Source organism: Pantoea sp. B9002, from assembly GCF_013385945.1.
Taxonomy (GTDB): Bacteria; Pseudomonadota; Gammaproteobacteria; order Enterobacterales; family Enterobacteriaceae; genus Pantoea.
The window spans coordinates 1-57,671 of sequence record NZ_JACAPA010000010.1 but is presented as its reverse complement, the minus strand read 5'-3'; the positions used below and the strand labels follow the sequence as shown (position 1 = coordinate 57,671).

Below are 57,671 nucleotides of genomic sequence, written 5' to 3'. Positions count from 1 at the left end.
CGCGCCACGTCAAAGACAAAGATTTTGCCGTCGCCGATTTTGCCGGTCTGCGCGGTTTTCATAATGGTTTCAACGCAGGTATCGACGATATCGTCACCTACCACCATTTCGATTTTCACTTTTGGCAGAAAATCGACCATGTACTCAGCGCCGCGATACAGCTCAGTGTGACCTTTCTGACGACCAAAGCCTTTCACTTCACTGACGGTCATCCCGGTGATGCCCACTTCAGCTAACGCTTCACGTACATCATCGAGTTTGAATGGTTTGATAATTGCATCGATCTTTTTCATGACAGATCCTTTTTTACTCCTTCCATGATGGACGGATACCGTTAGTATAATTGTTCCTGACGCTGCCGCAGCAAGCTACTCTTTAAATTCGCTGGCGTCCAATTCATGGCGCGACAGCAGCTTATAGAATTCAGTGCGGTTACGTCCAGCCAGACGCGCAGCGTTGGTGACATTTCCTTTGGTCATCTGCAGCAATTTACGCAGATAGTTCAGCTCAAACTGATTACGCGCTTCGACGAAAGTGGGCAACGCGGTATTTTCCCCTGCCAGCGCCTGTTCAACCAGCGCATCACCGATGACCGGCGCGGTACTTAAGGCGACGCACTGCTCAATCACGTTGACCAGCTGGCGCACATTGCCCGGCCATGCGGCGCTGACCAGCCGCTTCATCGCATCCACTGAGAAACTGCGCACAAAAGGTTTATGGCGATCGGCGGACTGGCGCAGCAGATGATTCGCCAGCAGCGGAATATCTTCAGCACGCTCGTGCAGCGCGGGAATTTTCAGATTCACCACGTTAAGACGATAGTAGAGATCTTCGCGGAAACTCTTCTTCTCCATCGCTTTGGGCAAATCGCGGTGCGTGGCGGAAATAATCCGCACGTTGATATCCAGATCGCGGTTGCTGCCTAACGGCCGCACTTTGCGCTCCTGCAACACACGCAGCAGTTTCACCTGCAGCGCCTGCGGCATATCGCCAATCTCATCAAGAAACAGCGTGCCGCCTTCGGCTGCCTGGAACAGACCTTCACGCGCGCTGACTGCGCCAGTAAAGGCGCCTTTAGCATGACCAAAGAGTTCAGATTCTAAAAGTTGTTCCGGCAGCGCACCGCAGTTGATGGCGATGAACGGCTTGGTGGCGCGCGGGCTGGCGGCGTGAATCGCCTGCGCCAGCACTTCTTTACCGGTGCCGCTTTGCCCATTGATCAACACGCTGACGTCAGATTGCGCCACCATGTGCGACTGCTCCAGCAAGCGCAGCATCTGCGGATTGCGGGTCACAATCGCTTCGCGCCAGCCGTCATCGCTGATCGGCGCGCGTTGAGCCAGCGCTTCATCTATCGCTTTATATAAGGCATCACGATCGACCGGTTTGGTCAGAAAGCTGAACACGCCTTGTTGCGTGGCGGAAACGGCTTCCGGGATCGATCCGTGCGCAGTAAGAATGATCACCGGCAAGCCCGCATGGCGCTTCTGCACTTCGCCGAACAGCGCCAGACCATCCATTTCGTCCATACGCAGGTCGCTGATCACCAAATCAACCTTCTCTTTCTGCAGATGGCGCAGGGCTTCCGGCCCGCTGGCGGCCGTCGCGACCTGATAGCCTTCGCTGCTCAGACGCATGCCGAGCAGTTTCAATAAGCCCGGATCGTCATCCACCAGCAGTAAACGTGCGGCTTGTTTCATGGTTACTGATCCTCACTTTGCACATCGCTGCCGCCGTGCGATATGTCGCTGCTGTCGGGCGCTTTGCGCGACGACAACTGGCGTTCAATATCGGTTAAACGCTCTAACTTGCGTTGGGTATCGGCCAGCGCCTGACGCATTTTGGTTTGCTGCTGGCGCAGGTTATCCATCTCCGCATCATTACTCTGCTGCAAAGCGGCGTAACGTCCGCGCGCTTCACTCAGCTCCAGTTGCGCCGCCTGATTGCTGCGCCACAGTTGCAGCAGCGGACGCACCGACGCCGGATAAGCCGCGCTGTAACCGTCTAAGGTGGTGACGAAATCACGACGCTCAACCGGCGTGACGTTACCGTTCGCGAGCAAGATGCCCTGTTTGAAGGCGCGCGCCCAGCCTTGTACCGGCCAACGACGTGCTTCCGCCCGCGCTTCGGCTGGCGATAAACGCTCGGCGCAATCCATGGCGCGCTGCCAATAGAGCGGATTGCCTGCGGCGGCAGGCGTTTCGATTTGCCACACGTTTTGGCAATCGGTCGCCAGATAATCCGGCAGGCGCACCTCCGGTTCAGGCACGCTGACGCCATTATGCTGCGTACGATCTTGTGACGGTGCCTGGCAGGCGCTGAGGCCCAAAACCAGCACTGCACTGGTCACAAGTTTGAATAGGGTTAATTTCATTAATCAGGCATTCCCGGCGCTGGTCGTCAGAATGATACGAAAACAGACATCCGCATCCTTGCGCGTTACCAACTGCAGATCGCCGTGCATCCTGCGCAGACAATCTTTGGCGATGCTTAAGCCCAGCCCGCTGCCTTTGACCGGCCCTTTGCGCTGTTGGCTGCCCTGATAAAAGGGCTCAAAAATCATCGCCTGCTCTTCAGCCGGAATCGGTGTGCCGGTGTTTGCCACCTCAATCCACACCTGGTTGCCCTTCTGCTGGCTCTGCAGCCAGATGTTACCGGATTCGCTGCCGTAGTTCACGGCGTTCGAATAGAGGTTATCGATCACCCGCTGCAGCAGCGTCGCTTCCGCCAGACAGTGATGCACTTGCAGATCAACATGTGTGGTCATTTCACGCGCATTGGCCGGCAACGAATGCACTTTTACCACCGAATCAATGATTTCATTTAGCGCCACGGGCTTCAGCGCCATCGGTCCGTCGGCCAGCTTGCGGTTGTAATCGAGCAACTGCTCAATTAGCCGCTGTAAATGACGGCTGCTGGTATCGAGAATCGCTACCACTTCCTGCTGCTCGGCATTCAGTGGTCCAGCGACCTGATCGGCCAGTAGTTCTGTGCCTTCACGCAGGCTGGCAAGCGGCGTTTTCAGCTCATGCGACAGATGCCGCAGAAATTCGTGGCGCTGCTCTTCCAGCCAGCTTAACCGCTCACTCAGCCAGACAATGCGCTGCCCCAGCGAACGGATCTCACGCGGACCACGGAAACTGCCGCTATCGCCCAGCGCTTTACCTTCGCCCAGTCGATTGATCATGCGTTCAACCCGTTTCACCGGCCCGATGATCATCCCCGTGAACAGCAAGACCAGCACCAGGCTGATCAGGAACAGAATCAGCGCCTGCCAGCCAAAAAACTGGCCGCGATCGGCGATTTCACGCTGCAGCTGTAAGCCGCGTGAAAACACCACTTCACGCGTTGCCTGCACCATTTGCGTGTTGGTATCGGAAAAGCGCTCCAGCGCGCTGGCGGCTTGCGCCTCGGGATTGCCGTTATCGCACTGCAGTTGCTGCAGCGGCGGCAAGGTGGTTTGCAGCACTTTGAAGGAGGGCAGATCGGGCAAACTGGCAGCGTGACTGCTGAGCATTTGGCCGTAGCGTGTCCACTGCGTTTGATACAGCTTCGCCAGCGACGCATCGCCGAGCACGCAATATTGACGATAGCTGCGCTCCAGCTCCAGCGCGGTTCGTGCCATCGCTTCGCTGCGACGCACATCGGTAAAGGTATTGCGGTTGGTATCCGCTGCCTGGTTGCTCAACGCCGAGAGACTTTCCCACGCTTGCCACGCCAGCACTAGCAACGGCAGCAGCACCAGCAGGAAAGCCATTAACACTAACTGCCGCAGGGATCGGGGAAACAAACGCCATTTCATCACAACCGCGCTTCCTTAAATGTGAGCTGCAGGCATGCTAGCGAAGTATCAAAACGGAAGAAAGGCCAGATATGAAAACGGCAGGCCTTTTGGCCTGCCGTGAGAGCGACGCCGCAGCATCGCTTGCAAAATAGGTGGAGCCTAACTCAACGTTGCGCCCGATGTTTGATAACGTTGCAAAGCAAACGATTATCGGTGAGGTGGACGACAGGCTCCGTTTGGTGCGTCATTCGGTTTTTATGAGCTCAGCCGCTAAAACGGGGCAATCATAAACAGGTGAATGAGCCACGCACAGAGTATAGCAAGTATCGTGCCAATAAATAAATAGCGTTTATTATCAGAGGAATGCCAGACAGGAAGCGGGATCCGGTAGAAAAGCGGACCGGCCGGTCAGTGAAAAGTGTCGCTGATTAGCAACGGGTTTGGTGCGCTAGTTTTCCGTCCTGATAAATCAATGAGTTAAATGTCACCTTTTGGCGACAGTGTAATGTCGGGATTGTCGTTGTTTTCCGACAGTTTGAGAATCATGCGGTTTTCAACAAGGTCGCCATGAATGGCGCCCCTACAAAACGCGCAGTAGAATAAAAAAGGCCGCTGTTTAGCGGCCTTTGTTTTGCTTATCCCAACTGCTTACGCGCGTTGCGGAAAATACGCATCCACGGGCTGTCTTCGCCCCACTCTGCCGGATGCCAGGAGTTGCTCACGGTACGGAACACACGCTCTGGGTGCGGCATCATAATGGTGACGCGACCGCTTTCGTTGGTTACCGCAGTGATGCCGTTTGGCGAGCCGTTCGGGTTGGCCGGATAGCTTTCTGTCACTTTGCCGAAGTTATCGACGAAGCGCAGCGCCACCAAGCCTTTGCTCTCCAGCTGTGCCAGATGCGCGCCGTCACGCACTTCGACAAAACCTTCACCGTGCGATACCGCGATTGGCATATGCGATCCAGCCATGCCATCCAGCAGCAGCGATGGACTCGCCGCCACTTCAACCAGGCTGAAACGCGCTTCGAAACGCTCGGACTGGTTGCGCACAAAGCGTGGCCACAGCTCGCTCCCCGGAATTAGTTCACGCAGGTTCGACATCATCTGGCAACCGTTACACACGCCAAGTGCCAGCGTTTGTGGACGATGGAAGAAGTTCTCGAACTCATCACGCACGCGGCCGTTGAACAGGATGGATTTCGCCCAGCCTTCGCCCGCGCCCAGCACGTCACCGTACGAGAAGCCACCGCAGGCAACCAGCGCCTGGAACTCTTCCAGACCGCGACGCCCAGCCAGCAGATCGCTCATGTGCACGTCAACCGCGGTAAAGCCCGCACGATGGAAGGCGGCGGCCATCTCCACGTGTGAGTTGACGCCTTGCTCACGCAGCACCGCCACACGCGGACGTGCACCCGTCGCAATCATCGGTGCCGCAACATCTTCTTCTGGCTTGAAGGTCAGATGGACGTTCAGACCTGGGTCATTATCGTCTTTCTTCGCTTCATGCTCCTGATCGGCACAGGCTGGGTTATCACGCAGACGCTGCATCTGCCAGGTGGTTTCTGCCCACCAGGTACGCAGCGTGGTACGGCTTTCGCTGTACACCGCGCTGTCGCCAGAGCGGATCACGAAACGATCGCCCGGCAGGGCTTTACCAATCACGTGCAGATTAGCGCTCAGGCCGTGGTCAGCGAACACCTTCTCGACTGCTGCACGATCCGCTGCGTTGATCTGCAGTACCGCGCCCAGCTCTTCGGTGAACAATGCAGCTAACGCATCGCTGCCCAGCGCGGCGATATCGGCTTCGATACCGCAGTGACCGGTGAAGGCCATCTCCGCCAGCGTGACCAGCAGGCCGCCGTCAGAACGGTCGTGGTAAGCCAGCAGTTTCTGCTCGGCCACCAGCGCCTGAATGGCGTTGAAGAAGCCCGCCAGCTGCGTGGCATCACGCACGTCGGCAGGCTTGTCGCCCAGCTGACGATAAACCTGCGACAGCGCGGTGGCGCCGAGCGTGTTCGCGCCGTTGCCCAGATCCAGCAGCAGCAGCAGGTTGTCTTGATCCGCCTGCAGCTGCGGCGTCACGGTGCGACGCACATCTTCCACGCGCGCAAAGGCGGTGATCACCAGCGACAGCGGCGAAGTCATTTCGCGCTGCTCGGTACCTTGCTGCCAGCGGGTTTTCATCGACATTGAGTCTTTGCCCACCGGAATGGTGATACCCAGCGCAGGACACAGCTCTTCGCCGACCGCTTTAACCGCAGCGTACAAGCCTGCGTCTTCGCCTGGGTGACCGGCGGCGGCCATCCAGTTGGCAGACAGCTTAACGCGCTGCAGCGAACCAATTGAGGTTGCTGCGATGTTGGTCAGCGCTTCACCGACGGCGAGGCGACCCGAAGCCGCGAAGTCGAGCAATGCGACGGGGGCACGTTCGCCGAGGGAGAACGCTTCACCGTGATAGCTATCGAGGCTGGCGGTGGTGACGGCGCAGTTCGCAACCGGAATCTGCCATGGACCTACCATCTGATCGCGCGCGACCATGCCGGTTACGCTGCGGTCACCAATGGTGATCAGGAAGGTTTTTTCCGCCACGGTCGGCAAGTGCAGCACGCGATTCACCGCATCCGCTACGGTAATCCCGTCACGCTGCAGCGCTTCGCCGTTGGCCTGTTGGCTGGCAACATCACGCGTCATCTTCGGCGTTTTGCCCAGCAGCACGTCGAGCGGCATGTCGATTGGCTTGTTGTCGAAATGGCTGTCGGCGAGGTTCAGATGCAGCTCTTCGGTGGCTTCACCGATGACCGCATACGGCGCGCGTTCACGCTGGCACAGCTCGTCGAACAGCGCCAGTTTCTCCGGCGCGACCGCCAGCACATAACGTTCCTGCGACTCGTTACACCACACTTCCAGCGGGCTCATGCCTGGCTCATCGCTGAGGATGTCGCGCAGGTTGAAGTTGCCGCCACGATTACCGTCGCTCACCAGTTCTGGCATGGCGTTCGAAAGTCCGCCCGCGCCGACGTCATGGATGAACAGAATCGGGTTGGCTTCGCCCAGCTGCCAGCAGCGGTCAATCACTTCCTGGCAACGACGCTCCATTTCTGGGTTGTCGCGCTGTACTGACGCAAAGTCGAGATCGGCATCCGATTGGCCTGACGCCATTGACGATGCCGCGCCGCCGCCCAGACCGATATTCATGGCCGGACCACCGAGCACGATCAGTTTGGCACCGACCACGATTTCGCCTTTCTGCACGTGATCGGCACGGATGTTACCGATGCCGCCCGCCAGCATGATGGGCTTGTGATAGCCGCGCAGTTCTACGCCATTGTGGCTGTTGACGCGCTCTTCGTAGGTACGGAAGTAGCCGTTCAGGGCTGGACGACCAAATTCGTTGTTGAACGCCGCGCCGCCCAATGGGCCTTCGGTCATGATATCCAGCGCGGTGACGATGCGATCCGGCTTACCGAAATCCTCTTCCCACGGCTGTTCAAAGCCAGGAATACGCAGATTCGATACCGAGAAACCGACCAGACCGGCTTTTGGCTTCGCGCCACGTCCGGTTGCGCCTTCGTCACGAATTTCGCCACCGGAACCGGTCGCAGCACCCGGCCACGGCGAAATGGCGGTTGGGTGGTTATGGGTTTCGACTTTCATCAGGATATGTGCGGCTTCCTGATGGAATTCATATTCGCCCTTCTGCGCATCGGCGTAGAAGCGGCCAACCTCAGAACCTTCCATTACCGCGGCGTTGTCTTTATAGGCAGACAGCACGTGCTCAGGATTGTGTTCAAAGGTGTTCTTGATCATTTTAAACAGCGACTTCGGCTGCTTTTCGCCGTCGATAATCCAGTCGGCGTTGAAGATCTTGTGACGACAATGCTCGGAGTTTGCCTGCGCAAACATGTAGAGCTCGATGTCGTTTGGATTGCGGCCCAGCTTAGTAAAGGCATCAAGCAGGTAATCGATCTCATCATTGGCCAGCGCCAGGCCCAGCGTGGTGTTGGCCTGCTCCAGCGCGCTGCGGCCGGCGCCCAGCACGTCAACGCTTTTCAGCGGCTGCGGCTGATGGTGAGCAAACAGCTGCTGCGCATCGTTGAGATCAGCGAACACCGTTTCCATCATGCGGTCATGCAGCAGGCTAGCCAGTTGCTGCCACTGTGCTTCCGTCAGCTCAGGTGCCTGCACATAGAAGGCCATACCGCGCTCAAGACGCAATACCTGTGGCAGATCGCAGTTATGGGCGATGTCGGTGGCTTTCGATGACCACGGTGAGATGGTGCCGGGACGCGGCGTTACCAGCAACAGACGCCCTTGTGGCGCGTGTTCGGCGAGAGAAGGACCGTATTTCAGCAGGCGTTGCAGGCGGGCTTGCTCATCCGCGCTGAGCGGTGCACTAACATCGGCAAAATGGACGTACTCGGCGTAAATATCACTCACCGGAAGGTGAGCGTCCTGAAAGCGGGTCAGCAGTTTGTTTACACGAAATGCCGACAGAGCGGGCGAACCACGCAGAATTTCCATCATTAAAGATCTCTCGTCTTTGAAGTGCCGGGCGACGCTTCATTGGGCGCAACAGGGGAAAACGGGCGGTATTATAGAGAAACAGCACGGGTTACGAAACCGTTTGCGCATAAATTCTGGCACCTGGCGTTTGGCTGAATTTTGCACAATTCTTGCTATAAAAGTTGCCCTGCCCCTTTTTGTTGCGCAAAATGCCCCTCGCTCTGGGAGTTAAAACAACATAAATACTGCCTTTAAAAGACAGAGGCCTGTGAGCCATTACGAGACAACTATTTGAAACGCCTAAAAATAAACTATCTGTTTATCGGTCTGATCACCGTGCTACTTGCGCTAGCATTGTGGCCTTCAATCCCGTGGTACGGGGGCGGAACAGACGCGCTATCACAGATCAAATCACGCGGAGTGCTGCGCATCAGTACCGTTAACTCTCCGCTGACTTACTACACCATTAACAATGCACCAGCCGGTATGGATTACGAGCTGGCGAAGCGCTTCGCCGATTACCTTGGCGTGAAACTGGAAGTTGAGGTGCGTCCTAACCTCGGCGATCTGTTTGACGACCTTGATGACGGTAAAGCGGATTTGCTGGCGGCCGGCTTGATCTACAACAGCGAGCGCCTCGCGCACTACCAAAGTGGCCCGAGTTACTATTCGGTGTCGCAGCAGCTGGTGTACCGCATTGATAAGCCTCGCCCGAAGAATCTCGGCGATCTCAAAGGCCGCCTGATTGTGCAGTCCGGTTCGGCATATCTGTCAACTTTACGTTCCGCCAAAGCTGACAGCTATCCCGATCTCGACTGGGCGATCTCCACCGATCAGGGCCAGAAAGCGCTGCTTGAAGCGGTCGCTGACGGCAAACTCGATTACACGGTGGGCGATTCGGTCACCATCGGCCTGCTGCAGCGCATTCATCCGCAGCTGGCGGTGGCATTTGATGTGACCGACGAAGAGCCGGTAACCTGGTATTTACCGCGCAACGAAGACGACAGCCTGAGCGCGGCGATGCTCGACTTCTACAGCCAGATGGGCGAGGAAGGCGCGATGGCGCGACTGGAGGAGAAGTATCTCGGCCACGTTGGCACCTTCGATTACGTTGATACCCGCACCTTCCTGCGCGCCATTGATAACACGCTGCCGGATATCAAACCGCTGTTTGAGAAATATTCCGCCAGCATGGATTGGCGTTTACTGGCGGCGATCTCCTATCAGGAGTCGCACTGGAATCCGCAGGCCACATCGCCAACCGGCGTGCGCGGCATGATGATGTTGACGCGTAATACCGCCGACAGCCTTGACGTTGACGATCGCCTCGATCCCGAACAGAGCATTCGCGGCGGCAGCGAATATCTCAAGCGCATGATGGAGAAAGTACCGGAAACCATTCCTGAAGATGAACGTATCTGGTTCGCGCTGGCGGCATACAACATGGGCTACGCGCACATGTTGGACGTACGCAAGCTAACGGCGAAACAGGGCGGCAATCCAGACAGCTGGGCCGATGTGAAGCTGCGTTTGCCGATGCTGAGCCAGAAGCGCTACTACACGCAAACCACCTACGGCTACGCGCGCGGCCACGAAGCCTATAACTACGTGGAGAATATCCGTAAGTATCAAATCAGTTTGGTGGGATATTTGCAGGAGCAGGAGAAGCGTTTAGCGCAGCAGTCAGCGCTGGAAGCGGAGTTAGGCGCCGGTTACCCGGCGGTCGAACCGAAAATTGCCATGAATTAACCGGTGCGCTGCGCCTGACGCAGCGCCTTCTTCTGCTCGCGACGCATGCGGAAGAAGTCACTCAGCATCCCGGCACACTCTTCCGCCAGCACACCGTAATCAATCTGAATTTGGTGATTCATGCCGGGATGACCAATCACATCCAGCAGTGAACCGGCCGCGCCGGTTTTCTCATCTTTAGCGCCATACACCAGCCGCGTGATGCGGCTGTGCACCATCGCACCGGCGCACATCACGCAGGGTTCCAGCGTGACGTAGAGCGTGGTATCCAGCAGACGATAGTTTTCCAGTACTTTGCCGCCCTGACGCAGCGCCATGATCTCGGCATGTGCGGTGGGATCGTGCTGACCAATCGGCCGATTCCAGCCTTCGCCAATCACCTTGTCACCCTGCACCAGCACCGCCCCAACCGGTACTTCGCCCTGCTCCCACGCGCGCTTCGCCAGTTCCAGCGCATAACGCATCCAGTATTCATCAGTTTGTGGGTTCACCGGGCAACTCCTGCGGGCAATAAAAGGCGGCGCATTATAGCGATGCTGCTGCCGGAATCGAAGCGTTATTCCAGCTGTTGCAGCTCACCGCTCGGCGTGACGCGCCAGCGGTGCTGACAGAAGAACAGCAGCGGGTTGTCCTGTTTGCTGTCGCTGTAGCCGCTATACAGTTGCAGCGGCGTGCCGATTTTCTCCTCCAGCTGCGCCACCTTTTCATGGCCGAGACAGCGCATCGACAGCAAGCGTCCGCCGCGGCCTGGTTTCATCTGGCTGGCGATCAGCTGTACGCGCGGTAAGAAGGCCGAATCGAAATAGACTTGCTCCACCAGCGACTGCGGCGAACCGGTAATCAGCCAGACATCGGCATCGCTGCTGCTGAGATAGTCGGTGAGTCGCTGCTGCACCATCGGAAACGCAGTAACACGCTGGCGGAACCACTCAGCGAATTCCGCCTCACGCTGGCGCAGTCGTGTTTCGCTGTGGCCGAAGGTAATCGCCCACAGCAATAAACTCATCGGCCAGCGCGCGGCGCGCCCTTTAATCAGCATGCCAAGACCAATCACCGGTAACAGCGGCACCACCAGCAGCAGATTGATCGGCTGACGTCGCAGCAGATAGCGCATAAAGGTGCCAAACATGTCTTGCTGATGTAGCGTGCCATCGAGATCGAAAAACACCACGCGTCGTTGTGTACCCTTTGTCAAACAGCACTCCTTCTCTATCCTTCGTGGTTTATGCACTACAGTGTAGCCAGCTTCGGCGTTCGAGGCGAAAGCTGCTATTTTTAATTCCAGTGACTACAATGCCATTTGAATAGTTTATTCTTCGCGTTTACGCGCTGTTTGCGGATAAAGGAATTAAGGATCGAACCATGAGTTCATTGCTGCGCATTCGTCAGCTTTACCCTCGACTGGCGCTAAATGAGCGTCGGCTGGCGGATTTTTTGCTGTCGCAGCCGGATCGTGCACGGCATCTCAGTTCACAAAAACTCGCCGAGGAATCGGGCGTTAGTCAGTCCAGCGTGGTGAAATTTGCCCAGAAGCTGGGCTACAAAGGGTTTCCGGCACTGAAGCTGGCGCTGAGCGAATCGATGGCCGATCGCGATGCGATTACCGTGCATAACCATATTCTCAGTGACGATCCGCTGAAAGTGGTTGGCGAAAAGCTGCTGACCGAGAAGATCTCGGCGATCCGCGCCACGCTGGACATCAACAGCGAAGAGAAGCTGCTGCAAACCTTGCAGCTGCTGAAAAACGCCAATCGTATTTTGCTGGTTGGCATCGGCGCGTCCGGTTTAGTGGCGAAAGATTTTTCGTGGAAGCTGATGAAGATCGGCATCAATGCGGTAGCGGAACAGGATATGCATGCTTTGCTCGCCAGCGTGCAAGCGATGGCGCCAGGCGATGTGCTGCTGGCGATTTCCTATACTGGCGAACGCCGCGAAATCAATCTGGCGGCGCAGGAAGCGGCGCAGGTCGGTGCCGATGTGCTGGCCTTTACCGGCTTTACGCCGAATGCCCTGCAGCAGTGCGCCACCGTTTGCCTCTACACCGTGGCAGAAGAGCAGAGCACGCGCAGTGCGGCGATCTCGTCGACCAGCGCGCAGCTGGCGCTGACCGATCTGCTGTTTATGGCGCTGGTACAAAACGATCCAGAACGCGCCTCCAGCCACATTCGCCACAGCGAAGAGTTGGTGAAAAAGCTGGTCTGATGAGATCAGGCGCGTATAATACCCGCGCCTTTTCTGCTGTTATTGGACTTCCGCTATGGCCCTGCTCATCACCACTAAATGCATTAATTGCGATATGTGCGAACCTGAATGCCCAAACCAGGCAATCAGCTTAGGCGACGCGATTTATGAGATTGATGTCGACCGCTGCACCGAGTGCGTGGGCCATTATGATGTGCCGACCTGCCAAAGCGTCTGCCCGATTGATAACACTATCATTACCGATCCACAGCACCCGGAAAGCCGCGAGGCGCTGTGGGAGAAGTTCGTGGTGTTGCACCCTTAGTTCTCAATAATCACCGTTGCGCAGGCATAATGGCGTTCATCCGCTAACGTCACATGCACGTGTTTCACACCGAGCTGGCTGGCAATTACCTTGGCCTGCTCAAAGAAACGTAATCCCGGTTTGCCCAGCGCATCGTTGTACACTTCGAACTGATTGAAGGCCAGACCACCGCGAATGCCGGTGCCGAAGGCTTTCGCGGCAGCCTCTTTCACCGCAAAACGTTTAGCCAGAAAGCGCACCGGTTGCTGGTGCGCCTGATACTGCTGCCATTCTGCTTCGCTTAATACGCGGCGCGCCAGACGATCGCCGGAGCGCTCAATGACGCCAGCAATGCGCTCGATCTCTACGATATCGCTGCCGAGTCCGAGAATCGCCATTAGCGACGCGCTTCCCGCATCAGCTGCTTCATTTCGCTGACCGCATCGGCCAGACCGCTGAACAGCGCGCGACCAATAATCGCATGGCCGATATTCAGCTCATGCATCTCCGGCAGTTCAGCAATCGGCTGCACGTTGTGGTAAGTCAAACCGTGGCCGGCATTCACTTTCAGGCCCAGGCTGGCGGCGAAAGTTGCGGCTTTACGGATGCGCGACAGCTCAGCCTGCCGCGCGAGACCTTCGGGCGCTTCGGCATAGGCGCCGGTGTGAATTTCGATATAAGGCGCGCCGCTGGCAACCGCCGCTTCAATCTGGCGGTGATCGGCATCGATAAACAGTGACACCAGAATGCCGGCGTCGCTTAACAGGCGCACCGCCGCATTAATTTTGTCCTGCTGACCCGCCACATCCAGCCCGCCTTCGGTGGTCACTTCCTGACGCTTTTCCGGCACCAGACAAACGAAGTGTGGCTTAATTTCGCAGGCAATGTCGATCATCTCGTCCGTTACCGCCATCTCCAGATTCATGCGCGTCTGGATGGTGTCACGCAGAATGCGTACATCGCGGTCGGTAATGTGGCGGCGATCTTCACGCAGATGCACGGTAATGCCGTCAGCACCGGCCTGCTCAGCAACAAACGCGGCCTGCACCGGATCGGGATAGTTTGTGCCACGTGCGTTACGTACGGTGGCAATGTGGTCAATGTTGACGCCTAACAGCAACTCAGCCATGACAATCCTTAAATGTGTTCAGTGTGTTTGCAGTGTACCGCGCTGAATATATCAGGCGGTACGACCAGCGCTAGTCGTTTGCCACATCTGGTTTCTTTTTTGGCACAAACTGGCGAAACAGTTCCTGACTCTTCAGCGGCTTGCCGCCTAGATAGGGCTTCAGCGCCATACGCGTAAAGCGTTTGGCGGCGCGCAGGGTATCGGCATCGGGGAATTCGCGTTCCCACAACGCACGCAGCTGGCGGCCGGTAAAGCTGCGTTGATTGACCACCAAACTGGCGATAAAGCCCTTCTCTTCGCGGTAGCTGTAGGTCATGCCATCAGCCACCTCTTCGCCGCTGCCGGCACAATGCAGAAAATCCACGCCGTAGCCGAGATGCCCGAGCAGCGCCAGCTCAAAGCGCCGCAGCGCCGGTTCAGGCGAGCCGTTGCCTGCCGCCAGCGTTTGGATGCAATTCAGATAATCGAAGAACATGTCAGAGAAGGGAATTTGCTGCTCCAGCACGCGCGATAGCAGCTCGTTGACGTAGAGTCCGCAATACAGCGTGATGCCGCTGAGCGGCAATGCCAGCGAAACGGCTTCGGCATTGCGCAGCGTTTTGACGTCACCGCGTCCGCCCCAGCGCACCAGCAGTGGCGTAAAGGGTTGCAGTGCACCTTTTAGTTGGGAGCGGCGCGAGCGGGCGCCTTTGGCAAGGACGCGGACGCGCCCTTCGCTTTCGCTGAACAGGTCGAGGAGCAGGCTGGTTTCGCTGTAAGGGCGACTATGCAGCACAAAGGCGCGTTGCCAGCCTTCCATTACTTAACCTTCGTCAGAGTAACCTAAGCTGCGCAGCGCACGTTCATCGTCCGCCCAGCCCGATTTCACTTTAACCCACAGTTCGAGATGCACTTTCGCTTCAAACATCTCTTCCATGTCTTTACGCGATTCAATGCCGATGGTTTTGATCTTGGCGCCTTTATTGCCGATGACCATCTTCTTCTGGCCTTCGCGCTCAACGAGGATCAGGCCATTGATGTCATAGCCGCCGCGATCGTTCGAAACAAACTGCTCAATTTCGACGGTAACGGAGTAAGGCAGCTCAGCGCCAAGGAAGCGCATCAATTTTTCACGGATGATCTCCGACGCCATAAAGCGCTGCGAGCGGTCGGTGACATAATCTTCCGGGAAATGATGCTCAGATTTTGGCAGGCATTTACGCGCAATCGCCGCAATCGCATCCACATTTTTGCCGCTTTCCGCAGAGATCGGCACGATTTCGAGGAAGTTCATCTGCTGGCTAAGGAACTGCAGATGAGGCAACAGAATGCTCTTGTCCTGAATGTTGTCGACTTTATTGATCGCCAACACCACAGGAACCTGGTTATCACGCAGCTTGTTGAGCACCATCTCATCGTCTGGCGTCCAGCGCGTGCCTTCAACCACAAAGATCACCAGCTCAACGTCACCGATAGAGCTGCTGGCCGCACGGTTCATCAGGCGGTTAATCGCCCGCTTCTCTTCCATGTGCAGCCCTGGCGTATCCACGTAGATCGCCTGATAAGCGCCTTCGGTATGGATGCCCATAATACGGTGACGCGTGGTTTGCGGCTTGCGTGACGTGATCGACACTTTCTGCCCCAGCAACTGGTTCAGCAAAGTGGATTTACCGACGTTTGGTCGGCCTACAATCGCGACAAAGCCGCTGTATGTTTCGAGTTCGCTCATTCGAGTCCTGACTTGGGCAGCGCCGCTTTCGACGCTGCGATGTGACTATTTATTCGAGGCCAAGCTTAATTAACGCCTGTTCGGCAGCTGCTTGCTCGGCTTTACGGCGGCTGGAGCCAATGCCCACCACCGGTTCTGCCATGCCACTCACCTGACAGTGAATGGTGAATTCCTGATCGTGGGCTTCGCCACGCACCTGCACCACCAAATAAGATGGCAGCGGCAGATGACGTCCCTGCAAATACTCCTGCAGGCGCGTTTTCGGATCTTTTTGCTTATCGCCCGGACTGATCTGTTCCAGTCGCGAGTGATACCAGTCGAGAATTAACTTTTCGACGGTTTGAATGCTGCTATCGAGGAAGATGCCGCCAATTAAAGCTTCAACGGTGTCCGCGAGGATCGATTCACGACGGAAACCGCCGCTTTTCAGCTCGCCCGGACCGAGGCGTAAACATTCGCCAAGGTCGAACTCCCGCGCCATCTCCGCCAGCGTATTGCCGCGCACCAGCGTGGCACGCATGCGGCTCATGTCGCCTTCGTCCACACGCGGGAAGCGGTGATAGAGCGCATTGGCGATCACGTAGCTGAGAATAGAATCGCCAAGAAATTCAAGACGTTCATTATGTTTGCTGCTGGCGCTACGATGCGTCAGTGCCTGCTGCAATAAATCCGGATGAGTAAAAGTGTAGCCCAGTTTGCGCTGCAGCTTGTTAATGACGATGGGGTTCATGCTATTCCAGTTGTTCTGTGCGTCTATCACTGCATACGAAACAGGGCTGAGGTTCCAACCTGTTCTGTTTCGTGTGCACTGGCCTCCCGAAAGAGAGGCCAACCTTTTTTAAAGCTAATTAGTGAATCCCACCAATGCGGCTAAAGCGCACGCCGGTCGGCCACTGTCCTTCTTGTTTCTCGAAGCTCATCCAGATGGCCACCGCTTTGCCGACCAGATTCTTCTCGGGCACAAAGCCCCAGTAGCGGCTGTCGGCGCTGTTATCGCGGTTATCACCCATCATGAAATACTGCCCTTGCGGCACAATCCAGGTCGATTGCGGCTGGCCCGGCTGCTGATAATACATGCTTGCCTGACTTTGCGCTTCGTTTACCAGCAAGATATCGTGCGTTACGTTGCCCAATGTCTCTTTACGGGTGCCGAGACGCAGGCCGCCCTTCATGGTTTCGCCCTGCGGCGCCTGGAAGAAGCCGTTACCGGTTTCATTGCCATCAAAGCCGCTGAAGGTCTGAATGAAGTTGCTTGGCTCAACGTTAGTGTAAGTCACCGGCAGCGCAGTGTCGCAATTGCCGCTGCTGCAACCCGGATTGATGGTCAGGGTTTTGCTGTAAGGATCAAACACCACTTTGTCGCCCGGCAAGCCAATCACGCGCTTGATGTAGTCCACGCTGGGATCTTTCGGGTATTTGAATACCGCGACATCACCGCGCTGCGGATGGCCAGTTGGGATCAGCGTGGTTTGGGTAATCGGATCTTTAATGCCGTAAGCAAACTTCTCCACGAGGATGAAGTCGCCAATCAGCAGCGTTGGCATCATTGAGCCCGATGGAATCTGGAACGGCTCAAAAATAAACGAACGCACGATCAACACCACCGCCAGCACCGGGAACACCGATGCGGTGGTTTCTACCCAACCCGGCTGCGCGGCTACTTTCGCCAGCGTTTTACTGTCGAGTGCGTTGCCGGCCTGCGCTTGCGCAGCAGCCTGCTTCGCACGACGCGCCGGTGCCCATTTGAAGCGATCGATACACCAGATAACGCCAGTGATCAGCGTTGCGATCACTAAAACCAGGGCGAACATGTTAGCCATTAAAAATCCTTATTTGCTGTCTTTACCGACATGCAGAATGGCAAGGAATGCTTCCTGCGGCAGCTCAACGTTGCCGACCTGCTTCATTCGCTTCTTACCGTCTTTCTGCTTCTGCAACAGTTTCTTCTTACGGCTCACGTCACCGCCATAGCATTTCGCCAGGACGTTTTTACGCAGCTGTTTTACCGTTGAGCGAGCGATAATGTGGTTGCCGATTGCCGCCTGAATCGCAATATCAAACTGCTGACGTGGGATCAGATCTTTCATCTTCTCTACCAGATCGCGGCCACGATATTGTGAGTTATCACGGTGAGTAATCAGCGCCAGCGCATCAACACGTTCTGAGTTAATCATCACGTCGACACGCACCATGTCAGAGGTCTGGAAACGTTTGAAGTTGTAATCCAGCGAGGCATAACCGCGCGAGGTTGATTTCAGACGGTCGAAGAAGTCGAGAACCACTTCCGCCATCGGAATCTCATACGTCAGCGCAACCTGCTTGCCGTGGTAAACCATGTTGGTTTGCACGCCACGTTTTTCGATACACAGCGTAATGACGTTGCCGAGGAACTCCTGCGGCAGCAGCATGTGACACTCCGCAATCGGCTCGCGCAGCTCAGCAATATTATTCAGCGGTGGCAGCTTCGACGGGCTATCAACGTAGATGGTTTCACCATCGGTGGTTTCCACTTCATACACTACGGTTGGCGCGGTGGTGATCAGATCCAGATCGTATTCACGCTCCAGACGTTCCTGAATGATCTCCATGTGCAGCAGACCGAGGAAGCCGATGCGGAAACCGAAGCCCAGCGCCGTTGAGCTCTCTGGCTCGTAGAACAGTGACGCATCGTTCAGGCTTAATTTGCCCAGCGCATCACGGAACGCTTCATAGTCGTCAGAACTGATTGGGAACAGACCGGCGTAAACCTGTGGCTTCACTTTCTTGAAGCCAGGCAACACTTTCTCCGCCGGATTGCGCTGCAAGGTCAGCGTATCGCCCACCGGTGCGCCGAGGATGTCTTTAATCGCACACACCAGCCAGCCTACTTCACCGCAGTTCAGCTCGTTGCGATCAACACGCTTCGGCGTGAAGATGCCGAGACGGTCAGCGTTGTAGCTTTGACCCGAGCTCATGACTTTAACTTTGTCGCCTTTGCGCAGCGTGCCGTTCTTAATACGAATCAGCGATACTACGCCAAGGTAGTTATCGAACCAGGAATCGATGATCAGCGCCTGCAGCGGACCTTCCGGATCGCCTTCTGGCGGCGGGATGTCACGCACCAGACGTTCCAGCACGTCGGGCACTCCGACGCCGGTTTTCGCCGAGCAACGCACCGCATCGGTCGCGTCAATGCCGACGATATCTTCAATCTCTTCCGCTACGCGCTCTGGATCGGCGGCAGGCAGGTCGATTTTGTTCAGTACCGGTACCACTTCCAGATCCATTTCCATTTCCATTGCGGTGTAGCAGTTTGCCAGCGTCTGAGCTTCAACGCCCTGCCCTGCATCGACCACCAGCAATGCTCCTTCACACGCCGCCAGCGAGCGGGAAACTTCATACGAGAAGTCAACGTGACCGGGTGTATCGATAAAATTGAGCTGGTAAGTTTCACCGTTCAGCGCTTTGTAATCGAGCGTCACGCTCTGCGCTTTAATGGTAATGCCGCGCTCACGTTCCAGATCCATGGAGTCCAGAACCTGCGCCGCCATCTCACGATCGCTCAGGCCACCACAAATTTGAATCAAACGGTCTGAGAGCGTTGATTTGCCGTGGTCAATGTGAGCGATGATGGAGAAATTTCGTATGTGCTTCATTTATATGAATATCTTCACGTAGAAAATCAGTGGGAAACTTGAGCACAGACACATTCAGGAAAGTGAGCTTTACCCGGAACCCTGTCGGCCTCATTAATGACGACGCATATTACACTGTTAACGCCGCGCGTTAAAGAATGGAACTGTGGGGAATCGCAACAGATTTCAGCGGTTAAGCCGATTGGGAAAGGCCGCATCAAATGCGGCCTGGACGGGGATCAGGCTTCGCTTTCCACGCGCAACGCATCAGGCGGTAACGCAACGCTGAGAATCACCGGCTGGAAAGCCTCGCGATCGCCGAAGAGTTTGGATACACCTTTCGCGACGATAAAGCCGCCAATGCCGCCCAACAGCGCGCCACAGGCCGCAGCCAGATCGCTGGCGAATAGCATCTGGAAGATGCCAGCCACTAAAAACAGGCCAAACAGCGGCGTCATGTAAACCAGCAAGGCAGAACCCAGCAGGCTGCTTTCGCGGATGCCTAACTCAATGCGCTGGCCGGGTTGCAACGGCTGCGCGCTGGGGATAGTCATCACGTGGGCATTTTTCGGCCCCAGTTGATTAAGCGCATGGCTGCCGCAGCCTTTACGCGCTGAGCAGCTGTTACAAGACGTTTTCGCTTCCGTGTGCAGTGTGGCGATGCCTTCTTTCCACGCCACCACGGTGGCCCATTCTTTCATCATTTTGGTGAACCCGAATCTATGCTGTCCGCAATACGTTTGGCAGTGGCTGGCGGTAACTCACCCACTACCGTGATTTCGTTATTATTGCGCACTTCTGTCTGCACCGTACGACGCCCAGTGCGCAATGCCTGCACGCTGCTGCTTTTATCTGCTGGCGTAACGTTGATTGCAAAGCTAAACAGGCCATCACTGTACAGGCGCGATTCGACAGTTTTGTTCATCGACGGGATATCGCGGCGGCTTTGTGAGATCAGTTTCATGCCCGCCGGAAGCCAGTTTGGCTGCCAGCTGAGTTCAACTTTGTCACCGGCCGGTAACGACAGCGATGGCGGCAAGTTGGCCTTCTCCAGCCCTTGCATCAGATTGCGTACGCCTTCATCGACGGCAAAGCTGATTACGCGGAACTGTTCCAGCGTTTCACCGTCTCGATCGAGCAGATCAATACGCAGCGGCAATTTAGTGTCCACATCCAGCCACACGACATAGCTGTAGCGTGTGCCATCGCGTGACACGATGCGCACCACTTCGCACATCTGATCGGCCATGCGCGAGCGGCCCACCGGAATGAAATCGTAGGCCTCACCCAAACGGGAGAAGTCGGCGAACATCAAACCGGGTAACGCATCAATGATGTGATTGCCCGGCAGCGAGAAGGGATCTAATCCCGGCTCGAAATAGCTGATGTCGTTTCCGCGCTGAATCACTTCACGGCGCGGCCCGTCCATCTGCAACAGTTGGGCGAAGATACGATTGTCGATAACCGCGTGGCGATAACGCAGAGATTCAATGCCGAGACGCGAGACATTGATGTAGGCAAATTCGTAGTTGAGGTTCTGGCTTGCCTGCTCCATCTGTTGCAACAACGCCCCGGACGCAGAGGTCTGCGCCGAGGCGATAGATGAGCAAAACAGGCTGCCTGCCAGCAGGCTAACGGCACACCAAAGCTGCTTCATTACTGCTGCTGAGTTCCTAACGACTGATTTCCGGGAACATTAGCCTGAGCCTGTTGCGGATCGTTTTTCTCAAACTGAACCTGATCGGCATGCAGACGACGTTGCAGTTCATAATCCTGCAGCATGGCATTCACGCGACGACGCTGTTCCTGCACCTGCTGATTAGAGCTGTTGGTGTCGAAGGCTTCAGAAGGCACGCCTAAGCTGACCGGTGACGCTTTACCCATCATCGGCAAGGTGTTGAATGCCGGTGAATCGGAGGTTTCAGTCGCGCTGCCAGTTGGTGAGCTGTTGTAGTGCTGAACACCGACAATCACCGCCAGTGAGACACAAGCAGCCACACCGACTTGCGTCAGCTGTGCCGCCCAACTGCCACCACGACGCCAGAACGGCATCTTCTCGTAGCGTGACGGTTCAGGCTGCGCTTCAGGGATCAGCGGAGTGACTTTGCGTGCCGGCTCGTTTTCGATGGCCGCAGCCACGCGTGCGGAGATATCAAAATGCAGCACTTCTCCGATATCACCTCGTAAGGTGTCGCGGATGAGATGGTAGCTTTCCCAGCTGTGCTGAAGATCCGCATCCTTCGACAACGATGCCAACAGCTCGTTATCTAAAGTTTCACCATCCATTAAAGCGGAAAGTTTTTCTTTCTGCATGCCTTGGTACCCTTCCAGTAGCCGTTATCACTGACGTTGGATAAGCGGTTGAACTTTATTATCAATAGCCTCTCGTGCACGGAAGATACGCGAACGTACGGTACCGACCGGACAATCCATGATGACGGCAATCTCTTCGTAACTCAGACCATCCAATTCCCTGAGGGTAATGGCCATACGAAGATCTTCGGGAAGCGCCTCAATGGTGCGAAAGACAATTTGTTTCAGTTCCTCAGACAACATTAAGTTCTCAGGGTTCGAAATTTCTTTCAGTGCACCTGCACTTTCGAAATTTTCCGCATCAATAGCATCCACATCACTGGATGGCGGACGTCGCCCCTGAGCAACCAGATAATTTTTCGCTGTGTTTACCGCGATGCGGTACAGCCATGTATAAAAGGCGCTGTCGCCACGGAACGATTCCAGTGCGCGATACGCTTTGATAAAAGATTCCTGAACCACATCAGGCACATCGCCTGACGGAACATAGCGTGAAACCAGGCTCGCCACTTTATGCTGGTATCGAATCACCAGTAAATTAAAGGACTTTTGATCTCCCTTCTGAACCCGCTCAACGAGAACCTGATCCGTTAACTGCTCGCTCATCCGAGGTAATATCTCCCCAAAACTTTTTTATGCGTAAGTGAACTGCCAGCACATCTCATTATTCTGAGCAAGCATGCGCTTAGAGTGACCAATTGGCCCGAAGTTCACTACGACCAGAATTTTTCCGTATCGGAACCACGACATCATTGTTGTTGATTGTCTTTCAGTGTAGCGACTCGCCACGCTGGTGGTGTCTTTTGCGGCACCGATAATCGCTGGCAGAGTACCTTATGACGCCGTCATTTTCACCTTTATTACCTGAATTTTCAGAGTGTTTGATATAAAAAACACATTGTGCTCAATTTCAGAGTTAACTTACTGAATTCACGCTACTATCTCTACTCGCTGAAGAATTTTTCCGCGCAATTTGTTCAAAATACTTCACAGCATCCCCATCCCGGCTTATGCTCAAGCCACCTTTTGTTTAGTAAATTAAACACCATGACTTCTCTCCCGGAATATCAGTGTGATGTCCTCATCGTCGGCAGCGGTGCGGCAGGTTTATCGTTAGCGCTGCGCTTAGCGCCGCATTATCAGGTTACCGTGCTGAGTAAAGCGCAGGTGAATGAGGGATCAACGCTGTATGCGCAGGGCGGGATTGCGGCGGTGTTTGATGAAACAGACAGCATCGAATCTCACGTTGAAGACACGCTGGTTGCTGGCGCCGGCTTGTGCGACCGCGAAACGGTGAGCTTTATCGCCAGCAATGCGCGTCACTGCGTGCAGTGGCTGATTGATAACGGTGTTGCCTTCGATAAAGAGCCGCAAGCTGATGGTGAAGCGCGTTACCACCTCACGCGCGAAGGCGGGCACAGCCATCGCCGCATTCTGCACAGCGCCGATGCTACTGGCCGCGCGGTGGAAACCACGCTGGTCAGCCAGGCGCTGAGCCATCCCAACATTCGCATTATCGAACGCACCAATGCGGTGGACTTAATCCTCTCCGATAAGCTTGGCCTGCCCGGCAAGCGCCGCGTGGTGGGCGCGTGGATCTGGAACCGTAAACGTGAACAGGTGGAAACCTGTCGCGCGCGCGCCGTGGTGTTAGCCACCGGCGGCGCAGCAAAAGTCTATCAATACACCACCAATCCAGACGTAGCTTCCGGCGATGGTATTGCGATGGCGTGGCGCGCCGGTTGCCGCGTGGCGAATCTCGAATTTAATCAGTTCCATCCCACCTGTTTATTCCATCCACAAGCGCAAAACTTCCTGCTTACCGAAGCGCTGCGTGGTGAAGGTGCCTGGCTGTTGCGTCCTGACGGTACACGCTTTATGCCTGACTTTGATGAGCGTGCCGAGCTGGCGCCGCGCGATATTGTGGCGCGCGCCATTGACCATGAGATGAAACGGCTGGGCGTCGATTGTATGTATCTCGACATTAGCCACCAGCCGGAAAGCTTTGTGCGCGCGCACTTCCCGATGATTTACGAAAAGTTGCTGACCTTTGGCCTCGATCTCACCAAACAGCCGATTCCGATTGTGCCAGCCGCGCATTACACCTGCGGCGGCGTGATGGTTGATCAGCAAGGCCGCACTGACGTTGACGGACTGTATGCAATTGGCGAAGTGAGCCACACCGGCTTACATGGCGCAAACCGTATGGCGTCTAACTCCCTGCTCGAGTGCCTTGTTTACGGCTGGTCGGCGGCTGAAGATATGATTGCCCGCCTGCCGGACGTCGCGGCGGTCGAGCATCTGCCCGCGTGGGATGAAAGCCGCGTTGATGATGCCGATGAGCGCGTGGTGATCCAGCATAACTGGCATGAACTGCGATTATTCATGTGGGATTACGTGGGGATTGTGCGCACCACCAAACGTCTGGAGCGCGCGCTGCGACGTATTAATTTGCTGCAACAGGAGATCGACGAGTACTACGCGCACTTCCGTCTCTCTAACAATTTGCTGGAGCTGCGCAATCTGGTGCAGGTCGCCGAACTGATGGTGCGCTGTGCGCTGGAGCGGAAGGAGAGCCGAGGGCTGCACTTTACCCTCGACAATCCCGATCTGCTGGAAGAAGCGTTACCGACCATCCTGCAGCCCGAAGTTAGCGGAACAGGTAAAAATCTGTCACCAGGCTGAGCCAGTCGGCTGAATAGCTTTTATCTTCGTCACGAATGGCGAGACGTTCCAGCAAGGTTTCGCCGGCGGTTGGAGAAAAGCCTAACACCACGCGATTCGGCGGGCGCTGCGCATAGGCGGCAACATCGTAGCGATAACGCAGGTGCCAGCCATCCGCCAGCGCCAGTGAAATCAATGCTTCGCCGGCTTCAGCCGGCAGCACCACGCAAAATAGCCCTTCTTCTTCAATCAGCTGGGCGGCACAGCGCAGCAGCGTCAGATGGTCGAGCGTGGCGGTGCTGCGTGCGTTATCACGCGCGACACTGCCGGTTGCCATACCGGGCGCAAAAAAAGGCGGGTTACTGACGATGAGCGAAAAGCGTTTTTCACACTGTTCGCTCCAGCTGACAATATCCTGATGGTGCACATGGATGCGATCCGCCCACGGCGAAGCCTGCATATTTTCCTGCGCCTGCTGCGCCGCGCTGGCTTCTAGTTCGACTGCATCAATCTCAACCGAATCGGGCGTGCGTTGCGCCAGCATCAGCGCAATCAAGCCACTGCCGCAGCCAATATCGAGGATGCGACGCGCGCCGGCTACTGGCGCCCAGGCCCCGATTAACACGCCATCGGTGCCGACTTTCATCGCACAGCGATCGTGCGCCACGAAAAATTGCTTAAAGGTAAAACCATCTTTTCTTAACGTCGGCCGCGCGTGCGGCTGGTCCTGAGACATACTTCACTACCATTGAATTTTTTACTGCCGGAAGTGTAACGTGGTGGCGATGGGAATTCACCTGCGCCTGTAATACCTACACAAACAGATGAAGATTATATTCGTTCTGTCTATAATCAGCGCCCCAAACTGAGGTAGACCATGACCGTAACCACATTCTCCGAACTCGAACTCGACGAAAGCCTGCTACAAGCTTTGCAGGAAAAAGGCTTCACTCGCCCTACTGTTATTCAGGCCGAGACCATTCCTGCCGCGCTGGAAGGCCGTGACGTTCTGGGTTCGGCTCCAACCGGGACGGGGAAAACTGCAGCGTTTTTGCTGCCCGCTTTACAGCATTTGCTCGATTTTCCGCGCAAGAAATCAGGCCCACCACGCATTCTGATCATCACCCCAACGCGCGAACTGGCGATGCAGGTTGCCGATCACGCGCGCGAACTGGCTAAACACACGCATCTGGATATCGCGACCATCACCGGTGGCGTGGCGTATATGAACCATGCCGAAGTGTTCAGCGAAAACCAGGACATCGTCGTCGCGACTACCGGCCGTTTGCTGCAATACATCAAAGAAGAGAACTTTGACTGCCGCGCAGTAGAAACGCTGATTCTCGATGAAGCTGACCGCATGCTCGATATGGGCTTTGCGCAGGACATCGAAACCATCGCGGCAGAAACCCGCTGGCGCAAACAGACGCTGCTGTTCTCGGCGACGCTGGAAGGCGATCACATCAAAGACTTCGCCGAGCGTTTGCTCAACGAGCCAGTCTTTATTGAGGCCGACCCAAGCAAAAGCGAACGTAAAAAGATTCAGCAATGGTATTACCGTGCCGACGATCTCGAGCACAAAAACAAACTGCTGATTCACCTGTTGAAACAGCCAGACGCCACGCGCGTCATCGTGTTTGTGCGCAAACGTGAGCGCCTGCATGAGCTGGTCACCTGGCTTCATGAAGCGGGCATTCGCACCAGCTATCTCGAAGGCGAAATGGTGCAGGTCAACCGTAACGAAGCCATCAAACGTATGAATGATGGCCGCGTGAAGGTGATGATTGCGACCGACGTTGCTGCTCGCGGTATCGACATTGACGATATCTCGCACGTTATTAACTACGATTTGCCGCGCACCGCCGATACCTATCTGCACCGCATCGGCCGTACCGCGCGTGCGGGCCGTAAAGGTACCGCGATCTCGCTGGTTGAAGCGCACGATCACGTGCTGCTGGGCAAAATCACCCGTTACATCAACGAGCCGGTGAAAGCGCGTGTGATTGATGAGCTGCGTCCAGAAAGCCGTGCGCCAAGTGCTAAAGTGACGGGAAAACCGTCGAAAAAAGCCCTTGCGAAGCGTCAAGAGCGTAAAGAGAAAGAACAAGAGAAACCGCGCGTCAAACAACGCCATCGCGATACCAAAAATGTGGGTAAACGCCGCAAGCCAAGCGGTAGCGATGCACCAGAGTCTGGTGCGGAATAAAACAGCACTCGCTGTAATTAATCGCCTCTTTTGAGGCGATTTTTTGTTTTAAGCGTAGCGAAAACGCGCTTTCGCTATCAAACGCCCTGAAGAAGCCTTTCTTTTAAACTCGCCAGATAAAAAAAAGCCGCGCCAATCAACATTGGCGCGGCTTGTATTGCTGTGTGTCTTTTCGTCAGCGCTGCAATTACAGGCTTTCGGTGAATGTACGTGTAATCACGTCACGCTGCTGCTCTGGCGTCAGCGCGTTAAAGCGCACGGCATAGCCCGATACGCGAATGGTCAACTGCGGATATTTTTCCGGATGATTGACGGCATCTTCCAACGTTTCGCGGCGCAGCACGTTAACGTTCAGATGCTGACCACCTTCGATGCGCACCTGCGGTTTCTGCTCAAGTGGAATTTCACGGTAAGCGATTTCGCCGAGGTCGCTGATAGCAACAACCTGATCTTCTGCGAAATCGCCTTTGGCGCACAGGCAGCGCGCTTCGGCTTTATCATCGTCCAGCAGCCAGAATGAGTTCAACAGCTGTGGATTATTTGCCTGAGTAATTTGAATACCGGTAATCATAGTAGGTCTCCAGGGCTTTACGCTGTCGCAATTGGACAGCGAGGTTCATAAGGTTTTGGAATGCTGTGGTATATCACTGCAGGAAAAGCGCCGTTTTGACCTGTATCAATTTCGTCCAGTCACGATTGCAAGCTGAAAAGCTAACAAATTGATTCATAACAACTTCGGCAATTAAATTTTTACGTAAATATTCAAATTATTTTTACCCTTCTGCTGTTGAGTCCGACACGTTAAGCTAGGCGCACTATTTTGCAGGGAGTCAACGATGGCTGAGAAGCTGACCTGGCACGACGTGCTGGCTGAAGAGAAAGAGAAACCTTACTTCGTGGAAACGCTTAAAGCGGTGGCCAATGAACGCGCTGCCGGGGTAACGGTGTATCCGCCGCAGAAGGATGTGTTTAATGCCTTTCGGCTGACCGAACTGGGCGATATCAAAGTGGTGATTTTGGGCCAGGATCCTTATCACGGCCCGAATCAGGCGCATGGTCTGGCCTTTTCTGTTCTGCCCGGCGTGGCGATCCCGCCGTCATTACTGAATATGTACAAAGAGCTGGAGCAGGATATGCCCGGCTTTGTGCGTCCTACGCACGGTTTTCTTGAAAGCTGGGCAACGCAAGGCGTGATGCTGTTGAACACCGTGTTAACGGTGGAAGCCAGTAAGGCGCATTCGCACGCGCGCTTTGGCTGGGAAACCTTTACCGATAACGTTATCAGCGCCATCAATCAGCATCGCGAAGGGGTGATTTTCTTGCTGTGGGGTTCGCATGCGCAGAAGAAAGGCAGCATCATTGATACGCAACGTCATCATGTATTGAAAGCGCCGCACCCTTCTCCGCTCTCCGCGCATCGCGGCTTTTTTGGCAGTAAACACTTCTCGCAGGCAAACGCGCTGCTCAGTCAATCGGGCCAGTCACCGATTGACTGGATGCCGGTGCTGCCTTAAAAAAACAAACGGCCGCATTAAGCGGCCGTTGTTATTACAGCGACAGATTAGCCTTTGGCTTTGGTCACTGCCACCATCGCCGGACGCAGCAGGCGACCATTGAGGGTGTAACCGCGCTGCATCACCATCAGCACGTGATTTGGCGCCATCTCTTCTGATTCCATCATCGACATCGCCTGATGGATCTCTGGATTAAATGGCACATTGGTTTCGCCCACCACTTCCACGCCAAACTTACGCACCGCGCCCAGCAGCGACTTCAGCGTCAGCTCGATACCTTCGATCATCGAAGCCAGTTCAGCGTTCTCTTTGTCTGCCACTTGCAACGCGCGCTCCAGGCTGTCGATCACGGGCAGCAGCTCGTTGGCAAATTTCTCCAGCGCAAATTTATGCGCCTTTTCCACATCCATTTCAGCACGGCGACGGATATTTTCGATCTCCGCCTGCGCACGCAGCTGTGCATCACGCACGCCGGTTTGCGACACGGCTAACTCGGCTTCCAGTTGCGCGATACGCTCATCACGCGGATCCACCTCAGCGGTTGTCTCTGCGTCCACGTGCTGCTGATCCTGTCGAATTTCGTCTGAGACTTGCTCGTTTGGGGTGTTCTGTTCTTTACTACTCATGAATTTCTCCGCGTTTTGCACATTCATCTCGCTGGTTGGCTTATTATGGGGATCAGTTTGACGGTTTCAAGTAAACCCATCACATTGCCTGGCCGTTTTGGCTTATAAGGAACTCGCGCTAAATGAACAAACACTTTAACTGCATCGGGATTGTCGGCCATCCGCGCCATCCTACTGCGTTAACCACCCATGAAATGCTCTGGCGCTGGCTAACGGCAAAGGGTTATGAGGTGATTGTCGAGCAGCAGATTGCGCGCGAACTGGATTTGAAAAATGCCCAAACCGGCAGCCTTGCGGATATTGGTCAACGCGCTGATTTAGCTGTGGTGGTTGGTGGCGATGGCAACATGCTTGGGGCTGCCCGCGTGCTGGCGCGCTATGACATCAAAGTGATTGGCATCAACCGTGGCAACCTCGGTTTTCTCACCGATCTCGATCCGGACAACGCACAACAGCAGCTGGACGATGTGCTGCAGGGCGATTACTTCGTCGAAAGCCGCTTCTTGCTGGAGGCGCAGGTGTGCAAAGAAGCGTGCTCGCCGCGCATTGGTAGCGCCATTAATGAAGTGGTGCTGCATCCCGGTAAAGTTGCGCATATGATTGAATTCGAAGTCTATATTGATGAGGTGTTTGCCTTTTCACAGCGCTCCGATGGTTTGATTATCTCCACGCCAACCGGCTCCACCGCCTATTCGCTTTCGGCTGGCGGCCCTATTCTGACGCCTTCACTGGATGCGATTACGCTGGTGCCAATGTTCCCGCACACGCTCTCTGCGCGTCCGCTGGTGATCAACAGCAGCAGCACCATCCGCCTGCGTTTTTCTTCCCTGCGCAGCGATCTCGAGATCAGTTGCGACAGCCAGATTGCCTTGCCGATTCAGGAAGGTGAAGATGTCCTGATCCGCCGCAGCGCCAATCATCTCAATCTTATTCACCCAAAAAATTACAACTATTTCAATACCTTAAGCTCAAAGCTGGGCTGGTCTAAAAAATTGTTCTGAAAATCAGCGCTGACTACTTTACTGTATAAAAAACCAGGATATACTGTATGTAAAACCATATCTGTTTTTACATACAGGTGATTCTATGCTGGCACAACTGACCATCAGTAACTTTGCTATCGTTCGTGAACTGGAGATCGACTTTCATCGTGGTATGACGGCGATCACGGGTGAAACCGGCGCAGGTAAATCCATCGCCATTGATGCGCTGGGCCTGTGTCTGGGCGGCCGCGCTGAAGCAGATATGGTGCGTCAGGGTGCCGGTCGCGCTGATATCTGCGCCCGTTTCCAGCTCAAAGCTTCACCTTCCGCACAACGCTGGCTGGTGGAGAATCAGCTGGATGAAGGCAATGAGTGTCTGCTGCGTCGTGTGATTAGCGCGGATGGTCGTTCGCGTGGCTTTATCAACGGCACGTCGGTGCCGCTGTCACAGTTGCGTGAACTGGGCCAGTTGCTGATTCAGATTCACGGCCAGCATGCTCACCAGTTGCTGCTCAAATCCGATCATCAAAAACATCTGCTGGATGCGTATGCAGCCCACGATGATTTGCTGTCTGAAATGCGCCAGCACTATCAGCGCTGGCATCAGAGTTGCCGCGCGCTGGCGCAGCATCAGCAGCTTTCTCAAGAGCGTGAATCCCGTCGCGAGCTGCTGCAGTATCAGTTGAAAGAACTCAATGAATTCGCCCCGCAGCTGGGCGAATTTGAACAGATTGATGAAGAGTACAAACGCCTGGCGAACAGCGGCCAGTTGCTGTCTACCAGCCAGCAGGCGCTGCAAATTCTCGCCGATGGTGATGACACCAATCTTCAGAGCCTGCTGTATAGCGCCCGCCACATGCTGGGCGAACTGGTGACGCTGGATAATAAAGTCAGCGGCGTATTCAATCTGCTGGAGGAAGCCGCGATTCAGCTCAGTGAAGCCAGCGATGAACTGCGTCATTACTGCGAACGTCTGGATCTCGATCCCAATCGTCTGCATGAGCTGGAGCAACGTCTGTCACGGCAGATTGCATTGGCGCGTAAGCACCATGTCTCACCTGAAACTTTGCCGGTGCTTTATCAGCAGCTGCTGGATGAAGCGGAACTGCTTTCGCAGCAAGAGAGCGATCAGGAAACCTTGCAGTCTGAAGTTGTCGCTCACCACAAAGCCGCGTTAGTGAGTGCTGAAAATCTGCATCAACTGCGTGAGCACTCCGCTCAAGAATTGAGCCATCTGATCACGCAAAGCATGCGCACGCTGGCAATGCCGCACGGACAGTTTGCTATTGTGCTGGAGTTCAATGCCGATCAACTTACTGCAGATGGCGCAACGCGCATTGATTTCCGCGTTACGACGAACCCAGGCCAACCGCTCCAGCCGCTGGGCAAAGTGGCATCTGGGGGTGAGCTGTCGCGTATTGCTCTGGCGATTCAGGTGATTACCGCACAGAAAATGGAAACGCCAGCAATGATCTTCGATGAGGTGGATGTCGGGATCAGCGGCCCAACCGCTGCAGTCGTCGGCCAAATGCTGCGTCAACTGGGCGAGTCAACGCAGGTGATGTGTGTCACGCACCTGCCGCAGGTTGCCGGCTGCGGTCATCAGCACTTCTACGTCAGCAAAGAGACCGATGGCGCGATGACAGAAACGCATATGCAGCCGCTGGATAAACGCGCGCGTCTGCAAGAGTTGGCGCGTTTGCTGGGCGGCAGCGAGGTAACGCGCAACACGCTGGCCAACGCTAAAGAACTTTTAGCCGCCTGATACCGCACTTTTTTCCCGGCTGGTGGTCATATGCTTGCTCTGTAGAGGTTTCAAATAGCGAAAAGGTTTATTATCATCGGCAGTTATGTCGTCTGAGTAATAAAGCCTGCCGCAGGCAGAGTTCAGAATTTGATGGCAAAAAAATAGCCTGCTGAAAGGCGTTTGGCCCCAGAAAAGGAATGTATAGATGCGCTGTAAAACGCTGACTGCCGCGGCAGTAGTAATGTTGATGATGACCGCTGGATGTTCCACTCTTGAGCGCGTTGTGTATCGTCCGGATATCAATCAGGGGAATTACCTGGTCGCCAACGATGTGTCAAAGATTCATAACGGCATGACGCAGCAGCAGGTTGCCTACACGCTCGGTACGCCGATGATGCGCGATCCGTTTGGCAGCAACGTTTGGTATTACGTGTTCCGTCAGGAACCAGGCCATGAAGGTGTGAAACAGCAAACGCTGACGCTGACCTTTGACAGCAACGGAACGTTGACCAACATCGACAATAAGCCGAAGCTCACTGGCAAAGACGGCTAAGTGAACGGTAATAAAAAAGGCGCTTAAGCGCCTTTTTTAGTTTTTACTTTCTGACTATTTCTTCTCAGCTGAACGCTCTGCGCGTTGACGCCGCAACTCTTTCGGGTCGGCAATCAGCGGACGATAGATCTCAATGCGATCACCATCCTGCACAGCATCACCCAATTTTACCGGGCGGCTATAAATACCAACCTTATTCGAGTTCAGGTCAATATCTTTACGCAGTGACAGCAACCCCGAAGCCTTGATCGCTTGCTCAACGGTTGCGCCTTCTTCAAGCGTTACGGCACGCAAATACTGCTTATCAGGCAGTGCGTAAACCACTTCCACGCTGATATCAGGCACGATAAACCTCTTTCGCGCGCTGACTGAACGCCTGCACCATGCTGTTTGCCAACTCTTTAAAGATGCGGCCGAATGCCATTTCTACCAGCATATTGGTGAACTCAAAATCGAGGTTCAACTCAACCTTGCAGGCATCATCCCCTAATGAAGTGAAATGCCAGCCGCCGGTCAATTTACGAAACGGACCATCAACCAACTGCATCAATATGCTTTGGTTGCTAATCAGCGTGTTGCGCGTGGTGAAAGTTTTACTGATGCCGGCTTTCGAGACATCAACGGCCGCGGTCATTTGATCTCCGCTGTTATCCAGCACGCGACTGCCGGTGCAGCCCGGCAGAAACTGAGGATAAGCATCCACGTCATTCACAAGACGGTACATCTGCTCAGCGCTATAAGGGACCAGCGCTGAACGACTAATCTGGGCCATAATGGTTCCTGTTCATCACAAAACCATTGAATAATACCATTTTCAGTCACCAAACAAAAATTCACGGCTTTGCTTGCTGTGCTAAAATGGAGTGTTTTTTACCGCCCTGCCGGACAGGGGATGCGCCCATAAACTGAGTGATGTAGACTACGCCGCACTATGACAAAGAAAAAAGTTAACAAACCCGGTTCAGCCACTATTGCCCTCAATAAACGCGCACGTCATGAATACTTCATTGAAGAAGAGTTCGAGGCGGGTATGTCGTTGCAAGGATGGGAAGTCAAATCACTCCGTGCGGGTAAGGCTAACATCAGCGATAGCTACATACTGCTGCGCGATGGTGAAGCTTACCTGTTCGGCTCTACTTTCCAGCCGCTGGCGGTTGCTTCAACGCATGTGGTGTGTGATCCCACGCGAAGCCGCAAGCTGCTGCTGAAACAACGCGAACTCGATTCACTGTACGGTCGCGTCAACCGCGAAGGTTTTACCGTGGTTGCGCTGTCGATGTACTGGAAGAATGCCTGGGCTAAACTGAAGATCGGTGTGGCACGCGGTAAGAAAGAGCACGACAAGCGTGACGACGTGAAAGAGCGCGAATGGAAGATGGACAAAGCGCGTATTATGAAGAATTCAAAGCGTTAAGCGCTGGATTTTGACGTCACTTGTCTGTAGTATTGAAATTTCTTGGGGCTGATTCTGGACTCGACGGGATTGTGAAGCCTTAGGAGCATGCCGAGGGGCGGTTTGCCTCGTAAAAAGCCGCAAAAAAATAGTCGCAAACGACGAAAACTACGCTTTAGCAGCTTAATAACCTGCTTTGAAGCCCTCTCTCCCTAGCTTCCGCTCTTAAGACGGGGATCAAGAGAGGTCAAACCCAAAAGAGATCGTGTGGATGCCTTGCCTGGGGTTGAAGCACTAAATCTAATCAGGCTAGTTTGTCAGTGGCGTGTCTGTCCGCAGCTGGCCGGCGAATGTAAAGACTGACTAAGCATGTAGTGCCGACGGTGTAGTAATTTCGGACGCGGGTTCAACTCCCGCCAGCTCCACCAAATTCTTGGTTGATGGTTACCAGAGCCATCCAACGAAGTCCTAAAAGCCCGCATGGCGTAAGCCCTGCGGGCTTTTTTGTATCCTCTCTAGTCTGAAGTCACCTAATTAAATCCAATCCTTTTGGGCCCATTGATAGGCCCAATGAAAACTATTATGGTTTTCGTTGGGCCTACAAGAGCGGAGACTGATCATGGCAAGACAAACCAAGCCGTTGACCGATACGGAAATCAAAGCAGCAAAATCTAAAGATGCAGATTATCTTCTGTATGACGGAGATGGCCTGTCACTGCTAATCAAATCGAGCGGCAGTAAACTCTGGCAATTTCGCTACTATCGCCCTTTCACGAAACAACGCACTAAGCAGAGTTTTGGAGCCTACCCTTCGGTCACACTTTCTGAAGCACGCAAGCTGAGAGCAGAATCGCGTGCGTTACTTGCAAAGCAGATCGATCCTCTTGAGCATCAGAAAGAGCAACTCCGGTCTTCACAAGAAGCCAAAACCAACACTTTCAAATTGATTGCCGAACGTTGGTGGAATGTGAAGAAAACTAGCGTAACTGAAAATTATGCTGAAGATATCTGGCGTTCTTTGGAGAGAGACGTTTTTCCTGTTATTGGTGAAATCTGCATTACCGACATCAAAGCCCATACGTTGGTCAAAGCCATACAACCAGTTCAAGCCAGAGGGGCCCTGGAAACGGTCAGGCGCTTATGCCAGCGCATTAATGAAGTGATGGTATACGCTCAAAATACCGGGCTCATTGACGCCGTTCCGAGCGTTAATATCGGTAAAGCCTTTGAAAAGCCTCAAAAGAAGAATATGCCCAGTATTCGTCCAGACCAATTGCCCGAGCTAATGCAGACAATGCGTACAGCAAACATTGGACTTTCAACACGCTGCTTGTTCATGTGGCAATTGCTCACCATAACGCGCCCAGCCGAGGCCTCAGAAGCCCGCTGGGATGAAATCAACCTTGAAGCCAAAGAATGGAAAATCCCTGCTGCAAGAATGAAGATGAACAGGGAGCATATCGTCCCCTTAGCAGATGAGGCTTTAGCCATTCTGGAGATGATGAAGCCTCTGAACGGTGCTAGGGAGTATGTATTCCCAAGTCGTATCAAACCAACTCAATCAATGAACAGCCAAACAGTAAATGCAGCGCTTAAACGTGCCGGATTAGGTGGAGTACTCGTTTCACACGGCCTACGGTCAATTGCCAGCACCGCACTCAATGAACAAGGTTTTTCACCTGATGTCATCGAAGATGCGCTTGCTCATGTGGATAAAAACGAGGTGCGTCGTGCCTATAACCGCAGTGACTACCTGGAGCAACGGCGTCCCATGATACAGTGGTGGGCAGATTTTGTAAGTGCAGCTGATAGCGGAAGTATAATTGAAGGTGGCATTAAAAGATTACGGCTCGTTGGAACTTAATAATTACCACCTTCACTCATATTCTTATCAAAGGTGTGAAGGTGGTAATTTGAACGCGGCTGAAAATAAAATTATTGAGGTAAAAACGTTGCGGCGTGACTCCAGCTAACTTTTTCGTAGGGTAAATTTAACATTGGAATCGTTTTTTCTAATGCCTGTTCAGCAGTTCTGACATCATTTTCAGGGTTGATCTGATAGGCACTTTCTAGTTTTACAACCGTTGTACCTTTAGGCATATTGTCATAAATAAGCGCAAGCTCATGAACTAGCTCATCGTTGATCAGAACCCTTGCCGTATGTTCAAGCCTTACCCCCACCACAGTAAAAGACTGTACAGTACTGTCGCCAGTTATCTGATCGCGTAAAATATAAATAAGCAGTGGAGCAGAAATCCCCCTGGCTACAGCTACGGATGAATTAAACTTCTCAGCCTGAGCTATCGCATTGTTCAAAATGACGTGCCCCACCCCAAGAATGTCTAAAGTCTTGTCCGCCGAGATTCGGTCAAAGGTCATATTGGTATATTTTTTTTTGATGCCAAACTGAGTAATCCAAGTCTTTGGTGTAACAAAACTTAGAACATTGTTTTCGTTTTCCAGTCGATGGCCGTTTAGTTTGAGCATATTTTCCAGGAAGCCGTACATATTCCCCAAATCAAGCTTCGGTACCTCCTGCAAATTCTGATACTCAAATTTATCAACATGTCCCACAAGCCCCTTCACCACACTAACAGCCGATTGCCCTCCAAATGTCCCAGTCTGTGAGTCGAACCAGGTATTCAGTGTCTCAGATTTCTGCGTAAGTCCACCGGTGAAAAGCGAATCAAAGAACCCCTTATCACTCATGCCCAGAATAAGCTGTAAAAGATCTTCTGGTTCTTCCATTGCATCGCCAAGAGAACGCATTACCGTAGTAATTTTGCTGTTTAGCAAGTCCCAAATTCTTGACTCCACAGTATCAGGATTTCGCAATGTGATTACTTCAACGCAATATTTCTGTCCGTAGCGATTAAGACGCCCCACGCGCTGATGAAGACGCATTGGGTTCCAAGGGAGGTCAACATGTATCATTGAATAACAGTTATCTTGCAGGTCTATACCCTCACCGCCTGCTTCGGTACAGACGATGAATCGCACCTCGCCGCTTTTGAACTGCTCGGCGGCATGATAACGATCCATACTCCAGGAGGTTTTCACTCCCTGCTCATTATCAATTCCCTCAAGACGCCCCTCGCCATTTATAAAACTCACGCAACCATGGCCAAATCGGGCATTCAGCGTATTAACTAACAGTCCCTGTGTCGCTTTATACTCGGTAAAAAACACCACTGTTCGGTCTTTGAATGTGGTATTCAGTACATCAAGCAACGTATGGATTTTGGTTTCAGGGCCAACTTCACCTGCAAGAACCTGAAGTTCTTTGAGCATCGGTAATTCGTTCTGCATGAGCTGAACAGAGGCCGACATTTCCACGTATTCACTTTCAAGTGTGATGTAGGCATCGTCCAGTTCCGGAGTCATCGAATCAGTCAGGATGGCATTCATCTGATCACTTAATGTCTGCAATTTCTTCTGATTCTCACCCAATCGGGCAATACGACCATTTATCGCAGCATGAATAGCAGCCACCGAACTAGCTGCTAGTTTTTGCATCGCAGTTAAAACAAGTTGAACGGCCTGCTGATTTGAAGCACTCAATGATGATGCATAAGCCTGACCAGTAAGAATAAAGCGCGTCAACCTGTCATAGAAAACCTGTTCTGATTCTGAGAAATGATATGTTTGGGATGTAACCCTGACTGGCTTAAATAAGCGCTCCCCCTCCATATTCGTGACCGTCTGCTTATTATTTCGAATAATGACGTCACGAACATGATGCTGCTGTGTTTCAAAGGGTTTAGATGCATCAAACAAATCCGGCCGAAGCAATCTAAGTAAGGCAAAGAAACCGTAATTTTTCCCACGGTGAGGTGTTGCTGTGAAGAACAGTCGCGACGTGAATTTTCCATGGTCTATAAGCTTCTGGACGAAACGATATCCCTGAGTAGCCCCAGAGTCTTCAAGCGAGTTAAGGTGATGTGCTTCATCGATAATTAGCAAATCCCAATCATCTGCTTTGAGCATTCGCTCGTGTCTGCCATTAATATCTTTCCGCAGTGTCGGCAATGAAGCGACAACCCAGGGATGCGTATTCCAGTAATCCGAACGCTCGGTATCAATTTCAGCGGAATAGAGGGACAAACGAATATCGAACATCTGCCGTAGACGTTCCTGCCACTGCGGCACTAATGAAGCAGGTGCCAAAACTAATAGCCGCTGCACACGTTTCTTGGCCAGGAGTGGCCAAAGGATCAGCCCTGCCTCCACTGTTTTTCCCAGCCCTACATCATCCGCAATTAGCTTTTGTACCGGCCATTGCCGTAATACTCGGTGACATACCCATAACTGATGAGGCAGCAGGTTGATACGTGAAGTAGAAAATACCCCCCAACTATCATTGATGGAACGGATCGCAAGTGCCTGGCTACGAGCCAACACTTCACGCAGATCGTCATAATTACCTTCAGCTAAAGCATCCTGCGCGCTGCGTACTGGCTCTAGCTCGGAAAGAGGACGCTCTTCAAAACTCGACTCGAAACGAATGAGTGCGGTGTTTTCTCGCAGGAGTTCTATCGTCCCCAGCCCAAAGCGTTCATGTCGTACCTGCTGGCCCTGTTGAAATATCATTTTCATACGTAATCCAAGGGATCCTGTCCAAATATCTCAATACGAAGTGAGCGTTTCCCGTCGCTGGTTAAAATGCGCAGCGGTATGTCGAAACAATGATTAAAGGTCGCATTTTCCTCTCCTAGGTGTTCGCGGAAGAACTTCCACAGCAAAAGAGAGTCACTGGCAAACGATTGACTGACATCGATTTCTTCATACTCCAGCGCCAGTAATAGACGTCTGACGCGCTCCGGTGCAGAGAAACAATATCGATGAATGCTGGGGTCGGTGAATATGTTGTTACGCACCAACTCACGGAATATGAAGTTCACCCCGGTTCCCAGAGTTGCACGTAACTCTGGGACTACAGTACTCACGCCCGTTCCCGAAAGATTGATACTGGATGCCGGTCGCAGTAAATCCCCAATATCCTCAAGGAACGCTTCAGACATATCCAGCAGTTCGCGATAGGAGTCTAAATGTTTGGAAAAACGATACAACGGCAGTATTTGCAGCCAGATTCGATACGTATCGCTGTACAAAGAATCTTCCAGGTATTCATCCATCACGTCCAGCCACTGCTGTGCAGCATCAGGATTGATAAACGTTTCCCACCAGCCTTTTTCCTGAAAATGCTCAATAGCGGCACGGTGTTGCTCTTCCTTAGTACGACCAATGGTCTGGCACGAACCAAGATAAAGAAGTTTCAATAATGCCAGGCGCGAACGCTGTTCATCAGAGGCATCTCTTAAAGCCTCCCAGTCAAACCAACCTTCAGGGTAGAGCCGGGTATTGTATTTCGCCAACTCTTCCTGCTGGTTCTCTTCCCACCAGCGATAGATTTTTTGTACCGCCTCACCAGGAGTCAGCAGCGGTTCATACTCATCCGGCGTTTCACCAATCTCACGCTCCAATGCCCTTGTTCTGTCACTGCTAGTCAGTAACCGTCCCTGGAGAAGAGAGGCAATGTCACTATTGCTCCAGTTCCAGTCTAACGGGAATGCACCAGGACGCAGCTTAAGCTCAAGCAACCAAACTGGCGGAATCTCTTCCATCAGCATAACCGCCAGTTTTTCGCCTTCAGTACCTTCAATCAGAAAACGACAAAATGCCTGCCGCTTTTGATTATCAGCCGCCAGGTCTTTGCGATTTGCCCATTTGAGTAAATCGTCAAAAACATACCCCTGACTTCTGCGTTTGCAATAAACAATAAATTCACAGGCCTGCGCAGAATATGACGATGAGATAATGGCATCAGCTGGAGCAAACCCCGAAACCAAACGTTCATTCTTTTCGGCACAAGGATTGTTACCAAGAAGAATTTGGCTAATCGGACGCGTGGAACCTGCCTGTGTTTGCACATACAGGTTCGTCAGTTGTTTTCTGAAAGCCTCAATTTTATCCTGCCAACCTGTCAGCTCCCCTAGTCGCTTATCGAGTTCTTCGTTAAACACGACAGCCAGCTTTTCAGCATCCCGAGGTGAAAGGTGCTGAATATCAACGCCCTGTTTATCCGGCAACGATGCGCTTAATAACGATTCAAGCGACAACTTGTTATCGACTTTGAGTTTACTGCCCGTCGTATCGGCCACTAGACATTGCGCACTATGTAACGATTGAAAAGCAGGGAGATGGATCAGAGAGCTCGCCAGACGAGAAACCAGTTCATCCGCGCAACGCACTCGGTCACTCCACTTTATAAGCCCGGATGCCTGCTCTTTAAATCCGTTAGGCAGCGCTGGATATGAGCGATAAAAACTCATGATGCCATTTTCGCTTTCGTAAAGTTGCTGCAGCAGCTTTTCGTTTTCCATCGCGGTGGCATCATTACTGATGCCCATCGACATCACATCCCAGACGCTTTCCCAGAACTGACTATGGGTCAATTCTGAACTCAGTTCCCACTCAGCAGCCAGCGCCTCCCAGTTATGTTCGGTTTCACGCCAGAGCAATTCCAGCAGCGAATGAACTTTTGCTCCCGCTTTCTGTATGATGCCCCGGTTACGGTCAGCTTCAATAGCCAACTGGCGCCGACCAATATCAACCTCAAATCCAGCGTTAATCAAAAATCCCTGCCGTGTATCACTCATCAACGGAGACAAGTTCCACAATCGCGGAATATGAGTATCAAAACTTCTCAAGCCCTTACGCGTGATCTGAAAAACAAGATGGCAGCGTTCATCATCAATTTCAGTCTGGTAAACCACCACTCGCACTGGCGACAGCACTCCCTTGCTATTCGGTAGCACAATCTTGCCCGACGACAGGCCAGGTATACGTGTATACAGAACAGGCTCCCAACGCCATTCATTATCATCAATAATAATTTGACGCAGGTTACGCGCATAAAGACTTAGCAACCCGGCATACAGCCTAAAATCTTTTAACACCGTTTCTGCTTGCATATGCTGGCGCAGCGGCAAATGCACGAGAGTGGGTGATAGACTCTCTGTCACAGCACTTTCAGTGAGGTGATTTAACTGTTTATAACTTTCTGCATCACAGGACTCCGGGACAATACCACCCGCTATTTTAGTCGCTAGCCGCCCCGACAATAGATAAGGGTTATCAGACACCAGCAGACAGCTTTTGAAGCCAAGACCGAACTTGCCGGTAACACCCTGCTCTTTATCCGACTGGTAAAGCGCCAGCATTTTTTTCAGATCGTTTTTATAACCATCATGAATGTTCTCAGCTTGCTCATTCTTCACACTCTGGAAGCGGTTAATCTCACGCCCCCAATTGAAGAACGACAATCCGCCGTTTTGCTCTTTCACCATAAATTTCTGATGCACGCGCTCGTGACGGGCGTCACTGTCCAGCGTAAACAACTCTTCTACCGCATCATCAGCATTCTGGAACAGTTCAAAAGGAACGCTTAATGGCTGATACTGCGCATCCTCTATACGTTTTCTGACCGCAGTTAAAATTTCGGCCTGCAGTTCCGGCCGGTCCCGGATGGCATCCGCAATCTCATAAACAATTTCAGTGAGTCTCGAACTGTGGAGCAATTTACCGTCACTCTTTTCAGCAAGAGAATGAAGCTCACTCTCATAAGCTCTCATTAAAACGTTAAGCTGAGAGTTTTTCAGGCCCAATGTTTTCAGGCGCTCCACGATGCTGCTCAGGATAGTGACTCGGGCGATATTCACATCCAGTTGCTCGGCCTGCTCGAAGGATTGCCAGAGCGCGTCCAGTCTTATGCGCTGCAGGTAAATCCCTTCCAGAAGCCAGTTGGTGCTGCGCTTCAGAATTGCTAACAGTTGCTGCGAGGTATACTGCTCAGGGGAAAATCGGCGGATGAAGATCTGCGGTGCTTCACCGGTATAAAAAGCGTAGCCGTGTTGACCCACAAAGATCGTATCGAGATCGGTTGCCAGCGCCACGGTCAGAGGTTCCAGGAACAATGAATGTACCTGCAACGTATTTTCTTCGTAGACCGTCACGGCAAAGGCGTATTTCTCAATACACTGTAAGAGCGATAATCCGTTGAAGTGAGCTTCATGGTTGGCTAAAAGCTTGCTGTCCTGCGAAAGTTCGTCTACAAACAAGGTATAACTTTGCAGCCCTAGGTAACTCTCACACAGCTTACGAACTTTGCGATTCCCTGCCATCAAAGCCAGCAATGCGGCAATGGCCTTGTCTGTGACCCAGCGTTGCCACGGAGTGAAGTATTCCCTTAAGACACTAGCAGAATGATCCACGTCACTCAGATGTCCTTCGGATTCAGCATTGTCTATCGGCAGGTCATTAGCATGCATCCAGCGTTGCAAATACGCCCAATCGTCGTCATGTAAGACAGCGCTGCGTTCTGCTCCCGTTACGCCATAACAGAGATCGGCTGCTAACGCCCAGGTATCCGCAGCCGTTCTGAGCTGTATCGAACGCAGTACGCTGGCAGGATCTGAGTGGGTGTGACACAGGGAGCTCAACAGCGCTTTACGCAATTCACCGCTCTGGGTTGGATTCATGTTGTCGACGAGACGTCGGTAGCTTGCAACTATCTTGTCCGTTACCTGATGCGCAAAACTCAGCGCATTCATGGCTTCATTTCCCTCAAGCGACCCTGCGCCTTTGAGGCACTCAATTAAAAGCCGCCAGCCGTCAAAGTTATCAAACGCGTAAGACCTGTCACTGGCCTGAAGAATAATCGTATCAGTGAGACGTAAGCTGTTGCCGATAGCATAAAGCGGAAGTGTACCTGCCACAGTGAGCGCTTTGTAAAACGCAGCCTTACCTCGCACGACCAATGGACTCAGCGCACGGTTCGCATCATCTGGTAGAACAATATCCTCAAGCAGAGCGATGAGCGGCGTCGCTTCTGTCAGCTTCGCTATCTCCGGATAGTCTGCCGCACTGATATCCAGAATATTTTCTGGTGCTATAGCCACATCACGGTGCAAAAGCCATTTTTGGCTGCGCAGGCTGTTGAATACTCTCTCGGAAGACAAGTCATTCATCGGCTGCATTAACAATTGCAGGATAAAATTGCAGTATTGTTCCGGGTTCGGCTCGGATAAAGCCAGCATGACCGCATGTTCAGCGTTCACTATTGGCAGATATTTGCACTGCTGCTCCTGCACTTCCGGCTGACTGGCGGATTGGATGAACGTCACGTTGTCATTCAATTCCGTGGGCAGTTCAATGCGCCCCCCACGCAAGAAACAACGCTCATCAAGGGATATATACCCGTCTTTACCTTCCCTACGATGAAGTGCCATCTGCCGCCACATTGTTTCGCCCATAGAGCGACCAATATGCATCAGAACTTCTTCCGCATCTTCTGCAGATAAGTCATCAAACTCCAGATATTTAAGGCTTTCTTTGAAGCGGTGGATCACATGATCCGGCGTAACACTATCAAGCCTGAGCTCCTTCTCGAATCCGGGAGTCAGTCCAAGATTCTGCTCTATTTCTGGCGAAATAATAGTCCACTTAACCTGCTCCGAATCGGCATCAGAAAGAATTTTTGCCCATACGGGATGCGCTTTACCCGCCTTCCACAATTCAGCTTCACCAGTATCATCCGAATTACCGTGCATCAGATAGCGATAGGCAAGCCGCTCTCTGGAGCCAAATTTATCCCCATCGGCAGCCATTTTGTTGAGCAGGTCAATGCGTTTTGCCGGAAAATCCAGGCGAGGATGAAGCTCAAGCAAATGGACCACGCCTGCGCTATCACACTCCTGTGCTTCAGAATATTCAGAACCACCAAAAAGGGTCTGGTTAGTTTTATTAGCGATCAGTACGATTTCTTTTTCAAACAGTGCCTGCTGCAACAATGCACTTAAACCCATACCAAAGTTGGCGCTCCCGCCAAGTTTGAAGATCCTTCGCTTTTGTTTTAGTTCAAGCAAGTGACGGCGCGTCTCCAGGTAAGGTTTCCCCGTTGGCTGTGAAACCTTAAAGATCTTCAACGTATCAAACCGGCGGTACAATTCCTGTTGATCGGGAACTGAGAGTTTGTCGATAAAATTCTGCACCAGTTTTTCAAAGTCATCGCTGGCAGAAGCCTGCGCCTGCACCGCCTGTAGCAGGCTCCCGACTGTCTCCCAGTTCAAAGAAGCACTGGAGGGCTCTTTAATGTTATCGAGAAAAGCGGGCACCAGCAGCGTATCCATAGCAGTACGCCCAAGCGCTTCCCACAGGGCTTGATCCTGACGATCAATGGCAATCCTGTAACGCCAGGTCGGACGAATGAGCGCCATCAATTCCCCGATCGCCGCCTGGTTACGTGAGAGCTCCACCAGCGGCACGCTAAATAACGTTTTTCTGAGCAATGCAATCAGGTCAGGCACAAAGCTGTCTGATTGAATCGGCAGTTCTTTCAGCAATTGATTGAGATAATTTGTAAGCTTTAAGCTAGTGAATACCATTGCGGGTACGCTATGCAGCAACGCCTGAATCTCCGACAACTGCCACTTACTTTTAAATTCGTTGTAGATATTCTGCTGCGTTTCATCGATAAATCTGTGCGTTACACCCAGGCTTTCCAGAGCGGGCAGCACTTCCCAGGGGCGATGCGCTTCACCTGAAGGTGTGGCAGGCAATAGACGAACGGGAGTGTTCGCATCAACTAAACACCACTGACTTCCATCCCGCGTTAGTTCGCATACCCACAGATGGTACAGCGTTACCCAGTGGAGCCAGGCATTATTGTTGCGTAAAGCTCTACGCACACCATCCGAAATTGCCGCTTTTTCCGCATCCCCGACGTGAATAAGCGACATAAGAGAGGCTAGTGCTTTCGGTAATAGCGGCAACGTTCCCTGAGTAGCAAGACAGCGGTTCCATTCCTGAACCAGTTGTTCCTGGCCAGGAGAATCCGGGGCAATGAATAACGGCGCGGTGCTGGTGAGTGTTGACAACCCTTGAATACCCATTCGCCCGGCATCAATGAAAAAATAGCCATGAAGGATAATTTGGTATGAGTACTGACCAGTAAGAGAGAAAGTTTGTTTCTGCGCATTCTGCGCGGTGTCCTGTTCACCCAAAGGTAAAAACACCGCCCATTCCACAGTCAGTGTCGCCTCACCTTCAGGCACTTTTTCAGCCAACATCACTATTGCGGCATGAGGCAGCGCTTTATCCGCAGTCTTCTTACCTTCTCGTGAATAACTGAATGGCCAGGTACGATGTGATTTCAGGGCAGAAAACTCAGGCGTATTGAGCAAAACTTCATGCCCGACGTAGAATTTTTGTTGAGGACTCTGCGAACCAACACGCTGAACGGTGATGTGGCCTTGCCAGTCCCCGGCCCCGTCAAGCCGGGTAAATAGCGGGCGAGTTGCCTTTTCAGGCAGAGAGATATGGATCTGACGCTGATACCCTTGACCGGTGTTCACGACCAGCTCAATGTCCTGCAGGGTTTTCATCAGCGGTAAAAGGCTGGCGAGTTTATCACCTAATCCAGGGTCCACAATGAAGTCAGGCACCTCATAACCATAGTCTTCGCCGACAATAATATAATTATCGTCATCCTGACGGGCCTGATAGATGCTCTCTGAACGCAGCGGAACCCAGACTACAAAATAATCATCACGCTCATTTTGTGTTATCGCTCGGACCTCATCCTCAAGACGTATTTTATCCTGCTTACTCACCTCTGCCCAATTAGGCCTGTAGCTGTCCCAAGGGTTAAAAACATCAGACTTAGCCGAAGCTGTATGCCAGTCAAAAGCCTGATAAAAGAACACTTCCCCGAGATGGAACAGGCTTTTCATTCCAAGCCCAAATTTCCCCACCGCATTGTTGTCGCCTGGTTTTGTTCCGATACCAATCGAAAGGATCCCTTCTACATCCTCTTTACTCAGCGGTGCGTTGTTAATAAAGAACAATGCTGGGTCGGCAAGCAAAGGATGTTCTGCCCCACTAATTCCAGGGCTCCAGCCGAGGATTAATGACGATGCTTTCGCATCGTCAGCGTTTTGCACAATTTCTTTGAGAACAGGAAAGCCGTTTTTATAACGGTCTTTTAAGTTGGCGGCGATAATTGCAATGTCATTGAGCGGTGTGGAATGGGCCTTGGCCATTATTAACCTCTGTGTGTAAATCACGCTCCGAAGTAGGGGCGTTAAACACAGTCAGCCTATTTTCCTTACGAGCTGGCTGTCACTAGCAATGTGCTAGTCGATTAACCGATGGGCGCGCCTGTCCCTTGCGCGTCTCGATAAAATTCATTAAATAGGTGTTAAAAGGCCATATCCGGTCTTTTATTTAAAATGGGATCTTATAGTTCCGCATCCCAGCTTTTGAAATGACGCATCAATTTTTCAACCGTATGACGCCATTTTGGCGTAGTGGGTTTGCAGACGGTATTTTGATTACCGAAGAATCCAACCTCATTAACCGCTTCCTGTTCGCTGCGGGTTTCAAGCCATTTCACTGGCACAAAATACTCTGATTTATCGGGATCATCCGCGTTCTGGCGATACAGTTCGCCATGCTTAAGCACGTCCATCGCAAGTTTTTCGCCGTCTTCAGTGTTGAGCGTAAAACTGCTGGCAGGCTCAACGGCGCTCTGCACAATGCCGACGCCTACATAACCCGTTGCCGGGATTTTCACCCAGACGCGATCACCGGGCTGAAGTTGTTTTAAGGTCTGGCTGTACCAGCTTCCGCCACCGGCGCTGATAAACCCATAGCGGCGGGCCTCTTCCCAGTTACGGCTGCTTGGGTCGCCAAAAGAGACATAGAACTCACCGTTCCACGGCTCCTTTGTTTTGGCACTGGCCCCTGCGGTCGCTTGTACGGCGTTAGTTTGTGTCTCGCTCGGATCGATAAGCCAAGCACGGCTTAAAAACTGTTCGTCGCCGTGTTGGAAAACTTTGAAGAACAGAACGTTAATCGAGATGCCGTTCTTGCTGAGGTAATCGACAATGCGCTCGGTGGACGGATCCAGCTCCGCTGCCACAATGATGATTTGATGCGACTGGTTGATGGACTCTTCTTCCAGCTCAGTATTGAAACGTTGCTTAAACGCTTCCCCCAGATTGCCGTCACCGGAGAATTTTTCATAAATCTGTGAGAGACGGTCTGCGGTTAAATCATCCACCCACGAAGCGTAATCCAACGCCTGAGCAACCACTTCACGCGGTGTACGGTCGCGTTTAAGCTCAATTAATATCAGCGAGGCATCCGGCGCAATCGCCAGCAGGTCGATACGCCCTTTATCGAGCGTATTTTCCTGATGCCCTATAATCATCCACTGGTCAGAGAGGATGGTAGGATCGTTTAATATCATCTTCTCCAGCAGTTGCTCGCTGGCGAGTTTGCTGATGGTCAGCGGCTGAGGGTTCTCCCCCACCCGCCAGATTGCATGATGAACCGGCATCGTCTGTCCTTAGCTTAGAGCTGCGTCTGTGAGGGCATCCGCCAAGTGGAGCTGGGTTTGTTGGGCGGACTTCAGGTGGGATTTGAGGGAATCGCAGATAATCAAAAACTTGTCCATCTGAGTAAGTATTTTTTCTTGCTCATTTATTGGTGGAATAGGAATCATTATATTTCTTATTTTTCCAACACTTAAATTATACAGCCCACTTGTAGTAACCGCTAATCTCTGCATTTCTTTTACACCAGAAGGTGAGTTCAAATAACCAGAAATAAAATGTTGGCTACCGTCAATATACTGCCTAACTCTGATGAGATGATTTTGATAAACGCAGTCATCAATTGGTTGTTCCCAAATTGCACACCGACCAATTTCATCAGCACTGCCATTTCCTTCAACTATTAACATATCTCCATATTTTAAAGACCACGAGTTTAATTCATGATCTTCTAATTCAAACCGCTCAAGATCGTCTATATTAATATACCCCCGTTGAACATTTGCAACTCGTAAATAGGGATAATGGTTATTAACAGGTCGTCTTTTAGGTTGCTTTTGAATTCCACCTGTAACTAAAGCCAAATCATCAATAAGACACCATTCCCACCCCACCGGCAACGCAAAAGGCTTCTCCTCATCATTCACTGGCGGCAAAGGTTTTTGTTTTTTAATTTTGCCTTCTTTCACCAGTTGCGCTTTTTCCTGCTCAATACGTTTAAGCAGTTCAGAAGCAGGTTCATCGTTCGGGTCTTGCGGCACCAGTTTACCCATCACCGCCAGTTGCAGAATGGTTTTTTTAAGTGCGTCGATACTGGCTTCGGTGGTAAACAGGGTGTCGAAATGCTGGCTGATTCGCGCCCAGTTTTCGGCGAGTTCTTCGGCATTTTGGCTGTCGGTCAGCGTTGCCAGCAGGGTTTCCACCAGTTGCTGATGTGCATCCAGGCTGGTTAGAGATTGCTGTTCCAGTTGATCACACAGAAATATAAGTTCATTAATTTTATCAACAATAATTTGTTGCTCCCGCTCAGAAGGAAGGGGAATTATAATATTATTAATTTGAATTGTACTTATATTAGGTATTGCACTACCCATTGAAATAGATAAATTTTCAGCAATTTTAGTTGAAAGGTAATAATACAGGTAATATTTATTCATTAAAAGTGGTGATATTTTACCCACTCGTTGATTCAAGAAAAAAATTTTATTTGTAGTATTGAAACCCAACTTACCCGTTGTCGCCCCTGACATTGCAATTACTAAACAACCAGGCTCAGCTTCAAGATCAAGAGGTAAGTTTTCTACGACAGACTGATCAACATAAGACATGTTTTCCGTAGAAATAAAACCAGCACTATCTATATCCCCAATTTTGACAATACCGACGCCATCATCTTTAAAATCGCTGCTTTTAAATGCGAAACCATTGGTAAAGATAGCAATATCTCCAACACGCCCCCACTCCCAACCCTCCGGCAGCTCAAACGGCTTCTCATCTTCACTAATCTCAGGCAGAGTCTTCTGCTTTTTAATCTTCCCTTGTTTCACCAGTTCCGCTTTCTCTGCGGCAATACGCTTTAACAGCTCAGACACCGGTTCATCATTCGGATCCTGCGGCACCAGTTTGCCGCGCACTGCCAGTTCCAGAATCAGCTCGCGAAGTTTCTTAATGCCATAGAGGTCGATTTTACCGTTACTTCCGCGCCCGGCCGTGGAGCGGGTTTGCAGCGCAGAGGACCAGATATCGATATGGTCGGTGATCAGTTTCTCAACGGTCATCAGTTCGCCTCCTTGCTGCCCGCCAGAGCCGCACCAAGAATATCGCGCAGCTGGTTGCGCAATTCGCTGATTTCCGCCTGCTGCTTCTGGTACTGCGCCAGCAGCTCATCCGGATCGTGACTGATGGTTTCGCCCTGATACGGGTTTTTGATATCGAGGTTAAAGTTGCGGACGATGATGTCGTCGATGCTGACTTTCCACGCCTGGTTGTTCTCTTCACGGCTAGTAAAACCGTCAGCCTCATTGCCCCACCAGTCGATTTCCGTCTGGAACTCTTCAAACTTCATCGGTTTGGTTTTGCTGTAGTTCTTCACGCCATCCGGGTATGGGTGTTCATAGAACCAGATCTCTTTGGTCGGCTGGCCTTTGGTGAAGAACAGAATATTGGTTTTGATGCCGGTATACGGGCTAAACACCCCGTTTGGCAAACGCACGATGGTGTGCAGATTGCACTCTTCGGTCAGCAGTTTTTTGATTTTGGTTTTAACGCCTTCACCAAACAGCGTGCCGTCCGGCAGAACGACGGCTGCGCGGCCTTTATCGGCCAGCACTTCGACGATCAGTTGCAGGAACAGATCGGCAGTCTCGCGGGTCTGCATCTCGGCCGGGAAGTTCTTCTCGATGCCGTCTTCTTCTGTGCCACCAAACGGCGGGTTGGTGACAATCACGTCTAACTGCTCATCCCATGAGGAGAGCGGCTTGTTCAGCGTGTTGTCGTGGCGGATTTGCACCGGCACTTCAATGCCGTGTAGCAGCATATTGGTAGTACACAACAGATGTGGAAGCTGTTTTTTCTCAACGCCAAAAATCTGCTTTTGCAGTATCTGATGGTCTTCGGTGGTGTTGACGTAATGCTCTTTGACGTGGTCAAACGCACAGGCCAGAAAACCGCCTGTACCACAGGCCGGGTCCATAATGGATTCGCCCAGTTTCGGGTCGATGCGATTCACCATAAAACGCGTTACGGCACGCGGAGTATAGAACTCACCGGCGTTACCGGCGCTTTGTAAATCACGCAGGATTTGTTCGTAGATATCACCAAACAGGTGGCGTTCATTGCTGTTGCTGAAATCAATTTCATTCAGCTTGTTGATGACCTGACGCAACAAGGTGCCGTTTTTCATGTAGTTGTAGGCATCGCTGAAAGCCTGCTTCACTACAAAACCGCGCGGATTAGTATCGAGCGGTGCAGTCAGATTTTTCAGTGCCGGGAACAGATCGTCGTTAACAAACTCCATCAACGCATCGCCGGTAATGCCTTCATTGTTGGCCGCCCAGGTGCGCCACAGATAACGCTGCGGGATCGGCAGACGGTAATCATCCTGCTCAAGTTCCAGCTCTTCTTCCTGCGTATCGAAAATCTTCAGGAACAGCAGCCATGAAAGCTGACCAAGACGTTGAGCATCACCATCGACACCGGCGTCTTTACGCATGATGTCCTGCAGGGATTTAATGACGGAGCTGATAGACATAGTGGTTTCCATACTTCAAAAAATGATGCCACCGGCAGCCAAAGCTCCCGGTGGCAGAAAAGTGTCGTGCAGTCAGGCGGAGCGTGGCGACGGCTGGTAGATTTCGTTTTCCAGTTCGTTCACGGCGTTCTCATAGGATTTTTTATCGCCAAAGCTGTTTTTGATGATCTCTAACGGGCGGCCAAGGGTATCGAAAGGTTTTAGTTTTAGCACCTGAATATCTTCAATCTCGTGCACACCCTGATCGGCATATTTGTCCAGCAGCGTATTCAGGACGTTCTGTGCAGGCGCGGAATATTTGGTGAAGTAATTACGCTTACGCACGTTGTCCGCGCGTTCACGACGCGTCAGCGGTGGCTGGCCGTAAACGACGTGGCAAAGCAGATCAAACGGGTCGAGATCTTTATCCACTTCTTCCGCCAGCACTTCCCACAAAATACCCAGTTCCTTCAGTTCATCAATGATCACCTGTTTGCGGGTGGCAGACTGCCACTTACGGGTAAAATCATCAAGCGATGCGTAGTCTTTGTCTTTCAGCAGGGTTTTGCGGGTGTAATCCTGGAAGGATTCGGTGACCAGTTTCCCGTCCGCATCGTAATACTGAACGCGTTTTGCCAGGACTTTCACCTGCACGCCATTCACGTAGAATTTACGGATTGGACGCTCTTCATCTTCTTCAAAAGGCGCGAAATCCGGATCGGGGGTAACGTTATATTCCCCGGGTGTTTCGTGAATCGTTAAGGTATCAGGATCCGCTATTTCATCCGTAGATTCATCTTCCAGCATTTCATCAAATTCAGAATCCGGATCGGAGATGTCCTCCGGCGTGGTGCGGATCACTTTTTCCGGCACGCCATCAAAGCGTTCATCGGCAAACAGTTCCGTGGCTTTTTTGAAGTCGAGAATGGTGAACCACAGTTTGCCGAACTTCTCGTTGATACGCGTGCCGCGACCGATGATCTGTTTGAATTTGGTCATGGACTGAATGTTTTGGTCCAGTACCACCAGTTTGCAGGTCTGGGCATCGACACCGGTACTCATCAGCTCGGAGGTGGTGGCAATAACCGGATACGGCTTTTTCGGATTGATAAAGTTATCCAGCTGCGCTTTGCCGATGGCATCATCACCCGTAATTTTCATCACATACTTTTCGTTTTCCAGCACCCGTTCTGCGTTGAGGATCACCAGCGCGTGGCGCATCCTGTCTGCGTGGTCGATGTCGTTACAAAAAACGATAGTTTTGTCCATCGGGTTGGTGCGATTTAAGTAGTCGGTTATGGTCTGCGCCACCAGCATTGTTCGTTCTTCAATGACCAGGTTACGGTCAAAATCCTTGATGTTATAAATACGATCCTCAATGGCTTGACCATATTTATCCAGTTGCCCTTTAATGGGCCGCCAGCCCTGTACGTCCACATTGATATCCACACGGACCACTTTGTAGGGCGCCAGAAAACCGTCTTCGATCCCTTCTTTTAGAGAATAGGTATAAACCGGTTCTCCGAAGTAATCGGTATTGGACACTTCGTCTGTTTCTTTCGGGGTTGCCGTCAGGCCGATCTGCGTGGCGCTGCTGAAATAATCAAGAATTTCGCGCCATGCGCTGTCTTCCGACGCGCTGCCGCGATGGCATTCGTCAATGACAATCAAATCGAAGAAATCCGGTGCGACCTGTTTGTACGCTTTCTGATGTTCTTCCGGCCCGGTAATGGCCTGATAAAGCGCCAGCTGAATTTCATACGCCGGGTCGATATTTCTTCCGGTGACTTTTGCCATCGCTGTGCCGAAAGGCTGAAAGTCATTATTTTTGGATTGGTCGACGAGGATATTGCGGTCAGCAAGGAACAAAATGCGTTTCTTATTTTTCGCTTTCCACAACCGCCAGATAATCTGGAAGGCGGTATAAGTTTTACCGGTACCGGTCGCCATCACCAGCAGTACCCGCTTTTGTCCGGCAGAGACGGCAGCAATCGTTTTGTTGATGGCCTGAAGCTGATAATAACGCGGTGATTTACCGGTGCTGTCATCGTAATAATCCTGACTGATGACCGGTAGCTGCTCAGCGGTAAATCCTTTCCAGACACAATACTTTTCCCAAAGCTGTTGTGGTGTCGGGAAATCGGCGAGCGATATTTCAGACTCGAGTTGTGAGGGATTGGTTTTGTCGTGAAAAATAAAACCATCGCCGTTGGAAGCAAACACAAAAGGCACATCAAGCAAACGGGCGTAATCCTGCCCTTGCTGCATGCCTTTACCCATCTCATACTTATTGGCCTTAGCTTCTATAACAGCTAGTGGCAATCCGGGCTTGTGGTAAAGCACGATATCAGCGGACTTCACCGTCAGGCGTGCCGCCAATTTCCCGCGCACCACGACTTTCCCATCGCGAAGTTTTACCTCCTGGCGTATCTGCGACATTACATCCCAGCCCGCGTCTGTCACCGCAGGTAGGATGAATTGGGTAATGATGTCCGTTTCGGTCAGATGAGTTTTGTTAACGCCAGCCATAGCAGAGTTCCCAACGATGGTGTGTGTCTTCAGATTAACTTACAAAGGTGTTTCAAATCATGACTTAAAACTAGGTTTTAATCCATAAGCCAACACAGCGTGTACCTTCACGAAAAAATCGTGATGAAAAATATCCCAGGATTGCCGATAATAGTCCTGTCAGAGAGAAGACTAGCTAATGCAACTCTGGATTAGCGGGAAGCGCCACAATGTTTTCTCTACCAAACCATTCTGTCAGCTTAACCGTAGCGTTGGCAGTTAGCTCTTGAGTAAATAGAACCGCAAGACGTCTTTTGGGGCGCGAGCAAGCTACATAAAAAAGATTACGGTTGTTCTCAAAAAACTCGACCTTTTCCGCCGGTGGCCCTGCATCAATCCATTCTAACATTTGTACGAAGTTGTATTTATTCCAGCCACGCCCAACAATGACGAGCACGTTTTCAAACTCCGCGCCCTTTACACCATGCTTAGTTGCGAATGGGGTATTGCCATCAATAAAGCAGTCCAGCGCAATAATTTCGGTATAGGAAACATTCCGCAATTTGCGTAATTGCGTCACGCGGCGGGGTTCTTCATCTACCGGTTCGGCACCGATCTCCGCCAGCTTAAGCTCACGTTCTTCAACTGCTCGAGGTAACCGCATGTGTGGCTGTGCCGCAATAAAGTCCACAACCTCACCAATTGATCCTCTCAACCTGAGCTCAATTAAAGAATTCATGGATTCAGTCCAAGCGATCTTGTCTTGATGCCTGCGAATATGGGGCATGCTTGTCCCAAAAGACTCAAACATGTCACTATAGCGGCGATCAATAAAAGCCGAGCAGGCAGGCTCGAGCTGATCGGTCAAAAACTTAATATGTGGATCTTCCTTCTTGAGCCATGGATCGTTGTATTGACCGTAAATAGTTGGAATAGAGGCATAACCTTGTTCGCGGGCCAGCACACTGTGGCTAAGCATGAGAATTTTAGTATGTTCGATCGAAAAGGCCCAGCCATCAGAAATGAGATGAGATTTAACGTAGTTAAAGTACGCTTTAGCTGCTTCGGGAGTCGTATCGCCTGTCCAGTGACCACCGCCTCTCCCAGTACGCCGCTGACCTACCCACTGATTAGTATGGAATACACGGGCCTCGCCAGGCGCGTCAGGATCACTAACCATCTGAGGTAAAGCTGGACGCATGCGATTTAACACACGCACAATCGGATCAACCGATCGAAAATTGGCATTTTTATCAATTATTACAAGAGAAGCATGCTCGACTAAACCACAACCTTCTCCATAAATTTTCTGCCAATGATCACCAAAAAGGCCAATGACAGGCCCTTCTCGGCGATCCAGAAACCAATCTTTCAACGCAGTAATAAATGCAGCATCAGTATCTTGGTATTCGTCGATCAATAAAATTGGGTAACGAGCACAAAGAACAGTACGGAATTTTGGTAAATCCATTGCTTTAATCATTAAAGCCAACACATCTTCATGGCGGATCGAGACCTGATGGTCAGCCACACTCGGATATCCCAATTCATAATGAACTCGCCGAACACCTATGCCATTTACTTGCTCAAGGCGCTCAGCCCAACCAGGGAGAAGAGGAACAAACTCACGCAACATTGCCTGAAAATCTTTCAAGATTGACCAGCAAAATCCATGTACGGTCTCTGGGCATACTGCTGGGTGCGATTTAATTCGCGAGATAATTTCGTCTTTAGCAACATTAGTGTAGGTAATGCAGCCAACTTGTTGACGCTTACGAATCAACTCGCCACCGCGTTTATCGATTAGCCAACGGAGGGCTTTTTCCAAAGAGAATGTCTTGCCTGCACCTGCACCAGCCTCAAGACGAAAACTTCGATCTTGTTCAAGGCAATCAAACATGCGTTCTAATGCTAACCGTCCCGCAGTATCTGCTGGGCTTTCATGAATTTCAGTAGTCATTAAGCCCCCTCGCCACTCATCTCAATCCCAGCTACAGCAGCGACAATATCTGATGGTGTAACTTGTGGTATCACTACGACTGGATTGCCTTCAGCAAGCCATCTTAAACCTTCTGAAATATAACGCGGCACATTCCATGTGGTGTTTTCAATTGCATAGGTCAATGCAAAAGTTGATTTTTTTTGGTCAGCAGCATGGTCATAAGCAAGTGTTGCACGATCACCTTCACCAAGGCCGAAGCTTTCGAAATTAGCTAAGATAAAAGCATCTTCGAAGCTGCGCGCACATGCCCCACCATCCATTTCAGGTATCTGATATGCAAGGCGACGGCTATCAACAATCTTATTCGCATGAGACTGAGTTAATAATTGGGTAGGTGTAATATCATTATTGGCGAACCAAGCTTTGATGCAGCCGTTACTCGTGAATTCACCATTTGCAACAGGTGTTGCAACGCGTTTATTGTTTGCATTACGCTTCACCGAATCAATATCGGTAATTATCAGCGTGCGTAATTCGAGAAAAGACAAGAGGTCAAAAAATCTGTGTGCGTAAGCCCCTCCAACTTCCATCACTGTCAGATACTGGCTACCAAGTTGTGGTTCACCTGGAGCTGCAGCATCAGTTTTACGAATCATCGCAGGTAAAAGCAGTCGTTCAGAAGTGCCCTCAATCAAGACGGCTTTATCTGCAAAGAACAAGTCGCATCTAGTCAAAGTCAAATATTGATATAAAAAATCACGTTCAGGAACAGGTGCATCCCCCATCCCCTTACGCAGATCTTTGACTACCGACTGTCGGAAACCATCATTGCCTTCCCGAGTAAGAAAATATCGCATTGACTCAAATCGTGCTTCATTCGCCATATGTGGCGAATGGGTGCTAATGACAAACTGAACCGGCCAGGGTCTGTTCTCATTGAGCTGTGTTTCGAAAGCTTTTGTTATTTTACTCAGTTGGCGAATAAAGACTTCTTGCATCTGTGGATGCATATGGGCTTCAGGCTCCTCAATAAAGATGAGATGCACTCCCGCAGCGGTTGGAGTTGCCTGATATTCGCGGAAAAAACGCAGGAGTTGGAGCAAAATATAAACTAGATTACGCATTCCGAGCCCATTATAAGTCTCAGGCAGAGTAATCCCATTAACACCGACATAGCGGACTTTCGTGTGATTATTAAGCAACTTATCGACATCAAAGCTGGTCTCAGTTACAAGCCCAGGATCAGCTAAGCCAGGATATCCGAATAAATCAAATGTGGGTAATAGGGAGGTCAGTTTTTCATTGAAACCAACATGAAGCTCTGTCTGAATCTGCTCAACAGCCATTTTGAGCTGTGCCGCAGTTGTACGTTTATTACTATCAATCGGATCAGTTAAAGCTGATTGAAAAAGAACTTCAATAATCTTTCCTAGTACATCGCGCTCACGGTGAGTATCATCATCCAGACCACGCTGAGCATTAATAAATCCACCATTAATCAAAATTTTAATCGTTTTTAGGTCAAGATTTTTACGGTTGGTTGAATCATTTGGATCAACAGCCTCAAGCTTGCATTCATACGACTGAGGTAAACGCGTCTCAACTGCGCGGAATAGAGCTGAACGCTCAATATTCATTCCCTCAGGAAGTACAGTAATGTCAGCAAAAAGTGATTCAGTGGCTACCGAGTTAGGTCCAAAAGTGAGAACCATGCGTACAAAGTTACAATCAGGGTTAAGGTCGATTATGCAGTCACTTATTGGCCCTAAGTCCGGGGACTCAACATCATACTCCACATCAAGCTTAATTATAATTGACGGCAAATGATGATAAATATCCTCACGTGATTCTCCTGCTCGCAGTGCCTCAAATGCAGACCAAAAGCCCTCATGACTTCCAAGCGAAAAATCTTCAAGCCTGAACGAAGGGCCTTTATCAGACAAAAGTCTACGAAATAATTCAGCAATTGAAGTTTTACCACTGTTATTACGACCGACGATTAGTGTAATTTTTTCTTCAAGCCCAAGAGATACATTTTTTAGAAGCCGGAAATTTTCTATTTCAATATTTTTAACTAGCATATGCTCTGCTTCCTGCGTATTAAGTTGTCAAAAATAACAATGAAACCTCAAGCGTATATAGGTGACCTCAACTCAATCCTGACTTTCTATTTCGACAGCTAATGTCGGAGTCTTGCATTCTAATGTTGGTTAGCTTGTTTTCCGACAATCACTTACGAAGCAGATTTTCTCTTCAGGAATAAGTGATATACCCCATAATAGAACAGATTAATCTGTAGTCGGTCACATAAAAGATCTCCTGATTATCAACGTCTTGTTCACCCATGAAAAAGACCCAGGCTTTATCCTGCTGCCCCTTATCTTTGGCTTCTTTCGCTTCTTCTTGAGCGGCCTCTAGTTCCTTACGAAGCACAGTGCGTTTAGCTTTAGACCATTGCGCCCATTCAATATGGATCTGGTAAATTCTCGATGGTTTGCCGCCTTCCCATTCACCGGACAAAGGAATAATGAGCATTTCATCATCGTAGCTTAATCTCTGCCACAAAAGCTGAGCATAAAAAATCTTTGCGTCAGGATAGGGTTGTATCGGAGGTTTGATTTTTTTGAAGATAGTCATGTAGTTATGTCCAGCAACGCCGGGCACACTAAGTGACATATCGCGGTCATGAGGAAAACGGATAAATGCGCGGCAAATCTGACGAATTGAATTAACCTGACGACGTGATTCTCTCGTGGGAGCATTGCCTTCACTCGACGATGAAGATGCCGGACGTGTAGAACTTGGCTTGCTTGCTCCACCAGTTAAATCGAGGTCGATAGTGGGCCGCTTATCTATGAGTTTCAAACCTGAAGGTGATAAGCCTGGGGCACTGTCCAGTATGTGGCGAACGCTCTTCTTCTGTCCTTGACGAACAACGGCGTTTTCAGCATCTGCATCACAATCAGGGAGATGCTTGGTGTGGCGCTTCTTTTTAAAATATGCCCTGACCTTCTTATCTTTTTCCCATGCCGCTGGTTGCATTGTAATACCGCAACCCCAGCATTCGTAACCATCGGTATCTACATCATCAAGCATCCATAGGTTTTCAGCTTCGACAATTTCACCGGTGTGTTTATCGCGAGCAGACTCCATTGGCTTCTCCTTTTCAAACCGCAATCATATTCACCTATTCACGCAACATTTTCACCGTACTCGCCGAGCAAAAAGGGAACGCTATAACTATCACTTCCTACCTTTTCTAAGCACTACAGAGAAAGCTTCTTTTAAATTTTTATCATTCCTTGACCAATCCTGCACTGTGCGTCCTAAATTATTTTCTTCCATAATAAATGGTTGTCTTATTTGGTTATAGCTTGGAAGAAGGGCATTTTCATTTTTTATTTTTCTATTTTCGCTCTGAATGAATAACCATAAATCAGCTGTAATATCATCAACAGCCGTGATCTTATTTTTCCAACCATCTTCTGGTACTTTTTCTTTCAAAAGTCGCATAACCTCTTTTTTAACTACGTCAAACTTTCGAGATCTAGCTTGGCCCCCTTTATTGGCATTGTCTTTTATTTCATCCTGTTTTACATCTTTGTGTAGCGGTCAACAAAAA

General features: G+C 51.7%; 44 protein-coding genes and 1 other RNA gene (1 of these 45 running past the window's edge). 12 read left to right on the top strand and 33 right to left on the bottom strand.

Annotated features, from left to right (window positions below):
- The 5 genes from glnB to purL form a co-directional block, all read right to left on the bottom strand.
- Positions 1-293, bottom strand: partial view of a nitrogen regulatory protein P-II gene (gene glnB / locus HX773_RS07430; RefSeq protein ID WP_007886217.1) — the 5' portion only. The gene continues 46 nt to the left of window position 1, outside the view; the window shows 293 of its 339 coding nt (coding positions 1-293); it begins with the start codon at positions 291-293; its stop codon lies off the left edge, out of view.
- Between the two features lie 75 nt (positions 294-368).
- Positions 369-1,700, bottom strand: coding sequence for a two-component system response regulator GlrR (glrR, locus tag HX773_RS07425; protein WP_101763469.1), 1,332 nt, complete (start codon positions 1,698-1,700; stop codon positions 369-371).
- A 2-nt stretch (positions 1,701-1,702) separates the two neighbouring features.
- Positions 1,703-2,374 (bottom strand): two-component system QseEF-associated lipoprotein QseG, encoded by a 672-nt coding sequence (gene qseG / locus HX773_RS07420; RefSeq protein WP_176971037.1) that lies wholly within the window; start codon positions 2,372-2,374, stop codon positions 1,703-1,705.
- Positions 2,375-2,377: 3 nt separating this feature from the next.
- A complete protein-coding gene (locus tag HX773_RS07415; RefSeq protein WP_176971036.1) occupies positions 2,378-3,805 on the bottom strand; it encodes a HAMP domain-containing sensor histidine kinase in 1,428 nt (475 codons plus the stop codon).
- A 614-nt stretch (positions 3,806-4,419) separates the two neighbouring features.
- The gene (purL, locus tag HX773_RS07410) at positions 4,420-8,310 is read right to left on the bottom strand and encodes a phosphoribosylformylglycinamidine synthase (protein WP_176971035.1); all 3,891 of its coding nucleotides are present in this window, start codon (positions 8,308-8,310) and stop codon (positions 4,420-4,422) included.
- Between the two features lie 270 nt (positions 8,311-8,580).
- Between purL and mltF the strand changes: the two genes are divergently transcribed.
- Complete coding sequence (gene mltF / locus HX773_RS07405; RefSeq protein WP_176971034.1) at positions 8,581-10,038, top strand: membrane-bound lytic murein transglycosylase MltF; 1,458 nt, start codon at positions 8,581-8,583, stop codon at positions 10,036-10,038.
- Here the strand turns inward: mltF and tadA are convergent.
- Together tadA and yfhb are read right to left on the bottom strand one after the other, a co-directional pair.
- Positions 10,035-10,529: a tRNA adenosine(34) deaminase TadA gene (tadA, locus tag HX773_RS07400; protein ID WP_176971033.1), complete on the bottom strand. Its 495-nt coding sequence runs from the start codon at positions 10,527-10,529 to the stop codon at positions 10,035-10,037. The two genes, mltF and tadA, sit on opposite strands and share 4 nt — an antisense overlap.
- A 65-nt stretch (positions 10,530-10,594) precedes the next feature.
- A complete protein-coding gene (yfhb, locus tag HX773_RS07395; RefSeq protein WP_176971032.1) occupies positions 10,595-11,233 on the bottom strand; it encodes a phosphatidylglycerophosphatase C in 639 nt (212 codons plus the stop codon).
- A 167-nt stretch (positions 11,234-11,400) separates the two neighbouring features.
- Here yfhb and HX773_RS07390 point away from each other — a divergent pair, with 167 nt between their 5' ends.
- A complete protein-coding gene (locus tag HX773_RS07390) occupies positions 11,401-12,240 on the top strand; it encodes a MurR/RpiR family transcriptional regulator (RefSeq protein WP_007886185.1) in 840 nt (279 codons plus the stop codon).
- A gap of 55 nt (positions 12,241-12,295) precedes the next feature.
- Positions 12,296-12,544 (top strand): YfhL family 4Fe-4S dicluster ferredoxin, encoded by a 249-nt coding sequence (locus tag HX773_RS07385; RefSeq protein WP_101763461.1) that lies wholly within the window; start codon positions 12,296-12,298, stop codon positions 12,542-12,544.
- Here HX773_RS07385 and acpS read toward each other — a convergent pair.
- The 11 genes from acpS to rpoE form a co-directional block, all read right to left on the bottom strand.
- Positions 12,541-12,921: a holo-ACP synthase gene (gene acpS, locus HX773_RS07380; protein WP_061718003.1), complete on the bottom strand. Its 381-nt coding sequence runs from the start codon at positions 12,919-12,921 to the stop codon at positions 12,541-12,543. The genes HX773_RS07385 and acpS overlap by 4 nt on opposite strands.
- Positions 12,921-13,652: a pyridoxine 5'-phosphate synthase gene (gene pdxJ / locus HX773_RS07375; protein ID WP_007886179.1), complete on the bottom strand. Its 732-nt coding sequence runs from the start codon at positions 13,650-13,652 to the stop codon at positions 12,921-12,923. The genes acpS and pdxJ overlap by 1 nt, the downstream gene beginning before the upstream one ends.
- 70 nt (positions 13,653-13,722) lie before the next feature.
- Complete coding sequence (gene recO / locus HX773_RS07370) at positions 13,723-14,451, bottom strand: DNA repair protein RecO (RefSeq protein WP_008101510.1); 729 nt, start codon at positions 14,449-14,451, stop codon at positions 13,723-13,725.
- A gap of 3 nt (positions 14,452-14,454) precedes the next feature.
- Entirely contained in the window at positions 14,455-15,360 is a 906-nt protein-coding gene (era, locus tag HX773_RS07365; protein ID WP_176971031.1) for a GTPase Era, read from the bottom strand.
- 49 nt (positions 15,361-15,409) lie between these two features.
- Positions 15,410-16,090, bottom strand: a complete 681-nt coding sequence (gene rnc, locus HX773_RS07360; protein WP_036620136.1) for a ribonuclease III — start codon at positions 16,088-16,090, stop codon at positions 15,410-15,412.
- A 118-nt stretch (positions 16,091-16,208) separates the two neighbouring features.
- Positions 16,209-17,180 carry a signal peptidase I gene (gene lepB / locus HX773_RS07355; protein WP_176971030.1) on the bottom strand — a complete coding sequence of 324 codons (972 nt, stop codon included), beginning with the start codon at positions 17,178-17,180 and terminating at the stop codon, positions 16,209-16,211.
- A gap of 9 nt (positions 17,181-17,189) precedes the next feature.
- Positions 17,190-18,995, bottom strand: a complete 1,806-nt coding sequence (gene lepA / locus HX773_RS07350; RefSeq protein WP_176971029.1) for a translation elongation factor 4 — start codon at positions 18,993-18,995, stop codon at positions 17,190-17,192.
- Between the two features lie 218 nt (positions 18,996-19,213).
- Positions 19,214-19,678, bottom strand: coding sequence for a SoxR-reducing system protein RseC (rseC, locus tag HX773_RS07345; RefSeq protein ID WP_176971028.1), 465 nt, complete (start codon positions 19,676-19,678; stop codon positions 19,214-19,216).
- The gene (gene rseB / locus HX773_RS07340; RefSeq protein ID WP_110868278.1) at positions 19,675-20,631 is read right to left on the bottom strand and encodes a sigma-E factor regulatory protein RseB; all 957 of its coding nucleotides are present in this window, start codon (positions 20,629-20,631) and stop codon (positions 19,675-19,677) included. The genes rseC and rseB overlap by 4 nt, the downstream gene beginning before the upstream one ends.
- A complete protein-coding gene (gene rseA, locus HX773_RS07335; protein ID WP_176971027.1) occupies positions 20,631-21,287 on the bottom strand; it encodes an anti-sigma-E factor RseA in 657 nt (218 codons plus the stop codon). The genes rseB and rseA overlap by 1 nt, the downstream gene beginning before the upstream one ends.
- Positions 21,288-21,314: 27 nt before the next feature.
- On the bottom strand, positions 21,315-21,893 hold the full coding sequence (rpoE, locus tag HX773_RS07330; RefSeq protein ID WP_007886161.1) for an RNA polymerase sigma factor RpoE: 579 nt from the start codon (positions 21,891-21,893) through the stop codon (positions 21,315-21,317).
- 441 nt (positions 21,894-22,334) lie between these two features.
- Here rpoE and nadB point away from each other — a divergent pair, with 441 nt between their 5' ends.
- Positions 22,335-23,972, top strand: coding sequence for an L-aspartate oxidase (gene nadB, locus HX773_RS07325; RefSeq protein WP_176971026.1), 1,638 nt, complete (start codon positions 22,335-22,337; stop codon positions 23,970-23,972).
- Here nadB and HX773_RS07320 read toward each other — a convergent pair.
- A complete protein-coding gene (locus HX773_RS07320) occupies positions 23,938-24,687 on the bottom strand; it encodes a tRNA1(Val) (adenine(37)-N6)-methyltransferase (RefSeq protein WP_176971025.1) in 750 nt (249 codons plus the stop codon). The genes nadB and HX773_RS07320 overlap by 35 nt on opposite strands.
- Positions 24,688-24,828: 141 nt before the next feature.
- Here HX773_RS07320 and srmB point away from each other — a divergent pair, with 141 nt between their 5' ends.
- Complete coding sequence (gene srmB / locus HX773_RS07315) at positions 24,829-26,157, top strand: ATP-dependent RNA helicase SrmB (RefSeq protein WP_061718017.1); 1,329 nt, start codon at positions 24,829-24,831, stop codon at positions 26,155-26,157.
- A gap of 187 nt (positions 26,158-26,344) precedes the next feature.
- Here srmB and grcA read toward each other — a convergent pair whose 3' ends face one another.
- Entirely contained in the window at positions 26,345-26,728 is a 384-nt protein-coding gene (gene grcA / locus HX773_RS07310; RefSeq protein ID WP_008101535.1) for an autonomous glycyl radical cofactor GrcA, read from the bottom strand.
- Between the two features lie 265 nt (positions 26,729-26,993).
- Here grcA and ung point away from each other — a divergent pair, with 265 nt between their 5' ends.
- Complete coding sequence (ung, locus tag HX773_RS07305; RefSeq protein WP_008101537.1) at positions 26,994-27,671, top strand: uracil-DNA glycosylase; 678 nt, start codon at positions 26,994-26,996, stop codon at positions 27,669-27,671.
- A 47-nt stretch (positions 27,672-27,718) separates the two neighbouring features.
- Here ung and grpE read toward each other — a convergent pair whose 3' ends face one another.
- Positions 27,719-28,297, bottom strand: coding sequence for a nucleotide exchange factor GrpE (gene grpE / locus HX773_RS07300; RefSeq protein WP_176971024.1), 579 nt, complete (start codon positions 28,295-28,297; stop codon positions 27,719-27,721).
- A gap of 122 nt (positions 28,298-28,419) precedes the next feature.
- Here grpE and nadK point away from each other — a divergent pair, with 122 nt between their 5' ends.
- The 3 genes from nadK (at position 28,420) to bamE (ending at position 31,580) form a co-directional block, all read left to right on the top strand.
- A complete protein-coding gene (gene nadK / locus HX773_RS07295) occupies positions 28,420-29,298 on the top strand; it encodes an NAD(+) kinase (protein WP_061718023.1) in 879 nt (292 codons plus the stop codon).
- A gap of 85 nt (positions 29,299-29,383) precedes the next feature.
- The gene (gene recN, locus HX773_RS07290) at positions 29,384-31,045 is read left to right on the top strand and encodes a DNA repair protein RecN (RefSeq protein WP_176971023.1); all 1,662 of its coding nucleotides are present in this window, start codon (positions 29,384-29,386) and stop codon (positions 31,043-31,045) included.
- 187 nt (positions 31,046-31,232) lie between these two features.
- The gene (gene bamE, locus HX773_RS07285; RefSeq protein WP_176971022.1) at positions 31,233-31,580 is read left to right on the top strand and encodes an outer membrane protein assembly factor BamE; all 348 of its coding nucleotides are present in this window, start codon (positions 31,233-31,235) and stop codon (positions 31,578-31,580) included.
- Positions 31,581-31,634: 54 nt separating this feature from the next.
- On the opposite strand, the gene HX773_RS07280 is transcribed toward bamE, so the two are convergent.
- Together HX773_RS07280 and HX773_RS07275 are read right to left on the bottom strand one after the other, a co-directional pair.
- A complete protein-coding gene (locus HX773_RS07280) occupies positions 31,635-31,925 on the bottom strand; it encodes an RnfH family protein (RefSeq protein ID WP_137386307.1) in 291 nt (96 codons plus the stop codon).
- Positions 31,918-32,352: a type II toxin-antitoxin system RatA family toxin gene (locus HX773_RS07275; RefSeq protein ID WP_008101549.1), complete on the bottom strand. Its 435-nt coding sequence runs from the start codon at positions 32,350-32,352 to the stop codon at positions 31,918-31,920. Before HX773_RS07275 ends, HX773_RS07280 begins: the two co-directional genes overlap by 8 nt.
- A gap of 159 nt (positions 32,353-32,511) precedes the next feature.
- Between HX773_RS07275 and smpB the strand changes: the two genes are divergently transcribed.
- From smpB to HX773_RS07260, 3 genes are all read left to right on the top strand, one after another.
- Positions 32,512-32,994, top strand: a complete 483-nt coding sequence (gene smpB, locus HX773_RS07270) for an SsrA-binding protein SmpB (protein ID WP_007886141.1) — start codon at positions 32,512-32,514, stop codon at positions 32,992-32,994.
- A gap of 44 nt (positions 32,995-33,038) precedes the next feature.
- Positions 33,039-33,401, top strand: a transfer-messenger RNA (tmRNA) gene (gene ssrA, locus HX773_RS07265).
- Positions 33,402-33,592: 191 nt separating this feature from the next.
- Positions 33,593-34,837 carry an integrase gene (locus tag HX773_RS07260; protein ID WP_176971021.1) on the top strand — a complete coding sequence of 415 codons (1,245 nt, stop codon included), beginning with the start codon at positions 33,593-33,595 and terminating at the stop codon, positions 34,835-34,837.
- A gap of 71 nt (positions 34,838-34,908) precedes the next feature.
- Here the strand turns inward: HX773_RS07260 and HX773_RS07255 are convergent, their stop codons facing one another.
- The 10 genes from HX773_RS07255 to HX773_RS07210 all read right to left on the bottom strand — a co-directional run bounded on the left by HX773_RS07255 (position 34,909) and on the right by HX773_RS07210 (position 57,562).
- Positions 34,909-37,569 carry a DEAD/DEAH box helicase gene (locus HX773_RS07255; protein ID WP_176971020.1) on the bottom strand — a complete coding sequence of 887 codons (2,661 nt, stop codon included), beginning with the start codon at positions 37,567-37,569 and terminating at the stop codon, positions 34,909-34,911.
- Positions 37,566-45,074, bottom strand: coding sequence for a sacsin N-terminal ATP-binding-like domain-containing protein (locus HX773_RS07250; RefSeq protein ID WP_176971019.1), 7,509 nt, complete (start codon positions 45,072-45,074; stop codon positions 37,566-37,568). Before HX773_RS07250 ends, HX773_RS07255 begins: the two co-directional genes overlap by 4 nt.
- Positions 45,075-45,271: 197 nt before the next feature.
- A complete protein-coding gene (locus tag HX773_RS07245; protein ID WP_176971018.1) occupies positions 45,272-46,375 on the bottom strand; it encodes a nuclease in 1,104 nt (367 codons plus the stop codon).
- Positions 46,376-46,384: 9 nt separating this feature from the next.
- Positions 46,385-48,148, bottom strand: a complete 1,764-nt coding sequence (locus tag HX773_RS07240) for a restriction endonuclease subunit S (RefSeq protein ID WP_176971017.1) — start codon at positions 48,146-48,148, stop codon at positions 46,385-46,387.
- Positions 48,148-49,620 carry an N-6 DNA methylase gene (locus HX773_RS07235; protein WP_176971016.1) on the bottom strand — a complete coding sequence of 491 codons (1,473 nt, stop codon included), beginning with the start codon at positions 49,618-49,620 and terminating at the stop codon, positions 48,148-48,150. The genes HX773_RS07240 and HX773_RS07235 overlap by 1 nt, the downstream gene beginning before the upstream one ends.
- A gap of 72 nt (positions 49,621-49,692) precedes the next feature.
- Positions 49,693-52,128 (bottom strand): EcoAI/FtnUII family type I restriction enzme subunit R, encoded by a 2,436-nt coding sequence (gene hsdR, locus HX773_RS07230; protein ID WP_176971015.1) that lies wholly within the window; start codon positions 52,126-52,128, stop codon positions 49,693-49,695.
- 175 nt (positions 52,129-52,303) lie between these two features.
- Entirely contained in the window at positions 52,304-54,067 is a 1,764-nt protein-coding gene (locus tag HX773_RS07225) for a UvrD-helicase domain-containing protein (protein ID WP_047611035.1), read from the bottom strand.
- On the bottom strand, positions 54,067-56,130 hold the full coding sequence (locus tag HX773_RS07220; RefSeq protein ID WP_056770781.1) for an ATP-dependent endonuclease: 2,064 nt from the start codon (positions 56,128-56,130) through the stop codon (positions 54,067-54,069). Before HX773_RS07220 ends, HX773_RS07225 begins: the two co-directional genes overlap by 1 nt.
- 172 nt (positions 56,131-56,302) lie before the next feature.
- Positions 56,303-57,202 carry a hypothetical protein gene (locus HX773_RS07215; RefSeq protein ID WP_047611039.1) on the bottom strand — a complete coding sequence of 300 codons (900 nt, stop codon included), beginning with the start codon at positions 57,200-57,202 and terminating at the stop codon, positions 56,303-56,305.
- Between the two features lie 90 nt (positions 57,203-57,292).
- Entirely contained in the window at positions 57,293-57,562 is a 270-nt protein-coding gene (locus tag HX773_RS07210; RefSeq protein WP_176971014.1) for a hypothetical protein, read from the bottom strand.
- Positions 57,563-57,671: the final 109 nt, after the last annotated feature.

Excerpts from the sequence above, each read along its gene's own strand:
- qseG (WP_176971037.1), bottom strand. The coding sequence starts at position 2,374 with ATGAAATTAACCCTATTCAAACTTGTGACCAGTGCAGTGCTGGTTTTG.
- HX773_RS07255 (WP_176971020.1), bottom strand. The coding sequence starts at position 37,569 with ATGAAAATGATATTTCAACAGGGCCAGCAGGTACGACATGAACGCTTT.
- ung (WP_008101537.1), top strand. The coding sequence starts at position 26,994 with ATGGCTGAGAAGCTGACCTGGCACGACGTGCTGGCTGAAGAGAAAGAG.
- rpoE (WP_007886161.1), bottom strand. The coding sequence starts at position 21,893 with ATGAGCGAGCAGTTAACGGATCAGGTTCTCGTTGAGCGGGTTCAGAAG.
- grcA (WP_008101535.1), bottom strand. The coding sequence starts at position 26,728 with ATGATTACCGGTATTCAAATTACTCAGGCAAATAATCCACAGCTGTTG.
- rseC (WP_176971028.1), bottom strand. The coding sequence starts at position 19,678 with ATGATGAAAGAATGGGCCACCGTGGTGGCGTGGAAAGAAGGCATCGCC.
- rseB (WP_110868278.1), bottom strand. The coding sequence starts at position 20,631 with ATGAAGCAGCTTTGGTGTGCCGTTAGCCTGCTGGCAGGCAGCCTGTTT.
- acpS (WP_061718003.1), bottom strand. The coding sequence starts at position 12,921 with ATGGCGATTCTCGGACTCGGCAGCGATATCGTAGAGATCGAGCGCATT.
- HX773_RS07235 (WP_176971016.1), bottom strand. The coding sequence starts at position 49,620 with ATGTCTATCAGCTCCGTCATTAAATCCCTGCAGGACATCATGCGTAAA.
- HX773_RS07215 (WP_047611039.1), bottom strand. The coding sequence starts at position 57,202 with ATGGAGTCTGCTCGCGATAAACACACCGGTGAAATTGTCGAAGCTGAA.
- HX773_RS07220 (WP_056770781.1), bottom strand. The coding sequence starts at position 56,130 with ATGCTAGTTAAAAATATTGAAATAGAAAATTTCCGGCTTCTAAAAAAT.
- hsdR (WP_176971015.1), bottom strand. The coding sequence starts at position 52,128 with ATGGCTGGCGTTAACAAAACTCATCTGACCGAAACGGACATCATTACC.
- HX773_RS07250 (WP_176971019.1), bottom strand. The coding sequence starts at position 45,074 with ATGGCCAAGGCCCATTCCACACCGCTCAATGACATTGCAATTATCGCC.
- recO (WP_008101510.1), bottom strand. The coding sequence starts at position 14,451 with ATGGAAGGCTGGCAACGCGCCTTTGTGCTGCATAGTCGCCCTTACAGC.
- glrR (WP_101763469.1), bottom strand. The coding sequence starts at position 1,700 with ATGAAACAAGCCGCACGTTTACTGCTGGTGGATGACGATCCGGGCTTA.
- lepA (WP_176971029.1), bottom strand. The coding sequence starts at position 18,995 with ATGAAGCACATACGAAATTTCTCCATCATCGCTCACATTGACCACGGC.
- recN (WP_176971023.1), top strand. The coding sequence starts at position 29,384 with ATGCTGGCACAACTGACCATCAGTAACTTTGCTATCGTTCGTGAACTG.
- HX773_RS07225 (WP_047611035.1), bottom strand. The coding sequence starts at position 54,067 with ATGACTACTGAAATTCATGAAAGCCCAGCAGATACTGCGGGACGGTTA.
- nadK (WP_061718023.1), top strand. The coding sequence starts at position 28,420 with ATGAACAAACACTTTAACTGCATCGGGATTGTCGGCCATCCGCGCCAT.
- nadB (WP_176971026.1), top strand. The coding sequence starts at position 22,335 with ATGACTTCTCTCCCGGAATATCAGTGTGATGTCCTCATCGTCGGCAGC.
- grpE (WP_176971024.1), bottom strand. The coding sequence starts at position 28,297 with ATGAGTAGTAAAGAACAGAACACCCCAAACGAGCAAGTCTCAGACGAA.
- HX773_RS07210 (WP_176971014.1), bottom strand. The coding sequence starts at position 57,562 with ATGCGACTTTTGAAAGAAAAAGTACCAGAAGATGGTTGGAAAAATAAG.
- HX773_RS07320 (WP_176971025.1), bottom strand. The coding sequence starts at position 24,687 with ATGTCTCAGGACCAGCCGCACGCGCGGCCGACGTTAAGAAAAGATGGT.
- bamE (WP_176971022.1), top strand. The coding sequence starts at position 31,233 with ATGCGCTGTAAAACGCTGACTGCCGCGGCAGTAGTAATGTTGATGATG.
- srmB (WP_061718017.1), top strand. The coding sequence starts at position 24,829 with ATGACCGTAACCACATTCTCCGAACTCGAACTCGACGAAAGCCTGCTA.
- HX773_RS07240 (WP_176971017.1), bottom strand. The coding sequence starts at position 48,148 with ATGACCGTTGAGAAACTGATCACCGACCATATCGATATCTGGTCCTCT.
- lepB (WP_176971030.1), bottom strand. The coding sequence starts at position 17,180 with ATGGCTAACATGTTCGCCCTGGTTTTAGTGATCGCAACGCTGATCACT.
- HX773_RS07245 (WP_176971018.1), bottom strand. The coding sequence starts at position 46,375 with ATGCCGGTTCATCATGCAATCTGGCGGGTGGGGGAGAACCCTCAGCCG.
- purL (WP_176971035.1), bottom strand. The coding sequence starts at position 8,310 with ATGATGGAAATTCTGCGTGGTTCGCCCGCTCTGTCGGCATTTCGTGTA.
- rnc (WP_036620136.1), bottom strand. The coding sequence starts at position 16,090 with ATGAACCCCATCGTCATTAACAAGCTGCAGCGCAAACTGGGCTACACT.
- pdxJ (WP_007886179.1), bottom strand. The coding sequence starts at position 13,652 with ATGGCTGAGTTGCTGTTAGGCGTCAACATTGACCACATTGCCACCGTA.
- era (WP_176971031.1), bottom strand. The coding sequence starts at position 15,360 with ATGAGCGAACTCGAAACATACAGCGGCTTTGTCGCGATTGTAGGCCGA.
- HX773_RS07385 (WP_101763461.1), top strand. The coding sequence starts at position 12,296 with ATGGCCCTGCTCATCACCACTAAATGCATTAATTGCGATATGTGCGAA.
- rseA (WP_176971027.1), bottom strand. The coding sequence starts at position 21,287 with ATGCAGAAAGAAAAACTTTCCGCTTTAATGGATGGTGAAACTTTAGAT.
- smpB (WP_007886141.1), top strand. The coding sequence starts at position 32,512 with ATGACAAAGAAAAAAGTTAACAAACCCGGTTCAGCCACTATTGCCCTC.
- HX773_RS07260 (WP_176971021.1), top strand. The coding sequence starts at position 33,593 with ATGGCAAGACAAACCAAGCCGTTGACCGATACGGAAATCAAAGCAGCA.
- HX773_RS07275 (WP_008101549.1), bottom strand. The coding sequence starts at position 32,352 with ATGGCCCAGATTAGTCGTTCAGCGCTGGTCCCTTATAGCGCTGAGCAG.
- HX773_RS07390 (WP_007886185.1), top strand. The coding sequence starts at position 11,401 with ATGAGTTCATTGCTGCGCATTCGTCAGCTTTACCCTCGACTGGCGCTA.